Below are 56,451 nucleotides of genomic sequence, written 5' to 3' on the forward strand. Positions count from 1 at the left end.
TCAACTCAATGTTGCCTACAACTGCCTTGACCGCCACGTCCTGGCCGGCCGCGGGGACAAGGTCGCCTATTACTTTGAAGGCGAAGGCGGTGACACGCGCACGATCACGTATTCCCAGCTCACCCGCATGGTCTGCCAGGCAGCAAACACGCTGACCGATTTGGGTGTCAGGTCCGGGGACCGGGTGGCGATCTACATGCCGATGATTCCGGAAACCGTCGTGGCGATGCTGGCCTGTGCCCGCATTGGGGCGCCGCACACCGTCGTGTTCGGCGGGTTCTCCGCAGATGCGCTTCGAACCCGGATCCACGACTGCGACGCGAGGGTCGTCATCACTTCCGACGGTGCCTATCGCCGGGGCAAAGCCAGCGGGTTGAAGCCCGTTGTGGACGAGGCCCTGCTGGACTGCCCGGAGGTCCGCAACGTGCTGGTGGTCCGCCGCACAGGCCAGGAGGTGGACTGGACTCCGGGCCGCGATCTCTGGTGGCACGAAACGGTTGAGTTGGCGTCCGCCGAGCATGAAGCGGAGGCTTTCGACGCCGAACATCCCCTGTATGTCATGTACACCTCGGGCACCACGGGTAAGCCCAAGGGCATCCTGCACACCACCGGCGGCTACCTCACGGCATGCGCGTACACCCACTGGGCGGTGTTCGACCTTAAGGCCGAGTCGGACATCTTCTGGACCGCGGCGGATATCGGCTGGGTCACCGGGCACAGCTACATCGTCTACGGCCCCTTGGCCAACGGTGCTAGCTCCGTGCTGTACGAGGGCACGCCGGACACCCCGCACCAGGGCCGCTGGTGGGAAATTATCGACAAGTACAAGGTGTCGATTCTCTACTGCGCCCCGACCGCCATCCGTACCTTCATGAAATGGGGCGCGGAGATACCGGCCAAATACAGCCTCGCCAGTTTGCGGGTGATCGGCACTGTCGGGGAACCGATCAACCCGGCCGCCTACATCTGGTACCGGGAGAACATTGGCCGCAACCGGACGCCCGTCGTGGATACCTGGTGGCAGACGGAGACCGGAGCCATCATGATCAGTCCGCTGCCGGGAGTCACGGCAGGCAAACCGGGCGCGGCCATGAGGGCACTGCCCGGAGTGGTGGCCGACGTCGTAAATGACGCGGGCGATTCCGTTGCCAACGGTTCCGGCGGCTATCTAATCCTCAGGGAACCGTGGCCCTCCATGTTGCGCACCATTTGGGGCGATGATGACCGCTACGTTGAGACCTACTGGTCGCGGTTCCCGGGGCTCTACTTCGCGGGGGACGGCGCCAAGAAGGACGAGGAGGGGGATATCTGGCTTCTCGGCCGGGTGGACGACGTGATGAACGTGGCAGGACACCGGCTTTCGACGACGGAAATCGAATCGGCGCTCGTGGCCCATCCCAAGGTGGCCGAAGCCGCGGTCGTAGGCGCCCTCGACGACACCACCGGGCAGGCCATCGTCGCCTTCGTTATCCTGCGCAGCGAAGCAGGCGACGGCGGACCCGAGGTCGTACAGGAACTGCGGGATCACGTCGCCAAAGAAATCGGCAAAATAGCCCGGCCCCGGCAGATCATGGTGGTGTCGGAACTGCCGAAAACCCGGTCCGGCAAGATCATGCGGAGGCTCCTCAAGGATGTGGCGCAGGACAGGCCAATCGGTGATGTCACCACCTTGGCGGACTCCTCAGTGATGGACCTGATCAAGGCGGGTATGCCCGGGGGCGCCGGCGGGCCGCACTAGGCGTTCGGCTGGGCCTCGGCGGTAAGCGTCTCTAGCGGACGGCAAAGCAGGTAAGGGTACTGGCTGGCGCGGTCGCACCCGGGGCTTCGACGATCTGGCCGGGCGTAGCATATCGGTTTGGTTTGGCATGCCCTTGAACTTCCGGCGGGCTTTGATTGCGGGCACGTGGCGCGGGTGGCGTCTTAACTTTGGTTTGCGTTCATTCGCCCGGGAAAGGGTTGATGGGACCGGCGACCTACCGGCTACATCACTCGACCAGAGGTTCAATATTATGCAGCTATATCCCAATCCGCCCACGAAACAATTGTCCCGACCTGTGCGCCTGACCGGGGCCGTGGCGTTGCTTGCCACCAGCGCGCTGGTTGCGCCAATCGGCTCCGCAGTCGCCGCCCCGGCGGAATCCGACTGGACCGCCTCCGCCTACCGGGGAACTGTCGAGGTCGTCAACGCACCCACGGCTGATCAGCAGATTTTGGACGGGACCGTGTTCGAGGACAAGAACAGGAACTCCACACAGGAATCCGGTGAACCGGGCCTGCCCGGGGTAACGGTTTCCAACGGCCGCGACGTCGTCACAACCGACGGTCAGGGCCGCTATGAACTGCCTGCGTACGAGAACATGACAGTCTTCGTGACCCAGCCGCGTGGCTACCAGGTACCAGTGGACGAACACAACGTCGCCCAGTTCTTCTACCACCACCTGCCGGCAGGCTCCCCGAAGCTGAAGTACGGCGGCATCGCGCCCACCGGCGCGCTGCCGGACAAGGTGAACTTTCCGCTGGCTAAAAGCCAGCTCACCCAGTCGCCGGAGCAGCACTGCGTGGTCGGCGCCGACGTCCAGACCTACAACGAAAAAGAGGTGGGGTTCGCACGCGAGGGCGTTTTCACCGATCTGGCCGCCCGCACCGACTACGCCGGCTGTGGGGCCCTGTTCATCGGCGACATCGTGGGTGACGACCTGTCCCTCTACGCTAAGACCCGCGAACTGACATCCATGCTCAACGGCCCTGCCCGCTTCCTGCCCGGCAACCACGACCTGGACTTCGACGCCCTCGACGGCGAGCACGAGTTCGACACGTACCGCGCCCAGTTCGGCCCGGAGTATTACTCCTACGACGCCGGCAAGGCCCACGTCGTGGCCCTCAGCAACATCCAGTACCCGACGGTAATCCCGGCGAAGAAGGGCAGTTACGCCTACGGTTTGGGCGAACGTCAGCTCGAATGGCTGCGCAAGGACATCGCCTCTGTCCCCAAGAACCAGGCCGTTGTGATCGCCTCCCACGCCCCGCTGCACGAGTTCTTCTACTCCAGCGGCTACACCCACGCCCAGATTGAGCAGATATACGAAATCCTCAAGGGACGCGAGGTGGTTTCTCTCGCCGGCCACACCCACATGTCCGAAAACCTCCGCCAGGGCGACCTGATGGCCGGCTGGGCTGAGAAGCTCGGGGAGGCCGGTCTGCCGTTCACTCACCTGACCGTCCCGGCAGTGTCCGGCCAGTGGTACAACGGCCGGGTGCTGGAGGAGGGCTTTCCCACTGCCGTCCAGCGAGACGGGACTCCTCCTGGCGTGTTGACTCTGGACATCAAGAACACGGACATCCAAGAGCGTTTCACCGCCACCGGTGACGACGGCTCCGATCAGATGGCTCTGGGAATCAACTCTCCGACCTACCGCGCCTGGTTCGACAAGTACCAGAACCAACGAGGCAAGGCCCCGGCGCCGGAGAACCCCAATGCCGTGACCCGCGGCGAGCTTGGTGAGACCTGGCTGACCACCAACTTCTGGATGGGGTCCACCGGCTCCACCGTGAAGATTTCCCTTGACGGCGGCGAGGCCACCGATGCGACCCGCACGCAGTCGATGACCGCTGACGACGTCCCGCGGATCGGTGCCGAGTACACCGACCCGGTAGCGACCCTTGAGCAGTTGGTTCACGGCGGCGGCCTTCACGACCGCACCTCCCACCTGTGGCGTCTCCAACTCCCGGCCAACCTGACGATCGGCGAGCACACCGCCAAAGTCACCGCGACAGACGCCTACGGCCGCGAGTTCACCGAAACCCTAGCCTTCGAGGTCAAGTAACACTGGTACCGAAACTGACAGCGGGTGGTTGCGCACTGCGGCCGCCCGCTGTGGTGTCAGGCCCTTTTTAACTGCCGGACCAGATCTTACTCACCCTAAACACGAATACCACTATGTTTGCGATGAAGAATAGGGACAATCCAAGTTGCCAGATGACGTAACTCGGCCAAGAAAATATTTTTGGATACCGCGGACTTTCCAATCCGTAGTCGATGGGTTTGAAGGTGCGGCCGAGTCTTGGTGATTCGGCATACCTCCATGCCCATGAATGTGTACTCAATGGCTCGATTCTTAAGGCTTCTTCAAGCTGATTGAGCTTGTGCTTTTCGATGAGCTCAAGGAAACGATGCCTTCCAAGCAGGTGCATCGACATCAGTATCAAAATCGCTCCCAGGGCCGCCGCTGTGGCTGCTGCCACGTCCGCGACGCCAGGAGTCAATGAGATGGACATGAGAAACGACTGCGCGGTGAGGGCCAGGACAGGCGTCTGCCATAACAGCTCATCGTGTGCGAGGAAACGAGCGGTCAGCATCTCATAGGTCAGTTGGTCATAGTTGTGATTGATCTCCCACGGCGGCCCTTCTTCACCTGCTTCTGGGCTTCCGGCGGGAAAGGGAGATTTGTCCCAAACGTCCTCGTCGTCAGGCACAGCACACCGTGGATCCGAGCAGGGGATCAAGGGGATCTATAAGCAGCCCGACGCCAATAGCAGCAAAGAAATTTGGCCGCCTTGCGGGGTCAACTGGCCACGGTATACGTGGACGCTGGGCAACGGCTGTTCGCAAACGATCCATTTTGGCCTCCGACGTCAAACGAGATGCGCCAATTTTGTACCCGTGGGCGAGTGGCTGGCTAGGGGCTGAGCCCCACACCTGGCCAGGCTGCCCGAGCCGGGTATGCCCGGAGGCACCAGCGGACTGCACTAGCCGGTGTTCAGGAGCTGCGGATCCTGCCCGTGCACCTCCGTTAACCGGCCGCCGGTGGGTTGGAAGCCGGACCGGAGGCCGAGGTGATTGCCGCGAGCAGGGCAGTACCGTCAGGGCTGCCGAGCCCGGTGCAGGGATCCCAGCCGGCCGCGGCCTGGTAGGTGCCGTTGTTTCCGGTAGTGACGTCGCGAAAGCCGGACTTCCGGCTGTACAGCAGGGGCTGGATTTGGCCGAACCGGCGCCCGGCGGCCTGGGCGAACAAGGCGATCAGTGCCGCCCACAGCGGGGCCACGGCGCTGGTGCCGCCAATGACCATGTCCTTGCCATCCACCCGTACCTTGTACCCGGTCTGCGGGTCGGCGACGCCGCTGACGTCCGGTACGCCCCGGCCCAAGCCCTTGGACGGGCCTTGCGGCGCTCTCCCGTGGTGCCCGGCATGGGGGCGCGGGCCGTGCTGCCACGGCGGGACGGGGAAGGCGTCGCTGTAGCCGCCCCCGGTGGCCGAATGCGGCCCGTCGTTCCACACTGTCTCCGAGCTGATCGTGCGAGTGGCCGGATCGGCCTCCAGACGGGTTCCGCCGCAGGCCAGGATGTGCGGGCTGGACGCCGGAAAGTCAGCATGGTCCTTGTTGTCCGTGGCTCCGTCGGCGCTGCCGTTGTCGCCGGCCGCGGCGGTGACGGTTACGCCCAGCGCACAGGCGTCGGCGAAGGCCTGGTCCATGGCAGTGCGGGCCTGGACCGTCCACTCGTCTTCGTTCTGCCCCCAGCTGATGCTGATCGAGGTTGGCGGCGGGGTCGCATGGGACGCGTTGATCACTGCGTCGAGGAAGCCGGCGTCGGTGTTCGGGGCGAAATACACGAGGATGTCCGCCCTGGGCGCCAGCGCGCCGACAACCTCGATGTCCAGCAGCACTTCGCCGTCTGCCCCGGTGGGGTCCTGCCCGGGCCGGTTCCGGGCGCCGTCAACACTCACTGCCGTGACCGTTGGCCCGGTGATTCCAAGTTCCGACCAGTACGCGTCCAGGTCTGCCTGGCCGAATCCGCCGCCCAGTTCGATGATTGCCACGCCCTGCCCCGCGCCGTCGAGCCCGCGCGGGAAGTTGTAGATGCCGGCCAGCTCCGGCGGGGTGTAGCTGGTGCCGGTGGCGGACGACGGGATAGCCCGGAATTGCGCGCGGGCCTGCGGCCGGTCGTCAAGGCCCAGCACGGCGGTGACGATTCCCTCCAGTTCCGCCGGGATCTCCAGGAATCCGGACCGGTGCCGGTGGGTAACGTCCTGCCCGTGGGGACCGCTGCTCGTCACGTCCTCCAGGCTGGTGCCGAAGATCCGGGCCAGAAGCCCAACCGTTCCGGCCAGGCGGATGCGGCGGGAAGCGGGATCGGCCTCGACAACCTCGGCGCCCAGCCGGGTGAAAGTTTCGGTGGCGCGTTCAAGGTCCCCGGCGGAGGCGCCGTGGCGGTCCGCGAGCTCGCCGGTTGTCAGGGGTTCGGCAGGGAGATCGGTCAGCGGTTCCCGGCGGCGCAGGATGACCGTCACCTCGATCCTGCGGTGCGGGTCAGCTGGTCCATGGGTGGCCTGGATCCTGGGCGCCGGCGGCCGTTCTGAGCCGGCGAGGCGCACGCTGCGCGCGGAATTGGTGGCGTCGTTCTTGTCAGGCATAGAAACTCTCCCGCTGGGAAGTGGTGGTGGGCGGTGAAACTCCTCCGTTCAGGCGGTGTAGGGACCAGCTTGACCTCCGCCCGCTGCCGGGTCAAGGCTTCCGCGCGGCAGTGCGGTCGTGCCCTGTTGGAGTAATCCTAAGCATGCTTAGAATGGTCTGCTGAATGCTAGGGCAGTGTTTGTGGCCCGCATGCTACCTGGAGGAAATGATGAACCCCGATCCGGCAAACCCCGCCCATGCCAGCCCTTCGTCCGCGGCCAGCGGCGCCACGGAATCGGCCCCGGACCGGGCACCCGGACCCGTCCCTGCTCCGCTTCCACAGGTGTCCGGGCTCCCTCCGATCTGGGCGACAACTCTGGGCCGCTCCGCGATCCGCTCGCTCCAGGTGCTGCTCGTCGCGGCCCTGGCCTGGCTGGTGGTATGGGCCGGCACCCGGGTCCCGCTGGTCCTTACCCCCGTGCTGATCGCCTTGATTCTGGCCTCGGCCATCTCCCCGGCGGTGCGCTGGCTCACCACCAAGGGCTGGCCCAGGGCTCTGGTGGTGGCTGCCTCCTTTGTCGCCATCCTCGGCATCTTCGTCGGGGTGGTGACCGGCATCGTCTCGCTTATCCGCCACCAGGCGAAGGACCTCGAGGCCCGCGCCGTGGCCGGCGTTAACCAGTTGCATGAGTTCCTCGTCAACGGGCCTTTTGCCCTCACTGACGAGCAACTGAACACGGCACGGTCCGAGGTCCAGAAGTTCTTTTCCGGCGGCTCATTCGGTGCGGACGCACTGACGGGGCTGCGCACGGCAGGCGAGACGGTCGCGGGGATGGTCCTGATGGCCGTCATCCTCTTCTTCTTCCTCAAGGACGGCGACAAAATCAAGGGATTCCTGATCGGATTCCTCCCGGACCGGCACCAGCCAACAGCCAGGCTCGCGGCCGAACGTTCCACGACCGTGCTCGGCGGATACGTGCGGGGGACGGCGATCATCGCCGCCACGGATGCGCTGATCATCCTGGCCGCCCTGCTCATCCTTCAGGTTCCCCTCCCCGTTCCCCTTGCCGTGCTTGTCTTCATCGGCGGCTTCATCCCGATCATCGGTGCCACCGCCGCAGGGACCCTCGCCGTCCTGGTCGCGCTGGTGGCCGATGGGCCGGGGCCGGCATTAACGATGCTGATCGTGCTGATCGCCGCAAACCAGTTCGAACACCACATCCTGCAACCCCTGCTCATGGGCAAGGTCCTCAACATTAACGGCTTGGTCATCATCCTGGCCCTCGCCTGCGGTGCCATGCTCGCCGGCGTCATCGGAGCCCTCCTGGCCGTACCGCTGACGGCTGTGGGCTGGACCATCATCAAGACCTGGAACGGCAGCCGCGCCCCCGGCCCGGAGCCGCTAAACCCGGACAAGCCGGGGGCCCTCGCCTGATACCGTCGCGGCTCCCGTCTGGCGGCGGGGTCGAGCACCAACGGGCCAAGTCTAGCGGCGCACCGTAACGTGGAGCCCCCTGTGCCGGCATCGAATTGTGCTCCACGGCATGAAGCGCCGGCCCGCCTAGGGATCGCCGGCAGTGAATGGTTTGATTAGTCCGTGCTTCGTCTAAAACGCCATGTCGTCCTCGGCCTCTTCGTGATCTGCGTGCTGACCGCTTTCTCGTTCTGGGCCCTTCGGCAGGCCGGCGCAGACGATGGACGGGCACTGACCCCACCGCCGCGGGCGGGCGCCAAACTAGCGGCGGTGCCGCATGGCATCGCCACCGCCGTGAATGTCACCCCGAGCGCAGATGCCCGGTGGCTCGCCCGGGCCGCTGCACAAACGGGGATCCCGGCCCGGGCGCTCCGGGCCTACGTCGCCGCGGCAGCCACTGCCAACGACTCCATGCCCGGGTGCAGGATCGGCTGGAACACGCTGGCGGCGATCGGCTCCGTGGAATCCGCACACGGGAGCTACGGCGGCGGCAGCCTCGACGCGGCGGGGCAGGTCAGCGGCACCCTGGTGGGCCCGAGCCTCAACGGCGCCGGATTTGCTGCGATCCCGGACACGGACGGCGGCGCCCTGGACGGCGACTCCCACTGGGACCGCGCCGTCGGGCCGATGCAGTTCATCCCCGCCACGTGGCAGCTCGTGGGCCGGGACGGAAACGGCGACGGAACAGCAGACCCCTTCAATATCGACGACGCCGCCCTGAGCGCGGCGGCCTATCTGTGCGGCAACGGCCGGGATCTGACAACCGGACAGGGCTGGTCCGATGCCGTCTATGCCTACAACCAGTCCGGCGCTTACCTTCGCCAGGTCAAGGCCCAGGCCACCGCCTACGCAACAAAGGCGGGCACCGGCGACTGACCAGGGCGGGCGCCGGCGCTGAGTTCCGGGGGCACGGGTAACGCCGGGAGCCACGCGCAGAAATGTTTTTGTCGACTCACACGGGCTTTGGGTGGACTATTAGAGGGCAGTCGCTATATGTGCAGTCAAACAAGGGAGAGTCTTATGTTGCTGTGGATCGCCATCATCATCGCTGTTCTCTGGCTTTTGGGCTTGCTCGGCGGCATCGGGGGCGGCTTTATTCACCTGCTCCTGGTGATTGCCGTCGTCGTGCTGATTTTCCATTTCATTCAGGGCAGGTCGCGGGTCTAAGGCGCCACACGGCCTGAGGGCAGGTCGCGGCGGCGTTCCGGTTCCGGCCGCTCAGGAACGACGCCGCGCCAGCCACAGGCCGTGCAGCAGCGGGACGGCAGAAACGAGCATCAGGACGGTGCCAAGAGCCGGATCGTCCGCCCGGGTGATGGCTCCCGCGATCAGCAGGGCGCCGAATATCATCGCGGCCGCCGCCCGTTGGGTCGCGCGGTTCAGCCGTGCCACCTGCCGCTCAAGGGGCGGATTGGCCACCGGTACCGAACCGCCGCTTTCCATCCGGCCAAGGAACGCGCCCACGCGCCCGGGCAGGCGCACGGCTGCCGTGGCGGCATCCAGTGACCGCCGGGCCACGTCCTGGGCGAGGTTGCCGCGTTCATCGCGCAGCAACCGTGCCGCGTAAGGCTCAACCGAGTTCCACAGGTTGAAGCGCGGGTCCAAGGAACTGCACACGCCGGACGTCAGCGACATGGCGCGGATGATGAGCAGGAAGTTCTCCGGCATCTGGAACGGCAGCGACCGGATCACCGCACCGAACTCCACCCCAAAGTCACGGAACTCGCGCGGATCCACCTCCCGCAGTTCGGCGAAGCCCATGCCGCCAAATCGTGCAAAAAGCTGGGTCATGGCCCGCTCCAGTCCGAGGGTGTCGGCCGACGGTACCAGCACTCCGACCTCGCTGATCGCGGCCACCAGTCCCTTGCCGTCCCGGGACGCGGCAGCAATCAGCAGCTTTCGAAGGCCGCTGCGGGTCGCTGGCGGAACCTCGCCCATCATGCCGAAGTCAATAAACGTCAGCTTCCACGGCCGCTGCGTGGCCGGGTCTGCGCGCGGGGTGATGAAGATGTTGCCGGGGTGCGGATCGGCATGGAAGAAGCCGTTCGTGAATAACTGGTCAAACATGACGGAGGCGAACACCGGGGCCACCTGTGCCGGGTCGATACCGGCGGTGCGCAAGGCGTCAACATCGGTGATCTTGATGGCCGTGACATCCTCCAGGGTGAGCACGCGCCGGGTGGTCCGCTCCCAGACGACGCCGGGCACCGCCACCCTGCCGTCGCCGGAGAAGTCAGCGGCAAAACGTTCGGAATTGGCCGCCTCGTTCAGGTAATCGATCTCCGCACGGCTGGTCTGGGCGAATTCCGTCACGAGCGCATGGGTATCAGCGCGCTTGGCCACGAGGGGCACGTGGCTGAGCCAGCCCGCCACCCGGCGCAGCGCGGCAAGGTCGACGTCGACGATTGCGTCGATTCCCGGCCGCTGCACCTTGACGATGACCTGGTCGAGCCCCGTGTCGGCGGCGTTGCCGGCCCGAAGCCGGGCCCGATGCGCCTGCCCCAGGGACGCGGCCGCGAGGGGTGTCTCCTCCACTGCGGCGAAGACCGCCTCCAGCGGCGCGCCGAGTTCCGCCTCGGCCAGGGTCCTGATGGCTGGAAACATCACGGGCGGCACCTCGTCCTGGAGCCCCTCCAATTCGGCCGTGATCTCCGGCGGCAGCACATCAAGCCTGGACGACATGAACTGGCCGACCTTTATCATCAGTCCGCCCAGTTCCACCGCCAGGATGCGAAAGCGTCCGGCGAATCGCCGCATCCTTTCCGCCCGGGTGTTTACCGCGATGCGGCCCAGGCCCAGGCGGGGGAGGAGCAGCTCAAACCACCAGGTCACCGCCAGGTGCCAGGCTGCGAAGCGCAGGATGCGGCGGTACCGGGCCCGGGTGTTCCCGGCCGGCGAATCCGGACCCGCCCGGTCCCCGCGAACCGGCGCCACCAGGGTCAGTCCTGGGCGAGGATCGAATACAACCGGCGGCGGGCCTCGTCGAGTACCGCCACGGCCTGCTGCACCTGCCCGCGCGAACCGCTGCGGCCTACCAGCGATGCGGCCTGGGCGAGCTCCAGGCCGGCCTTGGACAGGGCGCCGAACCCCCCGCCGGCTTCCGCGCCGGTGGGAGCCCACGCGCCGGCGGGCGCTCCCCGGCCGGAAGCATCGCCGGCGGCAGCCTCTTCCCGGCCGGCTTCCGTCAGGGAGTAGATTTTGCGGGCATTGGACTCCTCCGCAGCGACGAGGCCCTCATCGGTCAGCAACTGCAGCGTCGGGTACACGGAGCCGGCGCTCGGCTTCCAGCTGCCGCCGCTGCGCTCCTCGATTTCATGGATCAGCTGGTAGCCGTACATCGGCTGCTCCGCGAGCAGGGCCAGCACCGCCGCCCGCAGTTCGCCCCTGCCGGCTCGCGTGCCCGAGCGCTTCTCGAACCTTGAGCGCAGCTCCTCAACGGCCTGCCACACGCCGTCAATACTGACGCCGCCAAAGCCGCCCGCAGGAAATGAATCACGCATTCTGCTCACCCCGATGGCTCGCGAACGATAGTTAAAGATAGTAAAAGCTACCTCCCGGCGCACCCGAAAACCAGTGCTCCGGGAAGCCGGGCCGCGGGCACAGTGACTGAGCCCAGCCTGGGGTCCTGCCCCCTCAGGTGCCAGGATGCCCCGTCCACTGCTTCCCGGCCCAGGGGTCGTAGTCGGCAATGAGCTCCTCCTGCGCCGGGCGTTCCGCTTCGGGGACATGCTGCAGGTTCACCCGCACCCGGTACCAGAGCGAACTCGAGCCGCGCATCCCGTCGACCAGGATGTCGGCTGGATGCAGGGCCGGGACCACGCCGTCGTGCCGGGATTTCCAGTCGTCCAGCGCCGCGAGAGCCTCGGGCTTGGTCTTGGTGCGTGCCACCTCAATCAGCGGCATCACCGGTTGGCGCCGGCCGGACCCGTCGCCGCTGCGGGGTGCCTTTTCAGCCGGGCCCAGCTCGGCAGCCAGGGCGAGGAGCCCGTCCAGGCTTCCCACCGCCCCGTCGATCCCCGCGTGCGGGTCGCCGAGGTCGGCAAACCGCTCCGGCACCGTCCGCACCGTAAACTGCTCCGGCCGGATGGTCCGGACCTCAGCCCAGGTCAGCGGGGCCGACACCCGGGCGTCGGGCAGCGGCCGGATCGAGTATGCCGACGCCACGGTCCGGTCCTTGGCGTTCTGGTTGAAATCAACAAAAACACTCTCGCCACGCTCCTCCTTCCACCACCGTGCGGTGGCAAGGCCCGGGGCGCGGATCTCGACTTCGCGGGCGAGGGTTTCGGCGGCAAGCCGGACGTCGCGGTAGGACCATCGTGGTGCGATCCGCACCTGGATGTGGAGCCCGCGCGAGCCGCTGGTCTTCGGCCACCCCACCAGGCCCACGTCGTCGAGGACCTCCCGCGCGAGATAGGCGACGTCCACGATCTGGGCCCAGTCAACGCCCGGCATCGGGTCAAGGTCGATGCGGAGTTCGTCCGGGTGATCCAGGTCCTCGGCGCGGACAGGATGCGGGTTCAGGTCCAGGCATCCCAGGTTCACGACCCACGCCAGGCCCGCGGCATCACGGATGACGGCCTCTTCGGCTGACGTCCCGGAGGCGTAGTGCAGTGTCGCTGTGTCGATGAAGTCCGGGTGGTTCTCCGGAACACGCTTTTGAAAGAACGGTTCCGCGGCGATTCCCTTCGGGAAGCGTTTGAGCACCATCGGCCGGCCGCCAGCGCCCCGCAGGGCTCCGTCCGCGACCAGGAGGTAGTACTGGACCAGGTCGAGTTTGGTCAGCCCGGGTTCAGGAAACACCACCTTGTCCGGACTGGAAATGCGGACCTCGTGGCCGGCAACGTTGAGGATCTCGGCGGCACTTTTCGACGGGCTCATGCGGCCACGCTAGCAACGATCCGATGCCCCAACCAGAGCGGTATTCAGATGCGTGGACTGCGGTACTAGGGTGGGCCCATCACGTCGGAACAGGCGCCCGGCCCGGCGGGAGGGCGGGACGAGGAGGTAGCCATGGCGGCTCTGCCAGCGCTGGAACGGTCGCTCAATCCGTTTCCGGACTATGAAACCCTGCGACGAAACCAGCCGGTATTCCACGACGAGGAGACGGGGCTGTGGCACGTCTTCCGCTATGACGACGTCCAGCGCGTGCTGTCCGACCATGCCGCTTTCTCCTCCCGGATGGCCGGTGACAGTCCCTCCGGTACCGGCCAGCTCTTCGCCGCCAGCCTGATCAACACCGATCCACCCCGCCACCGCCAGCTCCGGACGCTCGTCACACAGGCCTTCACGCCGCGCGCCGTCGAGGCGCTCGCGCCGCGTATCTTGGACATCACTGAGGCCCTGCTGGCCCCGGTTGTGTCCGCCGGGTCCATGGACCTCATCGCGGAGCTGGCCTACCCGTTGCCGGTGATCGTCATCGCGGAGCTACTGGGCATCCCCGCCACCGACCGCGACCGCTTCAAGCGGTGGTCCGACGTCGTCGTCAGCCAGACCCGGCCGACGGCGGAAGAGGACGCGCAGGCGGCGCCGCCGGACCACGCCGCCGCGCACGCGGAAATGGCCCAGTACTTCATGGGCATGATTGAGGAACGCCGGCGCCGCCCGGGTGAGGACCTGATCAGCAGGCTGTTGGCCGCCGCGATCGACGGCCAGCAGCTCAGCGACGTCGAATTGCTCGGCTTCTGCGCCCTGCTGCTGGTCGCCGGCAACGAAACGACCACCAACCTGATCGGCAACGCCGTCCTGTGCTTCCTGGAGCAGGAAGGCACCGCAGCGCGGCTCAGTGCGGCACCGGCGTTGCTGCCGCACGCGATCGAGGAAGTGCTCCGCTACCGGTCGCCGGTCCAGTCCATGTACCGCATCGCGGCGGCGGACACGACGCTGGGGTCCTGCAGCATTCCGCCCGGAGCCCCGCTGCTGGCCTGGATCGGCTCGGCGAACCGCGATCCGCTGCAGTTTCCGCGGGCCGAAGAGTTCGACGTCGAACGGTCCCCGAACCGCCACCTCGCCTTCGGCCACGGGATCCATTTCTGCCTCGGCGCGCCGCTGGCCCGGCTTGAGGCCGGCATCGCCCTGGGCGCACTGCTGTCCCGGCTGCACGGCCTAGCACTGGATCCCGGCGCCCGGCTTGAACGGATGGAGAGCACCATCATCTACGGCCTGAAACAACTGCCGGTGACCTGGGCTACCTAGGTGCCATCCCGTCCGGCCCCTCCCCGGCTTGTGCTCCCGCAGCCGGGCCGCCGATCCATCCACACGCCGCTCCGCGGACCCGCCACGTTAGGATGTGCCCGTGACCGAACCCGCGAAGACCGGCACGGCCGCCCCTTCGGCGCCGGTTAAGAAGTATGCCCGCGAGGGCAAAGCCAGTGCCACGATCTACGACATCGCCAGGATGGCCGGCGTGAACCCCTCCACCGTGTCGCGGGCGCTCAGCAAACCAGGCCGGGTCAGCGCCAAGACGCAGAAGCTCATCGAGGATGCGGCCGCGGAGCTGAACTACCGCGTGAACCCGTTCGCCAGGGCACTGCCGACCGGCCGCACCAGCACCCTGGGCCTGATCGTCGCGGACATCACCAACCCCACCTTCTTCGACATCATCCGGGGGGCCGGAACGACGGCGGCCGCCGGCGACTACACGCTGATGCTCGCGGAATCGGCGGAGTCGGCCGCCACCGAACTGACGGCCGCGCGGCGCATGATGGCGACGGTGGACGGGCTGATTCTGGCCAGTCCGCGGATGAGCGACGACGACATCCGGGGCCTCGCGCTCGAGAAGCCGGTAGTGGTCATCAACCGGGAGGTGCAGGGCGTGCGGGGTGTGGTCCCGGACGTCAACAAGGGGATCAGCGAAGCAGTCCGCAGCCTGGCGGCGAACGGGCACCGCAAAGTGGTGTACGTGGCCGGGCCGCTCCCGTCCTGGATGTCGGCGCGGCGCTGGGACGGCGTCAGGGCGGCTTGTGAATGGTCCCACCTCGACGCCGTCCGGATCGACTCCAGCAAGCCCACCGTGGACGGCGGCCGGGAGGCTGCCCGTGAGGTCCTGGCCAGCGGCGCCACAGCGGTCCTCAGCTACAACGACCTGCTCGCCATCGGCCTGATGCAGGAGCTCCAGGCCGCCGGCGTCGCCGTCCCGGACCAGCTGAGCATCGTCGGCTTCGACGACATCTTCGGAGCGGACTTCACCACTCCGCCGCTGTCCACGGTGCGCTCCCCGCTGGGCGAATGCGGCACCCGCGCCACGGCGATGCTCCTGGACCTGTTGCACGGCGCCGGCAGCGAAGGACCGGAGACGCTGCGGGTGGAGACCGAACTGATACTGCGCGGTTCCAGCGGGCGGCTGATCGGGCCGGGCTGACGCCGGCGATTTTGGCAACCGGTTGACACGGAGGTTGCCAAAACTCAAGATGGGATAGGTCACAGCCGGCCCCGTAGGCTGCCCGATCTTGAAAGGAACTGCTGTGAAGATTATTGCCGCTGAGGTCTTTGTGACCAGTCCGTCCCGTAATTTCGTGACGTTGCGGATTACTACCGATGATGGCGTGACCGGGATCGGGGATGCGACGTTGAACGGCCGTGAGCTGGCGGTGGCGGCGTACCTGAAGGAGCATGTGGCGCAGCTGCTGATCGGGAAGGACCCGCACCGGATCGAGGACACCTGGCAGTTCCTGTACCGGTCCTCGTATTGGCGGCGCGGGCCGGTGACGATGGCCGCGATCGCGGCGGTGGATATGGCGTTGTGGGATATCAAGGGCAAGGTGGCCGGGTTGCCGGTGTACCAGTTGCTCGGCGGTGCGTCGCGGAACGGGTTGCGGGCGTACGGGCACGCCTCGGGCTCGGATCTGGAGTCGTTGTTCGATTCGGTCCGGGCGCATCTGGAGCTGGGGTATAAGTCGATCCGGATCCAGACCGCGATTCCGGGAATCAAGGCGGTGTACGGGGTCGCGGCGCAGGCGCAGGCGTCGGGGGAGCGGTATGACTACGAGCCGGCCGGGCGGGGGGCGTTCCCGCAGGAGGAGGACTGGGATACGAGGGCGTATCTGCGGCACCTGCCTTCGGTGTTTGAGGCGGTCCGGAACGAGTTCGGTCCGGAGCTGCCGCTGCTGCATGACGGGCACCACCGGATGACGCCGATCCAGGCCGCGAAGCTGGGCAAGGCGCTGGAACCGTATGACTTGTTCTGGTTGGAGGACTGCACGCCGGCGGAGAACCAGGAGGCGTTGCGGCTGGTCCGGTCCCACACCACCACGCCGTTGGCGATCGGTGAGGTGTTTAACACGGTCTACGACTTCCAGGCCCTGATCAAGGAACAGCTGATCGACTACGTCCGGGCCGCGTCGACGCACTTTGGCGGGATCAGCCCGCTGAAGAAGGTGATGGACTATGCCGCGCAGTACCAGGTCAAGTCCGGGTTCCACGGCCCGACGGACATTTCCCCGGTCGGGTTCGCCGCACAGCTGCACGTGGGCCTGGCGATCCACAACTACGGGATCCAGGAATACATGCAGCACTCGGCCGCGACGAACGAGGTCTTCGAGCAGTCCATGACCTTCACCGACGGGTACCTGCACCCGGGCGAGGCGCCGGGCATCGGGGTGGAATTCAACGAGGAAGCCGCCGCAGCCTACCCCTACCAGCAGGCCTACCTGCCCTACAACCGCCTCGTCGACGGAACGGTCCACGACTGGTGAACCCGATGAAGCCAACAGGGGCCGCAGCTTCCGGTCCCCGCGTCGTGGTCATGGGCGTGTCGGGCTGCGGCAAGACCACCATCGGTGCTCGCGTGGCCCGTGAGCTCGGGGTGGCCTTCCTGGACGGCGATTCACTCCACCCGGTGGAAAACGTCGCGAAGATGGCCGCCGGAACCCCGCTCACGGACAACGACCGCTGGCCCTGGCTCGCCACCGTGGGCCTGGAGCTGGCCGGGGCCGCCGGCGAGGGACTGGTGCTCGCGTGCTCCGCCCTGCGCCGAAGCTACCGTGACGCCATCCGGGCCGAGGCACCGGGCACCGTCTTCCTCCACCTGCACGGCAGCAGGGACGTCCTGGGTGCCCGGCTGCGGGGCCGTTCCGGCCACTTTATGCCTGCCGCGCTGCTCGAATCCCAGCTCGCCACCCTCGAGCCGCTCGACGCCGACGAGGCGGGTGCCGCCGTCGACATCGATGCCCCGGTGGGCAGGGTCGTGGCCGAGGCGGTTGCCGCCCTGGCCGCCGTCGTCGGTTCCGTGCGGAACCGGAGCCGCGCTGCCGTCCTGCCCGGTTACTGACGAAAACCCGGCCCGACGCCGGCGGGTCCCGGGGTTTTCCGCCCCGGGTCCGCCGGTAACCGGGCAGGAGCGTCACACCTTGTGCGGTCTGGCTAGCCAAGACGGCGGGTCGCTACGAGACGCTCTCGTTGAGCCGTTCCGCGTACGGCGCATGGCGCTCGGCCGCGATCCGCGCCCGCCCCGGGCTGCCGGACGAGATCGCGTCAACCAGTTCGCGGTGCAGCGCCCAATTCTCCTGCCATGCATCACGGAATTGCGCGTCGGGCGCGACCTCCCGGAGCGACTGGCGGGCGGTATCCAACAGCGAGAGGTAAATCGTGCGCAGTAGTTCGTTGCTCGACATACGAGCGATCTCCTCGTGCAACTGCCAGTTCTGACTCAGGTACTCTGCGGGATCGTCCCTAAGTTCCCCCATCCGACGGACGATACGGTCCAGCCGGGCGAGGCTGTCGCGATCCGCGTGGAGGGCCGCGTGCACCGCAAGGGGCAGTTCAAGCGCATTGCGAATCTCGAGCGCATCGGCGACGGACATGGAGTTGGCATCGAGCCCGAGGATCAAGTGGCTGAGGCGGATTTGAGCGGTGGGCTTCGCAACAAAGATGCCCCCCTGGGGGCCCGGGCGTGTTTCGACCAGCCCCCGGCTTTCGAGCAGGCGGATGGCTTCGTTCAGCGTGGAGGCAGCGACGCCGAACTGATCACGGAGATCGGACTTCCGCCCGAGGCGCGCGCCGGGCTCGACATTCTGGCGCGAGATCAACTCGCTCACCTGCTGTGCCACTGCTTCCGCTCGGGAGGTGCGATCGCTTGCCAGCCGGTCGAATCTGCGGCTGATGTCGCCGTCGAGAAGATCACTCATGCTGTTGAATCCTAGCATTGAACATGATGAATAGGCACGCAAACAGACCAGGGACCCCGGATTTATTCCGCCTATTCGACATGATGAATACTATGGTCTACTGTGAAGCGCACCACAATGAACATGTTTCGACGACAACGAGGTCAGACTTGAACCACGACACTGAGTACTCCTCGGCAGAGATTGGCGCATGCGCCGAGAGCCTGCTCGAGGCATATGCGACGCGCCAGCCAGTTCGCCCGTTGACGGAGGGCCTTCCGGACCTGCGGCTCGAAGATGCCTACCGCATCCAGCTTCACCAAGTGGAGCGGTGGAAAGAGCAGGGCCGGAAAGTGGCGGGCTACAAAGTCGGCCTTACGTCCCTCGCCATGCAGCGCCAACTCGGTGTCACCCAACCGGACTTCGGGCACCTGTTCAGCGACATGATTCTCGACGGCTCGAACGTCGATGCTGGAGGATTCCTCAGCCCCAGAATCGAACCCGAGATCTCATTTGTGCTCAAGCATGACCTGCGTGGCCCGGGGCTGAGCATCGCTGATGTGATCGGCGCTATCGACTACGCCATCGCGTCCCTGGAAATAATCGACTCACGCATCGCGGACTGGAAAATAACGCTCTCTGACACGATCGCAGACAACGCCTCGTCGGGCGCCCTGATCCTGGGCACTCGTCCACTACAGCTTGATGTCGCGGACCTTGGACTTGCCGGATGTGTGCTCACGAAGAACGGCGAGGTCGTCGCCACCGGCGCCGGAGCCGCCGTGCTGGGTCACCCGCTCAACGGCGTTCTCTGGCTGGCCAACAAACTCGGGTCGTTGGGCCAGACCCTCGAGGCCGGCTCAATCGTGATGGCCGGCTCGATCACGGCCGCCATCCCGGTCACCCCGGGCGACACCATCACCGCCACGTTCGCTCACCTCGGATCGGTGAGCGCTCGTTTCGCCAAAGCCACGACGGAGGTACCAGCATGACGTCAACAGAATGGACGATCGAGAAGGTCGCAGACATCCTGCTCGAAGCGGAAGCCAGCCGCACGGAACGCGGTCGCATCACCGACGAATGGCCCGGACTTGACCTGGAAACGGGATACGCGGCCCAGCGGCTACTGATCGAGCGCAAGCAGGCTGACGGCCACACGGTGATCGGCGTCAAGCTCGGACTCACCTCCCGTGCCAAACAGCAACGCATGGGAATCGACTCCCCGCTGACCGCCGTGATCACCGACAGAATGGTCCTCGAAACCGGGGTGCCGATCCCGCTCGACGAACACATCCACCCCCGGGTCGAACCCGAAATCGTCTTCGTGCTCGGCGAGCGGCTCGAGGGGCCGGGAGTGACGGCAGCATCCGCCATGCGCGCCGTCGCGTCGGTGCACGCGGGCCTCGAAGTCATCGACAGCCGCTACCGCGACTTCAGCTTCGCGATGCCCGACGTCGTCGCGGACAACGCCTCCAGTGCGCGCTTCCTCGTTGGCGCGACATCCGTCTCCCCGATTGGACTGGACCTCGCCCTGGAAGCGTGCGTGCTGCGCATCAACGGCGCTGTTGTCGACACCGCAACCGGAGCCGCCGTGCAGGGCCACCCCGCCGAGGCGCTGGCACTTGCCGCCAACGCGCTGGCGGCCCGCGGTGAGGCCATCGAAGCAGGGTCGATCGTGCTGACCGGTGGATTGACAGATGCCGTATTCATCCACGACGGCGACGAGGTCTCTGTGCAGTTCACGTCGCTGGGTACCATCGTCGTTCCGGTGCGGAGATCGGCATGACCGCACTCGCCATCCTGCCTGCCCACCGCCGGGTGAGCACTAAGGTCACCCGCGGCCTGGCGGGCGTCGCCGTACTGCTGGTCCTCGCGGAGTCCATATCGCGGTTCGGCATCGTGCCAGCGAACGTCCTGCCCCCGATGTCCCGCGTGCTGGCCGACACGTCCGGGCTCCTGGTCGATTCCGAGTTCCTTGGCGACGTCGGTTCCACCCTCACCGCTTGGGCCGTCGGTCTCGGCATGGCAATCATCGTGGCTGTTCCGCTCGGTCTGGTGCTCGGCTCCTTCCGCATCGCCTATGAGGCGTCATCGGCCGTGGTCGAATTCATGCGGCCGATTCCATCGGTCGCCCTCATCCCGCTCGCCATCCTCGTGTTCGGCCAGGGCGCCGACATGAAGATCGCCCTCGTGGTTTACGCATCCCTGTGGCCGATCTTCTTCAATACCGTCTATGGCGTGCGGGATGTAGACCCGGTCGCCAAGGAAACCGCCCGCACCTTCCGGCTCAGCCGGATCGGCATCCTGGCCCGGGTGAGCCTGCCCTACGCGGCACCGCTCGCCGCCACCGGGGTGCGGATTTCGGCAGCGATCGCGCTGATCGTGACCATCAGCGCGGAACTGCTTGCCGGTTCGGCAAAGGGTATCGGCGCATACATTCTGCGGACCAGCTCGGGCGGCGGCGACACGTCGCTGGTGTTCGCGGGAACCATCATCGCCGGACTTATCGGCGTCGTCGTGAACCTGGTGCTGGTTGCCGCCGAACGGAAAATGTTCGCCTGGAAGAAAGAGGGAGTGGCGTAATGGCGCTCATCACAGCGGTGCCAACCGCCAGCAGGTCCCGCGGTTCCTCCGAGAAGCAGGCGGCTAGACGCCAATGGTGGGGGCGGTTCGCTCTGCGGTGGGTTGTGCTGGCTCTCCTTATCACCCTCTGGCAAGTAGCGACGGTCAGCGTCCCGTCACCGTTCTTCCCGCAGCCGGCCCGCATCTTCGAGCGCGCCGCATTGCTCTGGCTCCCCGGGGCGAAAGGCGTCCTCACTCCAAGCATGCTGAACGACGTGCTGCCAAGCCTCGGACGGATGCTCCTGGGTTTCAGTGTCTCTGTCGTGGTCGCCGTCGCCCTGGGCACCTTGATCGGGCTTAGTCGCAAGTTCGGCGATTACATCGACCCCATCATCCAGTTCCTGCGGGCAGTGCCACCGCCTGCGCTGCTGCCGATCTTCCTCGTGATCTTCGGCACTGGCGACGGAATGCGAGTCCTGTTGATCGCCTTTGGCACCGCCTGGCCGATCCTGCTGAACACCATCGACGGCGTACGGTCCATCGAAGAGCTGAAGTACGAGACGGCCACGGTGTTCCGGATCGGATTTGTTGGACGGCTGGCGCGGATCGTTCTACCGGGGGCCGCTCCAAAGATCCTGGCCGGAGTTCGGACCAGCCTCTCACTGGCCCTCATCCTCATGGTGATCTCCGAGATGGTCGCAGCCTCCAACGGCATCGGCTTCTCGATTGTGCAGGCACAGCGCGGGTTCGGGTTCCTTGACATGTGGGCCGGAATCGTCCTCCTCGGAATCATTGGCTTCCTCCTCAACACCGTTCTCACGCTCATCGAGCGCCGCATCCTCGCCTGGCAGCGCAGCTCCGGTCGCGAAACTTCCTAGACCTCAAGGAACAAACATGCTCAACGTCACCCACCTCACCCACACCTACGGTACGGGCGCGAAGGCACACCTTGCGCTCAAAGACATCACTTTCGAGGTCCAGCCTGGCGAACTTGTCTCTATCGTTGGCCCGTCGGGCTGCGGCAAAACGACCCTGCTGCGAACCATGGCTGGACTCATGCGCCCTACCGGCGGCGACCTGACCTTCCTCGGTGACAAGATCACTTCTGTACCCGAGGGCCTCGCGATGGTTTTCCAGGACTACCGCGGATCGCTGTTTCCCTGGCTTACCGTTGCGGCGAACGTGAAGTTCCCGCTCGCGAAACTCGGCCTCAGCAAGACCGACCTGGCGGAGCGCGTCGCCGAGTCGCTCTCCGCCGTCGGCCTCACCGGATTCGAGGACCGTTTCCCGTCACAGCTGTCCGGTGGCATGCAACAGCGCGTCGCGATCGCACGCGCACTGGCATACCGTCCGAAGATCCTGTTGATGGACGAGCCGTTCGCTTCCGTCGACGCCCAGACCCGGGAAGACCTCGAAGACCTGGTGCTGTCGGTGAAGAAGAAGTTCAACATGACCATCCTCTTCGTCACCCACGACATCGACGAGAGCGTCTACCTGGCCAACCGGGTGGTTGTGCTCTCCAAGCCGCCGACGTTCGTGGTGACCACCCTCGATATCCCGCTGCCGGACAGCCGCGACCAGATCGAGACGAAAGAAGCCCCGGAGTTCATCCGTCTGCGCGGCGAGGTCGCCCGCCTGATCCGTCATCCCGGGAACGACGACGCCGCCGTTCCCATGGCCGAGCTCGCCTAAAGTCCCAGCACCACCATTGACCGCATTATTCAAGGAGGAAACGTGCCCATCACATCAGTAACAGTTCGTACCAGGAGGACCTGGCTAAGTGTCGCCGCGGCGTCCGTGTTGGCTCTCAGCCTCGCGGCCTGCTCGGGAGGAAGCGCCGCAGCACCCGCGCCAGCCGGCGACGGTAAGCCGGAGACGACAAAACTGCTCGTTGGAATCACCCCGGTCGCCGACCAGGCATCTGTCTTCATCGCCATCAAGGAGGGTTTCTTCCAGGACGAGGGTCTGACCGTGACCGCACAGCCCGCGCAGGGCGGAGCCGCCGCGGTTCCGGCCATGATCGCCGGCGAAATGCAGGCTGCGTTTGCGACCTACCCGTCGTTCCTGCTCGCGCAGAGCGGCGGGATCGGGATCAACATCGTTGCCGAAGGTGTGCGCGGCAATGAGGAGAGCAACGGGGTTTTCGTCAAAGCGAACTCCGGCATCAACTCGATCAAGGACCTGGAAGGTAAGAAGGTTGCCGTCAACACGCTTAAGAACACCGGCGAGCTCACCATCAAGGTCCTCATGGAAGCAGCCGGAATGGACGTGAGCAAGGTCCAGTTCCTCGAGCTGCCGTTCCCCGACATGGTGCCGACGCTGCAGTCCGGCGGTGTCGACGCGGTGTGGCTGGTCGAGCCCTTCCAGACCGCCGCGAACGAAGCCGGCGCCAAGAAGCTCTTTGCGAACTTCTCCGGCCCCACCGCGGGAGTTCCGCTCTCCGGCCTCGGCATGACGGCCGCTTTCGTCAAGGCAAACCCGAACACGACCGCTGCGTTCATTCGTGCGCTTGAAAAGGCCAACGCGCTTCTCGCCAAGGACCCCGACGCTGCCCGCAAGATCGTTCCGACCTACAGCAAGACCACCCCGGAAATCGCAGCCAAGATCAAGCTGCCCGTATGGGTCGCCGGATCGGCCAGCGCGGAAAACCTTGAAGTCTGGAACAAGATCATGGTCGACCAGCGCGCCATTCCCGCTCCCGTGGACCTCAAGCAGATGGTCTACGTCCCCGGTAAGTAACTACCTCACAACCCGCCGGGCGGGCCAAACCGCCCGCCCGGCACACCAAGAAAGGCCCTAGGCCATGCAGAGATTCGGTCACATCATCGATGGCCAGGAAATCCCGTCAATCTCGGGGGAGACCTTCCCGAGCATCGATCCCTACACCCGCGAACCGTGGGCCGAGATCGCGCTAGGCAACAAAGCCGACGCCGACCTCGCCGTCGCAGCCGCCCGGCGCGCATTCGATGATGGCCCATGGCCGCGGATGACGGCCGGCAAGCGCCGCGAACTGATCAACAGGTTCGCCGATCTGATCATCGAAAACGGCGAGGAACTCGCCATGGCCGACACCCGCGACATGGGCAAGCCCATCACGCAAAGCCTGGGCAACGACGTCGCCCGGACCGCCCAGAATTTCCGATTTTTCGCCGACCACGCGCACCTCAGCCCCGCTGACGTGCTGCCGATGGACTCCGGACACCACACCTACACCCGATACGAGGCCGCCGGCGTTGTCGCAGCGATTGCCCCGTGGAACTTTCCGATGATGCTTGAAAGCTGGAAGGTCGCGCCGGCGCTCGCCTGGGGCAACACCGTCGTGCTGAAGCCCGCCGAGGACAGCCCGGCATCGGCGACCATCATGGCCCGACTCGCCCTGGAAGCCGGCATCCCGGCGGGTGTCTTCAACGTGGTCCACGGTTTTGGCCCCGACTCGGTCGGCCAGGCACTCACAGAAAATCCCGACGTCGACCGGATAACGTTCACCGGCGAATCGGCCACCGGGAGAATCATTGCCCGAGCTGCCAGCGCAAACCTCACCCCGGTCAGCCTGGAGCTGGGAGGCAAGGGCGCCAACGTCGTCTTCGCCGACGCAGATCTCGACAACGCCATCAGCTGGTCGATCCGCGCGATTTTCACCAACGCCGGTCAGGTCTGCCTCGCTGGGAGCCGGATCTACGTCGAACGCTCCATCTTCGACGAGTTCACCGAGAGGTTCACTGCCGCCGCGGACGCCATGGTTGTCGGCGATCCGAAAGATCCTGCCACCCAGATCGGCCCGCTCGCGAGTGAAGAGCATTACACGAAGGTTCGCAGCTACTTCGACACCATCGAGGAGGCCGGCGGCAAGCAAGTGACCGGGTCACTCGGCGAGGGCTGGACCATCCACCCGACCGTCGTCACCGGGCTGCACCGCGATGCACGCCACCAGCGTGAAGAGATCTTCGGACCGATCGTGACCATCACACCGTTCGACACCGAGGCCGAGGTTGTGAACGAGGTCAATGACAGTCCCTACGGGCTGAACGCGATGCTGTTCACCGAGAACCTGGTCAAGGCGCACCGTGTCTCGGCTTCTCTCCGGGTCGGCACGGTTTGGGTGAATTGCTTCTTCATCCGGGACCTGCGTGCCCCGTTCGGTGGTGTCGGCGCCTCCGGAGTCGGCCGCGAGGGCGGCAACTTCAGCCGGGAATTTTTCACCGAACCGAAGGCCGTCGTGATGCAGCTGGAACCGCCGGTGGCTCATCCGCCAGTGACTCTCACCGGGGCGTACTGACGCCAGGACAATCCCTTTTTGACCAGCAGCTGTCTTTGGTTCTAACGGTCGTTGCAACACCCAGCATTTTTGGGAGTTGCAACGACCGTGTCTTTTAACCGCCTTGGAAGCACGGGCAGCGGCGAGGGAGCTGGGGCTAAATGCCAACACGTGCGCGCAGGCTGGGTCAGGAAAGCGGGTGTGAAAGGCCGCGGAACTCCGGGCGTCGGCCCTCATCCGGGAAGAGAAGAATTCTTCCGGCTTCGGAAGGCAGGTACTTCCCGGCGTGAAGCAGCACGGACAGTTGGCGTGAACGTTCGCACGGCCAGGGACTGGGACCACGGAATCCGGAAGTCGAGTACTTCCCCAGGGGCGCCGACCTGTCCGCCTACGGGCCTGAAGACCTCGAACACATCGCCCAGGAACTCAACGGCCGCCCACGCAAAACGCTCGGCTGGAAAACTCCAGCCGAGCGTTTACGGGATTTACTACTAACCACCTAACCAGTAGGTGTTGCAACGCCCCCTAGAAACCGCCTCGACTGCGGGCCCTACGTGCGTGCTTCTCTGGTGCCTACCTTGTGGCGGCCTTCTCCGCAAGGGTGACGCCACCGGACAGCCACAGCTTCGGGCTGATCTCGCGCACCAGGACCCGGACGCTTTGTCCGGGCGCGCCCCACTCCTCGACGGCGGTATGCACGCGCCCCATGAGGTCGCGCAACTGCTCTTCGTTGCGTCCTTCGGCGATGCTGATCTCAACCAGGGGCATCAGGCATCCTGCAATTCTGCTGAGCCGAGCGGGCGACGGATTTGCTTTTGCGTCTGCACGCGCTGGGTGACGCCGCCCCACATGTCGATCGACTTGGGGTGAAGCGGGTCGAAGGTCCGCGGCTGCCACGTGGCATCGTCCTCAATCCGGCGCACGCCGTACGAGTACTCGTAGGTGAGCCCCTCCGGTCCCTTGAAGTAGAGGAAGATCGCGGTGGACTGCGGGTGCCGGCCAGGGCCTTGCTCGATTTCGACGCCCTGCTCCAGAAGGAAGTTCCAGCTCCGCATGACGTCATCCAGCGATTCGACCTGGAAGTTGATGTGGCAGAGGCCGGGTTCGCTGCCCTTGAATACGGCGAGTTTGTGGTGCACCGGGTCGAAGCGCATGAGCGCCGCCCAGTCACCGATCCAGTCGCTGATCTTGATGTTGAACAGCGAACTCCACCATTCATAGGCCGCCTTCACGTCCGGTGCGTCGACACACAGGTGGCCGAACTCGACGATGCCGGCCGGCCTGCCCCAATGGACGGTATCGGCGTCGTAAACCTGGCCGACCACCAGATCGAAGCGGTTTCCCCAGGGGTCGTCGAAGCTGATGAAGCTGCTGACGCGGCGCGACCGTGCCTCTTCGGCGGTCCCGCGGACGACGTCGACGCCGGCGGCGGTCAGCTCGGTCTCCGCGAGCCGCAGCGCGTCGTCGTCCTTCAGCGTGAGGCCGGAACTGATCACGCCTGCTTCCCCTTCGACGAAGGCGAGGCAGTGGTGGCGGTGGTCGGCGCGCAGGTAGTGCACCCCATTGTCGCTGCCGGCATACTGCATGCCGACGATGTCCACGGCGAAACGCACGGCCGCGTCAGCGTCCGCAGACCCGGACCGCACGTAGGCGATATCGGTGATCTCGATCATCATTGACCCTTTCGGTAGGTGTTTGTGAGGTAGGCGTAGATTCTGGGCAGCAGTTCGGTGGCGCGGTCCCGCCACCAGGATTGTTCATCGAGGGGCAGCGGCTGCGGCGTGCCGGCGGCTAGGGCGCGGAGGTTGAGTTCTGCTGTCTTCTCCAGCACCCACATCAGCGCTACGGCGCTTGCGAGGTTGGGCCCGGTCGTGACGGCGCCGTTCCCGCGGAGAATCACCGCGTTCGCATCGCCCAGTTTGCCGCGCACCGCCGTCGCACTGGCTGCGTCGCGGATAAGCCGTGAGTCCTCGTAGACCGGTACCGTCTCGCCCAGGAATGACCCATGGCCGTTGAGGGGCAGCACTGGCTGGCCTGCTGCGACGAGCGCCGCGACTGCGGGTGGCTGTGCACGGCAGATTGCACCGACGTCTGAGCGGGCCTCGGCCAGGGCGAGATGGATCCAGGCTTCCTTTGGCGCGGCGCCTGGCAGCTCAGTGGAACCGACAACGAGGGTGATGAGCTCGTGTGCGGCGGTGAGCGTGGACAGGGCGACGGGGGGTGTGATTGCCAGTTCGTTCGCCGACGTGCGCACCGAGAGGTGGCCGAACGCATCGGTCAGTCCGGCACCCGCCATGACCGCCGCAGCGTCGTGCAGTTCTGTCTGGCCAATTGTGAGCACGCTCATACTCCTTCGTAGAATGGGATGAGCCTACATGTATGGATAGAAATGTCAATCAAGACATGTCGGCAGTTCGGGGTTAGGATGGGTGCATGTCCCTGCAGTATGCCGTGCTGGGCGTGCTTGAGGCGCGTCCGATGACGGGTTATGAGCTCACCCAATTCTTTGAGTCGACGGCGCGCTGGGTGTGGACAGCGCCGCAAAGCCAGATCTATCCGTTGCTCGCGAAGATGGCGACGGACGGACTCATCGCGGGGGAGGAGCAGGTGCGCGGCAGCAGACTAAAGCGCACTTCGTACTCCATCACCGATTCCGGCCTGGCCGCGTTACGCCGCTGGCTGGCTGAAGCACACGCCGAGCCGAATGCGCGCGATGCGTTCCTGCTGCAGAGTCTGTTTCTTGACATGATCCCGCCCGCGGAAGCGGAGGCCGTTCTTCGCGCACATGTGGCTGAAATTCAGGACCGACGCGAGCAGTGGGCCGCGCATCGCGCCCGGCTGGCGGCCGCAGATACACCGCTCATCCAGGAGCGGCTGCAGCGGCGGGACCCTGCCGACCATGCCCGGATCGTAAATCTCAAGACTCACGTGTTCGACTACTTGATCGACTCCGCGACGCTTCGGATCGAGTGGGCGGAACGGGCGATTGCAATCCTGGCTGATTCTCTGGCCGTTCCCCACTGACGTGTGGTGGGGCAGGCGTCAGGCGGGGAACCCGAGCAGCGCTGAGAAGTGTGCGGCGCCGTCTCGAACAAGGTCGACCCAGTGTTCCTCCGGATGCTGCTCCCAGCGAGCCTTCGGTAGCGAGACGCTGATCGCGGCGACGACTGCTCCGGAGCCGTCGCGCACGGGGGCAGCGGCACAGCGGATATTCGGCGTCGATTCCTCATTCTCGAAGGCCACGCCCCGTTCCCGGATCCGTGCCAGCTCCACTTCCAGGTCCGCGAGAGTGCCGATGCTGTGCTCGGTCATCCGCGGCAGGTGGTCGTGGTCAATGAATCGAGAAGAGAGTGACTGCGGCGACGCATAGGCGAGCAGCGCCTTACCCAGGCCGGTGACATTGGCCGGCAGGCGCTGGCCGATGCTGGAGGGGAGCCGCAGGTTGTCACGGCTTTCGACCTTCGCCAAGTAGAAGACGTCCCCACCTTCAAGGAGGGCAACGCTGACGGTCTCCCCGCTCCTGGCGGCGAGGTCGCGGGCGACGTCGTTAGCTGTCGACAGCATGTCGAACCGGGCTGAGTAAGCGTTTCCGAGTTGGAGCAGCCGAACGCCCAGGCGGAAGGTGCCGGCGATCTCGTCCTTCTGCAGATATTCGCGGGCGACGAGCGTCCCGAGAAGTTCATGGACCGAGGTGCGCGGCAGGCCGGTTTTCCGCACCACCTCCGGTGCGCTGAGCGGGGCGCTGTCATCGAGGAACAACTCGAGAATGTCGAGAGTGCGCAGCACAGCGGGAGTGAGTCGGGGCATGACTAATGAATACCGGGGAAAACGGCAGGCAGCAAATGGGCCGGCGTTGACAAAGACTGATTTCAAGTGTTCGATATGTAGAACAGGTGCCGAAGTTTCGAACAAGCGGCTCGATCCAAGTATCACAACGAAGTGAAGGGAGCGGAGCATGCCACAAGGCGTACCCGCAGCGATCATCGGTTCCGGCAACATCGGGACCGACCTGATGATTAAGATCCTCCGCGGCAGCGGCATCCTCTCCGTCAAGGCCATGGTCGGCATTGACCCGGAATCCGACGGACTGGCCCGCGCGGCCCGCCTCGGCGTCCCGTCAATCTCCACGGGGGTCGACGGTCTTATCGCCTCCCCGGTGTTCGCCGACATAGAGATCGTCTTTGATGCCACCTCCGCGGGCGCCCACCGGTACAACGCCGAGAAACTGCGCGCCGCGAAGCCTGGCATCCGCCTGATCGACCTCACGCCGGCGGCGATCGGCCCGTACTGCGTTCCCGTGGTGAACCTCGCGCAGAACCTGGACGCGCTCAACGTCAACATGGTGACCTGCGGCGGCCAGGCCACCATCCCGATTGTCGCTGCGGTCTCCGCTGTGACGCCCGTGCACTATGCGGAGATCGTCGCTTCGATCTCCAGCAAGTCCGCGGGGCCCGGAACCCGCGCCAACATTGATGAGTTCACCGAAACCACTGCCCAGGCGCTCCGGAGCGTCGGCGGTGCCGCCTCGGGCAAGGCTCTCATCGTCCTCAACCCGGCTGAACCGCCGATGATGATGCGTGACACTGTCTTCGTTCTGACGGATGCCGCCGACCGGGATGCGATCGAAGCATCCGTCGAAGAGATGGTGGCGAAGGTCAACGCCTACGTCTCGGGCTACAGGCTCAAGCAGCGGGTCCAGTTCGATGAGATCACCGAATCGGTGAATGTGCCCGGCGTCGGATCGTTCACCGGGCTTAAGACCAGTGTGTTCCTTGAGGTCGAGGGCGCGGCGCACTACCTGCCGGCTTATGCGGGCAACCTCGACATCATGACGTCGGCCGCTCTTCGCACCGCTGAAACGATCGCTGAACACACGCTGACAATGGAGGTGGCCTAGCCATGACCGATTCCCTCGTTCCCGAGAAGCTGTTTATCTCCGACGTCACCCTCCGGGACGGCAGCCATGCCGTACGGCATCAGTACACCGAGAGGAACGTGCGGGACATCGTTACGGCGCTTGACGCCGCCGGCGTGGACAGCGTCGAGGTCGCCCACGGCGACGGGCTCAATGGCTCCAGCGTCACCTATGGGTTCTCACGCCACTCCGACGTCGAGTTGATCGAGGCGGCAGCCGAGGTCGCATCGAGCATTGCTATCGCAACCCTGCTCATTCCGGGCATCGGGACCATCTCAGATCTCAAGCGGGCAGCATCCGCCGGGGTCAGCTACGTGCGGGTCGCAACGCATTGCACCGAAGCGGATGTCTCGGCGCAGCACATCGCGACCGCGCGCGAACTCGGCCTCAACACTGCAGGCTTCTTGATGATGAGCGCGCTGACGACACCCGCGAACCTGGCCGCGCAGGCGAAGCTCATGGAGGGGTATGGTGCCCAGTGCGTCTACGTCGTCGACTCGTCTGGGGCCCAGACCATGGACGACGTCGCGGACCGCGTCAACGCGCTCCGCGACGTGCTGAACCCGGAAACCGAGGTCGGCATCCACGCCCACCACAACCTCTCGCTGGGCGTCGCCAACTCGATCGCCGCCGTGAAAGCGGGCGCGAACCGCGTCGATGCCAGCCTCACCGGCATGGGCGCGGGAGCCGGTAACGCGCCGCTCGAGGTCTTCATCGCCGTCGCTGAGAAGCTCGGCTGGAACCACGGCACGGACGTGATGGCCCTGATGAACGCCGCTGACGACATCGTCCGCCCGCTTCAGGTCCGTCCGGTTCAGGTTGATCGCGAGACCCTCGGGTTGGGCTACGCCAACGTCTACTCGTCGTTCCTGCTCCACGCCGAAACGGCATCGGCCAAGTACGGGATCCCGACGATCGAGATTCTGATCGAGCTCGGTCGCCGCAAAATGATCGGCGGCCAGGAAGACATGATCGTCGACGTTGCCCTCGACCTCGCGAAGAAGCAAGCCGCCTAGTGTGGATGCTAGGACCGGGGGACGGGGATGTCGCGGAGGCGCCCCGTTGCCCAGGTCCACGGCATAGCGCAACGGGTTTCGGCTGTGCGAGCATGGGGTTCACGGGGGCGCAGGCCGAAAGGAAACCGACGTGAGGACAGCCACTCTGCTGCTGGATGCGTTTGACCGGATACGGCAAAGTGTCGCCGCCGTCCTGGACGGCGTGGACGCCGCGGCACTAACCCGCCGGCCGGGCGGCAATGGCAACTCTCCGGTCTGGCTTATCTGGCATCTGGGCCGGGTCGAGGATGCGCAGCTCGCCGCTGCCGCCGGCCGGGAGCAGGTCTGGACGTCGCAGGGCTTCGCCGACAGGTTCGGCCTCCCGTTATCCCCGCGCGACACCGGCTACGGCCACGATTCCGGCCAGGTCGACGCCGTACAGGCACCGCCGGAGCTCCTGCTGGCCTACTACGACGCCGTCCACCAGCAGACCGTCGAGTACCTGACCGGGCTGGGTGACGAGGACCTGGACCGGATCGTGGACACCCGGTGGGATCCGCCCGTCACCCTCGGCGTGCGGCTGGTCAGCACGATCGCCGACTGCCTCCAGCACGCAGGGCAGGCCGCGTACGTCAAGGGCCGGAATGCGGGCCGCCAGGACTAGCCGCGGGCCCGGAACTACCTGGACCGGCTGAGCACCATCGCCGAGCCGCCGCCGCGCCGGACCGGCTCCGCCGCAGCCGTCATCTTCCCGTCCGGACCGAACTCGATAGCGGTCGCGGCGCCGATCTCCGCGGCGGAGGTGAAGGCATCGCCGGACGGCGTGAACTGGTGTCCAAACGGCGTCAGCGAACTGCCGTACGTGGCGATAAATTCCGGCTCGGCCGTGACCTTGGCCGTGTTCCGCTGGGAGGCACGCGGGGCGGCAATCGCCTGGGAGATGGTCATGCCCAGATCCACGCGGTTCAGGATGGTCTGCAGGACCGTGGTGATGATCGTTGATCCGCCGGGCGAGCCGAGCGCCACGAACGGGTTCCCGTCCTTGAGGATAATGGTTGGCGCCATCGATGAGCGCGGACGTTTTCCGGGCTCGATCCGGTTCGGGTCCGCCGCGTCGTAGACGGTGGAGAAATCCGTCATCTCGTTGTTGAGCAGGAAGCCGCGGCCCGGGACCACCATGCCGGACCCGCCGGTCTGTTCGATCGTTAGCGTGTACTCGGCAACGTTTCCCCACTTGTCCGCGACCGTCAGATTCGTCGTAGAGATGTTTTCCGTGTCGTTCTCGTCGGCCGGCGGCGTAACGGTGGACGGGCACACGCCGTCGTACCCGTCCACGTTTCCCGGCGCGACCGGCTTGACCGCCGCCCGCTTCGGGTCGATCAGGCAGGCGCGTTCCTTGCCGAAAAGCGGATCTGTCAGTGCCTCCGTCGGCACGTCCACCTGCGCCGGGTCGCCCACGTACTTGGCGCGGTCGGCGAACGCGAGGGCGCTGGCTTCCAAATAGTGGTGCAGCGCGCCCGCTTTGGACATGCCGGACAGGTTGGACGGGTCCAGGATGTTCAGCGCCTCGCCGACCGTCGTACCGCCGCTGCTGGAGGGGGCCATGCCGTAGACGTCCAGGCCGCGGTAGTCCACGTGGGCGGGATCCTGGTCCAGTGCGCGGTAGCTGGCGAGGTCCGCCGTCGTCATAAACCCGGCCGGAACCGGCAGCGACGTTCCGGCAGCTTTCTGCGGTGCCCGGACGGTGGATGCGATCTCCGCCGCGAGCGGACCTGCATAGAACGCGTCCGTGCCCTGCTGGGCGAGGAGCCGGTATGTGGCGGCGAGATCGTGGTTTTGAAAGATGCTGCCGACGGCGGGGGCGTCGCCGCCCGGGAGGAAGAGCTTGGTGGTGGCGGGGAACGCGGCGAAGCGGGCCTTGTTGTCTAGGGTCTGTTGCCGGAACGTCGCGTCCACGACGAAGCCGCGGGTTGCGACCTTGATGGCTGGCTTCAGCGCCTCGCCGAGGTCCAGGCTTCCCCAGCGGTCCAGGGCGCGCTGCCAGGTAGCCGCCGTTCCGGGCACGCCGACGGCCACGCCGCTGGTGACCAGTTGCGGAGTGAAGGGATACGGCTTACCGGTGGCCGGGTCGATGAAGGCGTTGTGCGGCATCGCCGCCGGCGCCGTTTCGCGCCCGTCGATGGTGCCGACTTTGCCGCTCTTCGCGTCGTAGTAGACGAAGTAGCCGCCGCCGCCAATTCCGGCGCTGTACGGTTCGGTTACGCCCAGGGTCGCGGCGGCCGCGACGGCGGCGTCGGCAGCGTTGCCGCCTTTGCGGAGCACCTCGATCGCTGCGGCTGAAGCTTCCGGGTCCACCGTGCTGACGGCGCCGCCGTAGCCGGAAGCCGTCGGGGTTTTCTGGGTTTCACGCGGATCGGCGACGGCGGGGCTGGCGACCGCGCCGCCCGTCACGCTCAGGGCCAGTGCGGCCGTGACGGCGGACAGTCGGCGTCCTACAGAGTGCATGGTCGCTCCCGGGCTGGCTTAATTGAACTGAAGGTGCCCGCCACACTACTCGCGCCTTCTGTGACGTTCAATGTCTAACGCTTGTCACGTCTGTGAAAGTCACCTGCCGTGCGGCGCGTCCTGCAGGTGGCGGAGGAGCGCATCGAGCACCGGGACCTGCCCCCGGACCAGCCGCTGGCGTGCGTCCGGTTCGTCGACCCATTCCGCGGCGTCAATTTCCGGGAACTCGCGGACGACGCCCGAGCCCTTCGGCCATTCCAGTGGGAAGGTGTTGCTCACGATCCGCTCCGGGGCGAAGTCCGTTTCCGCCGCGAAGACGGTGACGACCTTCCCCGAGGCTTGCCGGAAACTGCCTAGCGGAAAGTAGTCGGCGGCCGGCGGCGGCGTGCCGATCTCCTCGGCGAACTCGCGGCGCGCTGCCGCCAGCGGGTCTTCCTCAGCGGTGTAGAGACCCTTAGGGATGGACCAGGCCGCGGCATGCTTACGGGCCCAGAACGGACCTCCCATATGGGCGATCCAGACTTGAAGCGGCGACTCGCCGCCTCTCCGGTAGAGCAGCAGTCCTGCGCTTTGAGTGCTCATGCGGTTCCTATCCACTTCCTATCCAGCGGCGGGCTCCGGCCGGTGCCCGGGGCGGTCCGGCTAATTTAACCGGTGTCTGCCCAGTCCAGCACCCGGAGGGCCCGGAGCGTATTCCAGCGGCTCGGGTGCCCGTCGCCGTCCTCCAAGGAAAAGTGGATCCGGCCCGCGTGGGTATTTTCCAGGACCCACGTACCGTCCGGCTGGCGTCTGGAGCGCACCAAGTCCAGCGCCTCGGCCAGCCTGGCATCCGGGGCGGCTCCGGTGGCGCGGAAATAGTCGAGGCCGCGCAGCACGTCGTAGTGCCAGCGGGCCGGGAAGGAGAACCGCAGCCAGGACGGGTCGATCAGTTCGCCGGACGATTTTCGGCGCAGTAGCCGGCGTTCGAGCAGGTAGTTCTCGCCGCGCTCCCGGGCCTGGGCCAGGCCGGGCGCAGTGCCGGCGGCCCTGGCGTACTCCAGCAGCCCCTCGAGGACGTTAATCGTCGTGTCGAAGGAAGACCGCGTGGAGCCCCTACGGCGTCACAGTTCCAGCCGCCGTCGTCGAGTTGCTCGTCCAGCAGCCGGGCGACCACACCGTCGACCGTTTCGCCGAAGTAGGCCCCAAGCGCGACCGTCATCCCATTGCTGCAGGGCTCCGTTTCGCCCGCGAAGAACGGCTGCCCGGCCTCCTCCCAGCGGCTCTGGGCCCGGACCCGTGCGACGGCGCCGCGGGCCGCGGCACTGCCGGGGTCGAGGCCGAAGTCGCGCAGCAACAACAGGGTGTAGGTGGTCGCCGTCCACGGCTGTCCGGCTTCCGTTCGGTCGAAGGGCGACGGATAGTACGTCCCGCCGTCCCACTGGCCGTCCGCGCCCTGCAGCGCCAGCAGTTCTGCGCCCCAGCCGCGGACCGCCACCGCGGCGCGTTCCGCGGCGACGTCGGCGTCCGGGGCGTCCGTGAGGTCTCGCAGGACCTGCCAGCGCAGGGCCGGGTCGGAATCGAGCAGCCAGGTGAGCACATCCATCCGCACAAGCTAGCACCGGCAGGCGGGGCCCGGAAGCCGCCGGCAGGGCCGCTTAGTCGAGTTCGTCGTCGGGCAGCCGGCGGAAATCGCGGGACAGGTAAAGCGCCAGGGCGGCCGAGTTTCCGCTGTCCACCGCGACGGCCACCCGGCGGTGGCCCAGGCTGTGCAGCATGTGCAGGCAGTGACCCAGCAGTTCTTCGGCGAGGCCCTGCCGGCGGTGGTCCGGGTGGGTGAACAGTTCCGCAATGACGGAGTCCCAGTCGCCCCCGGTGCCGGGGGCCGGTTCGGTGACGATGATGGCTGCGGCGAGTTGTCCGTCCGGCGCGGCCACGACGGCGGAGGCCTCCGGCACGTGCTGGCCCTCGGCGCCCTCGAGCAGGGCGTCGATCCACCCGACCGCGCGGTCTGGCGGCTGGGGCAGGCTGTCCGCGTAGGAATCCCGGTACATGGCGGCCAGCTCGGCGAGATCGGTGCTGCGGATTGGCCGGATGTCCGCTGCGGCGCGGTCGCCGTCGCTGGGTGTGGTGATTGCGGTCAGGATGATCAATGGATTCACGGCAACCCTGCTCTCTGATGACAGCGGCGACCCGGTCGGGAGTCCGTTCCAGCTTGCGCCCGGCATATTGCGTCGGCGTTTCCGGCCGGTGACATTCCGGCGACGGACAGGACGACGGGAGGTGAACGGAACTGTACCTGATCAGCCGGCGCCGGCACAGTGCCCGGGGGACCGGGCACCGTACGGTCCCCGCTCCGGGCTCAGCGCCAGCCGAGTTGCGGGGCCACGTCCTTGAGGATCGATTCGATGACGTGGACGTTGTACTCGACACCGAGCTGGTTCGGCACGGTCAACAGCAGCGTGTCCGCAGCCGCGATGGCCTGGTCCTCGGCCAGTTTCGCGGCCAGCTCGTCCGGGGCGCCCGCGTAGGACCGGCCAAAGACGGCTCGTGTTTTCTCGTCGATGTGGCCTACCTGGTCGGAGCTGCGGCGGTCGTGGCCAAAGTACTGCCAGTCGCGGTCCTCCGTGAGCGCAAAGATGCTGCGGCTCACCGAGACGCGCGGCTCCCGCTGGTGTCCCGCCTCCCGCCAGGCCTGCCGGTAAAGCTCAATCTGTTCGGCCTGCTGGACGTGGAAGGGCTTGCCGCTTTCGTCGTCCTTAAGCGTGGAGCTCTGCAGGTTCATGCCGAGCCGGGCCGCCCAGATGGCGGTGGCGTTCGAACCGGATCCCCACCAGATCCGTTCGCGCAGGCCCTCTGAATACGGCTCCACGCGGAGCAGGCCCGGCGGGTTCGGGAACATTGGGCGCGGGTTTGGCGCCGCGAAGCCTTCACCTTTGAGTACTTCGAGCAGACGCTCGGTGTGCCGGCGGCCCATGTCTGCGTCCGACTCACCGTCGGCGGGAGCGAAGCCGAAGTGCCGCCACCCGTCGATGACCTGCTCGGGTGAACCCCTGCTGATGCCCAGCTGCAGCCGGCCGCCGGCAATCAAGTCGGCCGCGCCGGCGTCCTCTGCCATATACAGCGGATTCTCGTAGCGCATGTCGATCACGCCGGTCCCGATCTCGATCCGGCGGGTCCGGGCCCCGATGGCGGCGAGCAGTGGGAACGGGGACGCGTACTGCTGGGCGAAGTGGTGGACCCGGAAATACGCGCCGTCAGCGCCCAGCTCCTCGGCCGCGACGGCGAGGTCGATCCCCTGCAATAAGGCGTCCGAGGCGGTCCGGGTGCCGGACTGCGGATGGTCGGTCCAGTGGCCGAAAGACAGAAATCCGATGTTCTTCACATCAACCTCCAACGTGGCGGCGGCTGCGGCTATTCCATGCCAGGGTGGACGCGGACGAACTCGATCCTGTTTCCCGCGTTGGCCTTTTTCGGGCTCCGGGAGAATCCCCTCGCGTCCAGGCGGTTCTGCGCACGGTACTCGGCGAGGGCCTCGTCGTACGCGGCATTCAACACCCGGCCCGGCAACTCGCGGGTGGAGCCGTCGGCGAAACTGACGGTTACCGGCACGCTCGCCGGGAAGTGACGGTTCATGCGGACAAATCCTTCGTCGTCCTGCCGCAGCTGGATCAAGGGGGCACCGCTCTTTCTTCAGGGGGAAGCTCCAGTCTCCCGCAGGCCGGGGCGGCCCGGCAAGTGAAGTACCGCGACAATGGAGTGGTGACCCCTCAGCCTTCCCGTCCCGCCCCGGCGCCAACCCGGCCGTTTGATCTCGGCACCATCGGCGCCGGACTGGCCTTTGCCGGATCACTCCCGACGCTGGCCGCCGCGCTGCGGGGCGGGGCCCCCGCCGGCACCGCAGTGGTGGAGGCGCCGCCGGGTACGGGCAAGACCACGCTGGTGCCGCCGTTGCTCGCCAACCTAGCCATGGCCGGCCCCAAGGAGCCCCACACCGGCACCGGCCCCGCCGCGGAAGACGCCACGCCGCGCATCATCGTGACCCAGCCGCGGCGGGTGGCCGCCCGTTCCGCAGCGCGCCGCCTGGCGGAACTCGACGGCAGCCCGCTGGGCGTCCGCGTCGGTTACACGGTTCGCGGCGAGCGCCGGGCCGGACCCGCAACCCTGATTGAATTCGTGACCCCCGGCGTCTTGCTGCGCCGCCTGCTCGCCGATCCCGGCCTGGAAGGCACGCAGGCTGTGGTCTTGGACGAGGTGCACGAACGCGGCCTGGAGACCGATCTGCTTCTGGGCATGCTCGCCGAGGTACGCCAGTTGCGCGGAGACCTTTCGCTGGTGGCCATGTCCGCGACCCTCGACGCCGCCCGTTTCGCCGCCCTGCTCGGAGACCACCCGCCCGCGGACACCCGGCCGGAGCAGCCCCGACGGGACGGTGACGCTCGGGTCGTTGGCTGCCCGTCGGCACTGTACCCGTTGGAGGTCCAGTGGAAACCCGCCGCGGGTCCCCGGCTCGACGCCCGCGGAGTGACCCCCGGCTTCCTGGACCACGTGGCGGACACCGCCGCGGACGCCCATGCGTCAGCGCTCGCCGCGGGGGAAGACTGCGACGCCCTGGTCTTTGTGCCGGGGGCCAGGGAAGTCGCCCGCGTGGCTGCCAGGCTGCGAGCCAGGGCCGGCGTCGAGGTATTGGAACTGCACGGCCAGGCCGATTCGGCCATGCAGGACCGTGCGGTGTCCGGCCGCGGCCCTGGCGAGCCGCCCCGGATTGTCGTCTCGACCGCGCTCGCCGAATCCTCGCTGACCGTGCCCGGCGTGCGGCTGGTGATCGATTCCGGCCTGGCCCGGGAGCCGCGGCGGGACGCGGGCCGCGGTATGACAGGACTGGTCACCGTGTCCTGCTCCAGGGCCTCGGCCGATCAGCGCGCCGGCCGGGCCGCCCGGCAAGGCCCGGGACGCGTGGTGCGCTGCTACGACCAGAAGAGCTATGGCGCCGCGCCGGCCCACCAGACCCCGGAGCTCGCGGTCGCCGACCTGACCACTGCTGCCCTGGTCCTGGCCTGCTGGGGTGCTCCGCGTGGCCGCGGTCTGGCCTTGCCGGACGCCCCGCCCGAGGCGGCGATGGACGACGCCGTCGAAGTTTTGCGCGAGCTCGGTGCGGTGGATCCCGGCGGCCTGGCTACCGGGCTGGGCAGGACCCTGGCGCGGATTCCCGCGGACCCGCGGCTGGCCCGCGCCCTGCTGGACGGGGCCGCCGTCGTAGGACACCGCACCGCTGCCGAAGCAGTCGCCGCGGTCGCCGGTGGCGAGCGCGCGCCCGGCGCGGACGTTGCCGCCCTCGTCGCGGCGCTGCGGTCCGGCCGGGACCCCGCCGGCCGCCGCTGGGCCGAGGACGTCCGGCGGATGGAGGGCCTGGCACGCAGCTCCGGACCGGCCCGTCCGGTGCCGGCGTACGGGGCGCCGCGGACAGCATCCGTGGCTGACGAGAGCATCGGCTTCGTCGTGGCCCTCGCCTTCCCGGACCGGGTGGCCCGTCGGGTCTCCGGGCCAGGCGAACGGTACTTGCTCACGTCCGGCACCCGTGCCGCCCTGCCGCGCGGAAGCCGGCTGGCCGGCCGTGAATGGTTGGCGGTCGCCGAAGTCTCACGCGCCGACGGCCAGGAGGCGGCCGGGACAGGCGCTGTCATCCGGTCGGCCGCGCCGCTGACGCCGGAGGCCGCGGAGGCCGCCGCCTCGCACCTGCTCACCGTGACGGTCGAGGCCTCATTTGGCAACGGGCGGGTGTCGGCCCGCCGCGAGCGCCGGCTTGGCGGGATTGTCCTGTCCTCGACGCCGGTGCGGCCATCCGCGGCGGAGGGGCGCGCGGCGGTGGCCCGCGCGCTGGCGCATGACGGGCTGCAGGTCATCGGCTGGTCTCCGGCCGCGGACGTGCTGCGGCGCCGGCTGGCCCTGCTGCGGCGGGAGCTGGGCGAACCGTGGCCCGACGTCTCCGAACCGGGCCTCCTGGCCCGGCTGGATGACTGGCTGGCGCCCGAACTCGATGCACTGGCCGGTGGCGCCCGCACCGGCAGCATTGGCCTGGCGGAGCCGCTGCGGCGGTTGCTGCCCTGGCCCGCTGCTGCCCGGCTGGGGGAGTTGGCACCGGAAGCGCTGCTGGTCCCCAGTGGTTCACGGGTCCGGGTGGATTATCCGCCCGTGGGCGAGGACGGCGGCCGCCCCGTGGTGGCAGTGAAGCTGCAGGAATGCTTCGGCTGGGACCGGACGCCCACGCTGGTGGATGGCCGTGTCCGGGTGCTCTTCCATCTGCTCTCGCCCGCCGGGCGGCCGCTGGCCGTGACCGATGACCTGGCGTCGTTCTGGTCCGGGCCGTACGCCCAGGTCCGGGCGGAAATGCGCGGCCGCTACCCGAAGCATCCGTGGCCGGAGGATCCTTGGTCGGCCCCGGCCACGGCCAAGGTCAAGAACAGGATGTGACCGCAGTATCCGCGCTTACCCCGCCTCGGCGCCGTCCCAGGCGACGTGGACCCAGCGCTGCCCCTCACCGTCCCAGGACTCGGAATGGCCCAGCAGCGCGAGATCCTCGAAGCTGACGTCGATTCCGTCGCGCGGGAGACCGTCCCGGAGTTCCCGGGTGGCCTCGCGGACTGCTGTCGCGACGGCGTCGGGGCTGTCGGACTCGACGCGGCGGGACGATTCATATGGTTTGGTCATGGGCACCATCTTTCAGGCTTGCGGCTGATATGGGAATAACCCTCCCGCCCCCGCCGGCCGGGGAGGGGCCGTGCAGCCGGATAAAGTCGGCCACCGGGCCGGCCAGTTCCGCCCCGATTTCCTCCTGCGGGAGCTTCCGGCTGGCTACGGCAAAGGAATGGTCCCCGCCTTCGCACCACTGCAGGGTGGCTGCCGGTCCGGTGCGCGCGACGACGGCCTCAAGGAGTTCGCGGGTGGCGAAGGTGTCCCGGCTGCCCTGCAGGAAGAGCATCGGCAGGGTCAGGCCGTACAGATGTTGGTCCCGGAGCTTGTCCGGTTTGCCCGGCGGGTGCAGCGGATAGCCCAGGTACACCAGACCCGCCGCGGGCATGCCCTCCGCGACGGCCATCGAGGCCATCCTGCCGCCGAAGGACTTGCCCGCAGCCCACACCGGTTCGCCCCCGGAGCGCGCCTGCGCTTCGGCGATCGCCGCACGCCAGGCAGCGATCGCAACCGGCGGCCGATCCGGGAACTTCCGGCCTGCCTCCCGGTACGGAAAGTTAAAGCGCAAGGTGGCGATGCCGGCGCCGTTCAGGGCCGCGGTGAAGCCGCAGAGGAACGGGTGGTCCATCCCGGTGCCGGCACCGTGGGCCACCACCAGGGTCGCGTCAGGGCAGTCCGGGCGGGCATATTCGCCCGAAACCACGGTCCCGCCAACGTCCAGCCGGACCGCCTCCTCAGCGGCAGCCACGCCGGCCCCGGACGGGATATGCTGCACCGGCATACCACGCCCGTCGTGTGGTGTTGAACCCGTCCGCCAGGGTCCCAGATGTCTCAGCCATGGAAGCCACCCTATTCAGCGGCCGCGAGGAGTTCCAGCGCCCGCCGTACGCTGGACACCGTTCGCTGCCCGCCGTGGCCTGGACGCCCCGGCCTGACTCCGACACCGAAGTCCGACACCGAAGTCCGACGCCGAAGTCCGACGCCGAAGTCCGACGCCGGCGGACGGGCGGGTTCCGGGACGTCCGGCCCCTGTCCCACCGGGCCACTTGCCCCTAGATTGGGCGTATCCGGGCCGGCCGGAGGGAGGGCCAGTGTCAAGAACTGTGGGAGCCGCGTCACGGCTGGCCGCTGCGCTCGGGGTGGTGCTCGGCACCGAAGACATTCCGTTGCGGCTCCGGGCCTGGGACGGTTCGGAGGCCGGGCCGGCGGGCGCGCCGCTGGTGGTCTTCCGCTCCCGCCGCGCGCTGCGCCGGATCCTTTGGTCACCCGGGCAGCTGGGCCTGAGCCGGGCTTACGTCGCCGGCGACATTGAGGCCGCGGGGGACATCTTCGGCACGTTCGTTGCGCTGAGTTCGGTCGGGAAGTTCGCCGAAGCCGGGCCGTTCCGGCGCCTGACCGGCCGGGAACTGCTGCGGTTGGCGGCCGCGGCCGTGCGGCTCGGCGCACTCGGGCCGAACCCGGCGCGACCGCCGGAGGAGTCCCGGGTGAGCCGCACCGGCCGGCGGCATTCCCGGCAGCGTGACGCCGCCGCCATTTCGCACCATTACGACGTCGGCAACCGGTTCTACGAGCTTGTGCTGGGGCGGACCCTCGTGTACTCCTGCGCCGTGTGGGCCGACCCGGACACGAGCCTCGACGCGGCTCAGGAAGCGAAACTGGACCTCGTCTGCCGGAAGCTCGGGCTGCGGGCCGGCATGCGGGTCCTGGACGTGGGCTGCGGCTGGGGAAGCTTCGCCCTGCACGCTGCCGGGCACTACGGCGTCGACGTCGTGGGCGTCACGCTGTCCGCCGAACAGGCCGAACTGGCACGCAAGCGGGTAGCGGACGCCGGCCTGACTGGGCACATCGAAATCCGCTGCCAGGACTACCGCGACGTGGACGACGAGCCGTACGACGCCATCAGTTCGATCGGCATGTCCGAGCACGTGGGCCGCGACCAGATCGACCACTATGCGGTGCGGCTGCACGGACTGCTGCGCCCCGGCGGCAGGCTCCTGAACCACGCCATCTCCTGGAACGCCGGACCAACCGCCCCGGATCCCCAGTCCTTCATTCCGCGCTACGTCTTCCCCGACGGGGAGATGCTCAGCCTGGCCGAGATGATCGGCGCCCTGGAGCGCGGCGGGCTTGAAGTGCTCGACGTCGAGGCTCTCCGCCCGCATTATGCCCTGACCCTGCGCGCCTGGGTACGGAATCTGGAGGGCCATTGGGACGAAGCCGTCCAGGCCAGCAGCCCTGGCCGCGCCCGGGTCTGGCGGCTGTACATGGCCGCCAGCGCGCTGGGCTTCGAAGCCGGCACCACCGGCGTGAACCAGGTCCTGGTGCAACGCCGCGGCGGCGCCGAACCTCCGCTGCGCAGGCACGACTGGGTTTAAGGGGCCCCGCCCGGTGCTTTCGCTGCGCCCTGCCGCCGGGTAGCTTGTCCTCATGGCGCGGGAAGAAACGATGGTCACCGTCGAAGGGCCCAAGGGCAGCAGGGAAGTCAGGATTTCCAGCCCCGGCCGGCTGCTGTGGCCGGCGGCGGGGCTCAGCAAGCTGGATCTGGTGCACTACCTGACCAGCGTCGGCGAGGCGTTCCTGGCCGCCAACGGCGGCCGCCCGGTGACCCTGCAGCGGTTCTCCGGCGACGTCGACGGCGACCAGTTCTTTTCGAAGAACCCGCCCAAGGGCGCGCCCGACTTCGTGCGGGCCGTGAACGTGGCTTACCCCAGCGGCCGGTCGCATCCACAGCTGGTGTTCGATGAATTGGCGGCCGCGGTCTGGGCGGTCCAGATGAACACCGTCGTGTTCCACCCCTGGGCGTCGAAGGCCGGTAACCCGGATAACCCGGACGAACTGCGGATTGACCTTGACCCGCAGCCAGGTACCGGCTTCCGCGACGCCGTGCCGGCAGCGCGGGAACTGCGCAACGTGCTGGCCGAGGCGGGGTTGACCGCCTTCATCAAGACCTCCGGCAACCGCGGCCTGCACGTCTTCGCACCGATCGAGCCGGCGCGTGAGTTCCTGGAGGTACGGCACGCGGTCATTGCCGCCGCGCGGGAGCTCGAGCGGCGGATGCCGGAGCAGGTCACCACCGCCTGGTGGAAGGAGGAACGCGGGCGCCGGGTGTTCGTTGACTTTAACCAGGCCAACCGTGACCGCACTATGGCGGGAGCCTACAGCCCCCGCGCGCTGCCCGCAGCCACGGTCTCCTGCCCGCTGGGCTGGGACGAGCTGGAGGGCGCCGACCCGGAGCAGTTCACCATCGCCACCGTGCCCGGCAGGCTCAAGGACAAGGGCGACCCGTGGGCCGGCATGCACGACGAACCCGGCTCGATCAGTGTCCTGCTTGAATGGTGGGACCGGGACCTCGCCGCCGGCCTTGGCGAACTGCCGTTTCCGCCGGATTTCCCGAAGATGCCCGGTGAACCACCGCGGGTGCAGCCCAGCCGCGCGCGGACCAAGGACTAGCGCCGGCGCCGGGTTGCTGCGCCGGCGCCGGGTTACTGCACCAGCTCCGGGCGGCGGAGCTCGGAGCGGTGCATCCGCTCAAGCGCGGCGGCGTCGCGGCCGAACGAAAACAACAGCAGCGCAAGCGCCGTCAGGAGAACGGCGGTGGCCGCGGCGGCCGGGGTTCCAGGCAGCAGGGCGAGGAGCAAGCCGGCGGGCTGACAGGCTCCGATCGCCTTACGGACGGGTGACGGCGGCAGCGACCTGCGCAGGGCCGGGCGGCAACGGCCCAGCACCGCAAAAACGTAGTACAGCAGGCCGATCAGCAGTGTCCAAGGACCCACGGCCGGGGCGGCCGCGGCGGACAGCACAAGCGTGAGCGCAGCATCGGTTTCGGTGTCCAGCCGGGCTCCGGCAGCGGACGCCGAGCCGGTCCGGCGCGCCACCTGACCGTCGACGGCGTCGAGGGCGAAGGCGGCGGACGCAAGGCTGATCAGGACCGGGCCCGGATCGTGGCGGCCCAGGACGCCGGTGACGGCCAGTACCCCGCAACACGCCACCAGCAGGGCCCGCAGCAGGGTGACGCGATCGGCTGGTGTGCATAACGGAGGTTCGCGGCGCAGGATGGAACCGGCAGCGAGGCCGAGGACGGCGCTCCCGGCGCCGACGGCCAGCAGCCCGGTCCAAGCCCCCGGCGCCGCCATCCACACCAGCCCGCAAGCCGAGGCCAGATAGACGGCGGCCGTGAGCGCCACATCGGCGGCCCCGTGGCGGGGGATTCTGTTTGGCATGGGCACCTCGCTCCCATGCTAGCAATCCCCGGGGGAGCGCTTATTTGACGGTCAAGGTACCGTGCATGTTGGCGTGATAAATGCAGTGGAAGGGGTAGGTTCCCGGCGTCGAGGGCGCCGTGAACGTCGCCGTACCGCCGCCGCCCTTAACCTCGACGCCGAACGCCGAGCCGGAATCAGCGGTGACCGTATGTTCGGCGCTGTCCATGTTGGTGACCCTGACCGTTGCCCCTGCGGGCACGACCAGCGGCGCGCCGTAGGCAAACCCACTGATGGTGATGCCCGGAGTGGCGCTGGCCGGCGCAGCCGAGCCGGTGGGGCTGCCTGACGCCGTTGCCGGGCCGCCGGAACCCATGCCCATGCTCCCTGTGGCTGTGGCTGGGGGAGCCGTGGCTGTGGCGGAGCCCCCGCCGCCGGCGGAGCAGCCTGCCGCGCCCACCAGGACCGTGGCCAGCAGCAGAGTCGTGACGCGTGCCTTCCCGGTATTCATGGTGCATCCCTTTCATTTTCGTTGCGTGCCGGACGGGACGGGCCGGGGCGGTGAAAATGCCCTGATTCAATTCTGCTCCCCGGCAGCGGAAATAGCGCCGGACCAACGGTTGCGGGCGCACTGCTGCTCTATCGGCGTGGCGCCGGTCTGAGGCTGGAGCGTTCCATCCGCTGGCTGGCCAGGTTGCCCTCGGGATCCGGGCTGACCCTACTCGAAACGGGACGGGTCGCCCATGCCGTGGCGGACAACTTCGGCGACGCCGCTGGAAAAATCAATGACTGTTGTCGGCTCCGCCCCGCAGTCCCCGGAGTCGATAACGGCGTCGACCACGTGGTCCAGCCGCTCCTTGATTTCCCAGCCCTGGGTCAGCGGCTCCTCCTCGTCCGGCAGCAGCAGGGTGCTGGAAAGTATCGGCTCACCAAGTTCGGCCAGCAACGCCTGCACCACCTTGTGGTCCGGAATCCGGACGCCCACCGTCTTCTTCTTGGGATGCAGCAGCCGGCGCGGGACCTCCTTGGTGGCCGGAAGGATGAAAGTGTAGCTGCCCGGAGTCACCGCCTTGATGCTGCGGAAGACATCGTTGTCAATCTGCACGAACTGGCCCAGCTGTGCAAAGTCCTTGCAGACCAGCGTGAAGTGATGCTTGTCGCTCAGGTGCCGGATGGCGCGGATCCTGTCCAGCGCGTCCCGGTTCCCCAGTTGGGCGCCGAGGGCATAGCAGGAGTCGGTGGGATAGGCGACCAGGCCGCCGGACTTCAGCTGGTCCACCGCCTGCGTGATGGAACGGGCCTGGGGGTTGTCCGGGTGCACATCGAAAAATCTCGCCATGGCTTGAGCATATTACGCCGGGCCGGACCACGGCGGCCGGTGGGCAGGGGGACACGGCAGCGCGCAAGGTTCCGGCCCGGAAACGGCTGGCCGGGACGCGGTACCCCTAGGCTTGGACCGGTGGTACCGCGGGGGACAGCCGGCGCGCACCGCCGCCGTATCGACATAACGGATCCACCACAGACGTACCGACACAGAGGAGCAGCACATGACTTTGCCCCGGGATGAAGACAACTCATTGCGGCACTGGAGCGCCCGGCTGATCCAGGCGCTGCAGATCCTCGACCTGGAGGTCGACCACGAAAAGATCGTCGAAGTTGCCGACGAGTCCGTGAAAGCCGTGGGGCCGCATGCGGATGTGATCAGCGCGTTCATCGTGGGCTATGCGGCGGGTACTGCCTCCACGCACGGCAGGAAAAGCAGCCAGGAAGCGGTGCACGCAGCGGCCAACAAGGTGATCGAGCTGTGCGAGCACGGTGAGGCCGGCGGCCCGGACGACGAAGGCTGGGCCAAGCGCGCCCAGTAGCCTTGGGCCGGGCCGGGCGTCACACCGGCGGGGGACCGGTCCGCCCCGCCGGTGTGACCGGCCCCGGAGTTCTATGCAGGCGCGGGGGTTCCCGCGGCGGCGTGCAACCGCGCCGGACTGTCGGGGGTCTGGTCCACGCTGGGTTCGAGGCGGACGATCACGGCTTTGGACACCGGCGTGTTGCTCCCTTCGGCCGTGTGGTTGAGCGGCACCAGCACGTTGGCCTCGGGGTAGTACGCGGCAGCGCAGCCCCGTGCCGTCGGGTACGAGACCACGCGGAATTTCCGCAACACGCGCTCCACGCCGTCCTGGTACGCACCGTGGACGTCAACGAAAAGGCCGTCGGACAGCCCCAGTTCGGTGATGTCCTCCGGGTTCACGAAGACCACATGCCGGCCTTTCTTGATGCCGCGGTAGCGGTCGTTGTGGCCGTAGATGGTGGTATTGAACTGGTCATGCGAGCGCATGCTTTGCAGGATCAGGGTGCCTGCCGGCCGCTCCACCGCCTCCAGCTGGTTCACCGTGAGGACGGCCTTGCCGGTCGGGGTCGGGAACGTCCGCGAGTCCCGGGGCCCGTTGGCGAGGATGAAACCGCCCTCCTGGCGGATCCTCTGGTTATAGTCCTCGCAGCCGCCCACCACCCGGGAAATGTGGTCCCGGATCAGGTCGTAGTCCTTCTCGTAGCCGTCCCAGTCCGCGTTGATCCGGTCGCCCACCAGGGCCTTGCCCAGGCGGCTGAGGATCGCCGGTTCGGATAACAGGTGATGCGAAACAGGTTCCACGCTGCCCCACGAGGGGTGCACCGCGCAGACCGTGTCCTCCACCGAGACGAACTGTTCGCCGGACTCCTGGATGTCGATCTCGGTCCGCCCCAGGGTGGGCAGGATCAGCGCCTCGGCCCCCGTGACGACGTGCGAGCGGTTGAGCTTGGTGGAGACCTGGACGGACATCTCGGTGCCGGCCATGGCCGCTTCGACCGCGTTCGTGTCGGAAATGGCTCCGACGAAGTTGCCGCCGACGGCCATGAAAACCTTGATGTCGCCGTCCCGCATCTTGTTGACCGTCTCGACGGCGTCCACGCCGTGCTCCCGCGGCGGTTCGAAATTGAACTCCTTGCCGAGAGCCGCCATGAAGGACTGCGGCATTTGTTCCCAGATACCCATGGTGCGGTCGCCCTGGACGTTGCTGTGGCCACGGATCGGGGAGGCCCCGGCGCCCGGCTTGCACATGTTGCCGCGGAGCAGGAGCAGGTTGATGATTTCCTTGATCGTGGCGACGCCCTTTTTCTGCTGGGTGATCCCCATCGCCCAGGTAATGATCACCTTCTCCGCCCGCAGGTACCGGTCGGCCAGTTCGTCGATCTCCCCGGCGCGGAGCCCGGTCGCCTCCAGCACCGCTGCCTCGTCCAGCAGGGCCAGGTGCTCCTTCAGGTCCGCCAGGCCCTCGCAGTGCTCGGCGAGGAACGCATGGTCCAGAACAGTGCCGGGGTTTTTCTCCTCCGCGTCGAGCACCCGCTTGGAGACCGCCTGCAGCAGGGCCATGTCGCCGCCAATGCGGATGTGCAGGAACTGGTCCGCAATCGGGGTGCCGCGGCCGACGATGCCCCGGATCTTCTGGGGGTTCTTGTAGCGGTGCAGCCCGGCCTCCGGCAGCGGGTTGACGGCGACAATTTCACCGCCGTTGAGCTTGCAGTTTTCCAGCTCGGTGAGCATCCGCGGGTGATTGGTGCCCGGGTTCTGTCCCATCACGATGATCAGGTCCGCCTCGGCGAAATCGTCGAAGGTGACCGTGGCTTTGCCGATCCCGATGGTCTGCCCCATGGCCCAGCCGGAGGACTCGTGGCACATGTTGGAACAGTCCGGAAGGTTGTTCGTCCCGTAGCCGCGCACCAGCAGCTGGTACAGGAAGGCCGCCTCGTTGGACGTGCGGCCGCTGGTGTAGAAGGCGGCCTCGTCCGGGGAGGCCAGGCTCTTCAGCTTGGCCGTCAGGATGCCGATCGCCTCGTCCCAGCTGACCGGCTTGTAGTGGTCTTCGCCGCGCGGCTTATAGACCGGCTCGGTGAGGCGGCCCTGCATGCCGAGCCAGTAGTCCGAACGGTTCCGCAACTCGCCGACGCTGTTTTCGGCCCAGAAAGAGGTAGGAATGACCACCGGCGTGGCCTCCCAGGTGACGGCCTTGGCGCCGTTTTCACAGAACTCGAAGGCCTTCCGGTGGTGCGGGTCCGGCCACGCGCAACTGGGGCAGTCGAAGCCGTCTTTCTGGTTCATCTTCAGGACCGTCTTGCGCGTCCGGTTGAGGCCCATCTGCTCCACCGCCGGAACCATCGAATGGTAGACACCCGGGATGCCGGCGGCCCATTGCTTCGGGCCCTCGCCCACCTGCAGGTCCTTTTCACCGGTTTCCTCCACGCGCGGAGTCTTGCGAGTCACGTCAGCTTCCCTTCTGCAGGCGCCGCCGGGTTTCCGACAGCGGGCATACTTCCTTTGGGCACCCTACCTGCCCGTATATAAGCGGGCCGTCAGCCCGGGCGGAGCGCCGCCGGCAAACTGCCAGGCGAGCCGGTCATCGACTGAATATGACGGGCGCGGTAAGGAAACGCGAGATCGGGGAAACTCCCCGATTGAGGAACGGAGCAAACCCCGGACGGCACAATGCCCCCATTTCGGATAAACAACAATTACGTCGGAGACCCGTTTCCTCATTTGTCCAACGTTTTTAGTCTGATAGCGTGCGCCTTATCCTGACAGGCGCTTCCTGCCACATCATTGTTTGGCCAGGGAGTCTGTCACCAGTTTGGAGGAAAAATGCATCAATGGACACCGCTCCTTGGGGGGTGCGCGGTGGGTTTATTAACCTTGGCCGCTTGTAGTCCGCCAGCGCCAAATCCAGCCGCGAGTTCTCCTGCCGGAGTATCGAGCAGCACCTCGATTTCGATGAGCGCGCCGCAGCCTTCGGGTCCCGTCCAGTCTGCTTCGGCAATTCCGACGCCGACCGCACTGGCCACCGATGCGCTCAGTGACGTTATCTGCGCGGCCGACGCCGCCGGTTCCTGGTCGTTCTCCGGGACGCTGACGAACCCGGGCTCCAGCCCGGTCAAGTACACCGTGGCCGTCGCTGTCGGCACCAACAGCAGTCCGGCCGGCCACGCGCTGATCGAACAGACGGTAGCCCCCGGCGCGAAGGAAACGGTCCGCGCCGCAAACTTTGCCTCGGGCGCACCCGCGGGGTCCACCTGTGAGGCGGTGGTCTCGAAATGAGGATCATTCAGACGAAATCCCGGGCCCGCGCCGCCGCGGTGGCGGCCATGGCGTCGCTGCTGACGGTCGGGCTGGCACTTCCTGCCCAGGCGACCACGGCAACCCCGCCGCCCGCGACCTCGACCCCGAGCCAGCAGGCGGCGCCAGCACCTTCGGCCCCGCCACCTGCCACGGTTCCCGCGACGCCGGTGCCCACGAAGGCCCCGGCGCCGGTTCCAACGATCGAGCCTGCTCCGCAGGTGGACCGCTCGGCCCCGGCGACGCTGAGCCCCGGAAACCCCGCGCCCAGCGCGCAGACGACAGTACCGGCGGTCCGGGGCGGCGCCGAAGCCACGTCTTTTGTGCCGTTCGGAGCCATCGGCGCCAAATGGCAGCAACTCGGTGGTGCCGCCGGCCCGCTCGGTGAGCCCACCGCCAACGAGCGCTGCGACGCATCCGGTCTCTGCCTGGAAACCTTCGCCGCGGGCGAGATCTACTACACGGCCGCCACCGGGGCCCACGCCGTTCTTTTCGCTTCCGGCAAGACCGGCCCGGAATGGAAGACCCGCGGCGGCGTGCCTGTCCTCGGGTACCCGGTCACCGACGAGACGTGCGATGCAGCCGGCTGCGCGCAGCGGTACTCGCAGGGGACGGACCTCGCGTGGACGCAGGCCGGAGGCTACCAAACGGTGTGGACCCGCGGAGCCATCGGCGGTGCGGTGTACCGGCTCTATGGCGGATACGCGGGCACCGGGTACCCGACGTCGGCGGAAAACTGCACCCTGAAGAACCAAGGCTGTGTGCAGGAATTCGGACGGTTCAAGATCATGTGGTCGGCCTCGTCCGGGGCCTTCGGAGTATGGACCCCCGGGGCGATCGGCGGCCTGTACGACAGCACGCAGGCGGAACGCGGAACGCTCGGATTCCCCACGTCGAAGGAGACCTGCGGGCTTAAAGCCAACGGGTGCTACCAGAACTACCAGGGCGGAGCCATTGTCTGGTCGCCCGCCACCGGAGCGCACCTCAGCCGGGGCGACATGCGCAAGGACTGGGCCAGCCGCGGATACGAGAACGGCGGCCTTGGCTACCCGGTGTCCGAGGAAATCTGTGACGTTCCGAACTCCGGCTGCCGTCAGGAATACCAGGGCGGGACTATTCTGTGGTCTTCCGGCACCGGGGCCCATTCGGTCAATGGTGGCATCAAGGGCCGCTACCAGGACCAGGGCGGCGTGTCCGGTTACCTCGGGTATCCCATCGAAAACGAGATCTGCAACCAGCCCAAGGGGGGCTGCTACCAGTGGTTCCAGGGCGGGCTGATCTTCTGGTCGCCGTCAACCGGAGCCCAGCCCATCCGCGGCGGGATGAAGACCAAATACGCGTCGATGGGGTGGCACCTGAGCTACCTGGGCTATCCCGCGACCCCCGAGACGTGCGCGGGCGGCGAGTGCGTCCAGGCCTTCCAAGGCGGCTATCTCAGCTGGACACCGTCTGCTTCGAAGGACTACGGCCGGTCGGAGTGTTCCAACCTCAATGAGGGCGGGATCAAGTATCCGACGGCAGGCGCCAAACGGGTCCTGCTGACCTACGCGGCCGACTACGGGCAGTCCTATGCCGCCGTCGTATATTGCCAGCGGGTGGCCGGAACCTACCTGATTGACTGGCGGACGGACGGGCGGGTTGGTGCCAGCGGGTTCAAGCCGCCGGGCGTCCCATCCGGGCCGACCCGCAATAACTTCTCCCCGACCGGTTCCTATTCCGTGACGGAAGCGTTCGGGCTGGGGAACCCGGGCACGGCGCTGCCGTACCGGTTGTTGAATCCAAAGTCTCGGTGGGGCGGCAATCCGTGGACCGACACGTACAACAAGTACTTTGAATCCTCGTCCTGGGTCGGTTGGGACGAGAACATGTGGTACTTCGCCACTGGCCGCTCCCACGACTATCGCCAAGGGGCTGTCCTCAACTACAACAGGCCGCCCGACTCCCCAATCGTGCAGGATGCCGGTTTTGCCATTTTCCTGCATGAGCACAAGGTGGCGACCGCTGGTTGCATATCCCTGGATGACTGGGCCGTCGAGGATTATCTGCGCAAATCGGTTCCCGGGGACCGGATCATCATGGGCGTAGCCCGGGACATCTTCTCCTGAACCGCTAGGCCCAGCCGGCAACCCGACCGAAAAAGGCCGCCGGGGCCATCAGGATTTCCTGATGGCCCCGGCGGTTTTCTGCTGCAAAAACAGCTGCCGCGCGTGCGCTGGCGGCCACGGCGTCGCCGTCCGTTGGACGCCGGCCGTGACGGCCGCGGAACGCGGGTCTTTGCGCCGCGGGAGGCCGGTGGGAGGATGTTGCCGTGGACCCCTTTTTTAATTTCCTGAGCCATAACTGGTGGCTGGTTTTTCCGTTGAGCGCGCTGCTGGGCAACTGGGCGCGGTCCTGGAGCAGGGCCGGCGAACGGCGGCACCGCAGGAAGTTGGAGCTTTACCGGCTTAAGAACCAGCAGGTGGAGGCAGAGCAGGCCAGCCGGAGCGAGGTGCAGGCTCTCCTTGACGCGCACGATGCGGTCAACCGCCGCTGGCTGGATTACGAACTCGACGTCGGAAAACTGATCGATTTTCCGGTGATGACCGATGTGCGCGAGCCCTTGACGGTGGCATTCCTTCGTGCCAAGCGCGAAGCGGACGGCTTGCGGCCCGGGGCGCCGGAGCAGGTGGGGACGGTGGCCCGGCTGGCGGAGTACCGTGCTGCCGTGCGGAGCTTCGAACTGGCCTTCGACGTCGCCGAGCGGGAGGCGCGCAGGATCAAGGACAGTCATTTCAGCGGACCGGAACGCGAGCGCCTTGCCACAGCCCGGAAGCTGCTCCGGATCGCCTCCGACGCCGCCGCCACCCCGGCGGAGCGGCAGACCGCCTACAAACGGGCCCGCCGCGAACTGGACGGGCTGATTGTGCTGCCGGACGCCACGCTGGCGGCGCTGGAGGAAAAAATCGCCGGTATGCTCGACGCCGGAGCCGCCCACGGCACCCCGCCCGCATAGCTGCCGGACGCGACGGTTTAGTTTTGCCAGTCCCTCGGTGGCACGTACGATCTATACGGTTTCAGGACTGCATGGTGAACTGCGCAGGACATCCCGGCGAAACACCAGGTGAACACTGGCCGACAAGGCCGCCACGGGGCATGGAACTGCTGACCGTCGACTCTGCAGATTGGGCAACAGGTGGAAATCACCGTAATGGTGGCGCTCGTGATAACGCTGGCGCTGTTCTTTGACTTCACTAACGGATTTCATGACACCGCCAACGCAATGGCCACCCCCATTGCGACCGGCGCGATCAAACCGAAGACGGCGGTGGCCCTGGCCGCCGTGCTGAACCTCGTTGGTGCCTTCCTTTCGACTGAAGTAGCCAAAACCGTTTCCGGCGGCATCATCCGGGAAGGGGCCGACGGCGTGCAGATCACCCCGGACATCATCTTCGCGGGCCTGATGGGCGCCATCCTCTGGAACATGATCACCTGGCTCAAAGGCCTCCCGTCCAGTTCCTCGCACGCCCTGTTCGGCGGCCTGATCGGCGCGGCCATCGCCGGCATCGGGTTGCATTCGGTGAACTTTGTCTCGGTGGTGCAGAAAGTTCTGCTCCCTGCCGTTTTCGCTCCGGCCATCGCGGCGGTCGTCGCCTACATCTGCACCCGGCTCGCTTACGCCCTCACCGCGCGCCATGACCCCGAAACCGGCAGCAAACTGACCCAGAAGCGCGGCGGGTTCCGCACCGGGCAGGTTTTCACGTCGAGCCTGGTCGCCCTCGCCCACGGCACGAACGACGCCCAGAAGACCATGGGCATCATCACGCTGGTCCTGATTTCCGCCGGCAGCCAGGCGCCCGGCTCCGGGCCGCAGCTGTGGGTCATCGCCGCGTGTGCGCTGGCCATCGCGGTGGGCACCTACTCCGGCGGCTGGCGGATTATCCGGACTCTCGGCACCGGCCTCACCGACGTCAAGCCGGCGCAAGGCTTCGCCGCCGAAACCAGCACCGCAGCCGCCATCCTGGCCTCCTCACACCTGGGCTTCGCCCTGTCCACCACGCACGTCGCCTCGGGATCCGTCATCGGCTCCGGGATGGGCCGCCGCGGGACTTCGGTGCGCTGGGGGACTGCCGGAAGGATCGCGCTCGGCTGGCTCTTCACGCTGCCGGCCGCCGGCATCGTGGGCGCCCTGACGGCGCTGCTGGTGCACACGGGCACGGCCGGCTTCGTGATCGCCGCCGTCGCCGGCACCGCCGCTGTGATCTACATGTTCGTCGCCTCCCGGAAATCACACGTCGGCCACCACAACGCCGTCGAAGTCGAGGAAGCCGGGCAGGCAGTCCGGTTCGCCCAAAAGAAGGCGGCCGCCGTCAGCCGCAACAACAACGCCAAGGGTGGCCGGAAATGAAATGGCTTGAACTCGTTGTGGTCGCAGGGGCCACGCTCGTGGCCGCGGTCACCGTCGTCGTGCTCTACGCCCTGGGGGTCCGGCTCACCGCCATCGCCGGGGACATCCGGACCCGCCAGCCCCGGTGGGTGCGGCCGCTGTCCTACGCCTGCTTCGGCCTCTGCGGCATCGCCGTCCTCTTCGGGCTCTATCTGATCATTCCCTACTTCAGCAAGTAGGCCGCCGCCGGCCGCAGGAACCGCTGGGAAAGGCCACCGGGAGTGGCTACGCTGGGCCCATGCCGAAATTCCAGTACTTCGTGGCGGCCTCCCTCGACGGCTTCATCGCCACCACCGACGACCAACTGGAGTGGCTGCTCGCCTTTGACGGTTTCGACGGCGGCAAGGAAAGCTACGAAGCGTTCATGGCCGGGGTCGGCTGCGTCGTGATGGGCGGCGAAACCTACGCCTGGCTCAGGCGGCACCAGCCCGGCGCCTGGCCCTACGCCGGGATCCCGTGCTGGGTCTTCACGCACCACGAACTCGCGGCCCCGAAGGGCACCGACATCACGTTCGTCCGCGGACCGGTGACGGAGTTCGCCGAGGACCTGCGGGACTCCGCCGGCAGCCGGAACGTCTGGGTGGTGGGCGGGGGCGTCCTCGCGGCCCAGTTCGCCGACGCCGGACTGCTTGAGGAGCTAATCCTCTCGGTCATCCCCGTGGTGCTCGGCGACGGGAAGCCGCTGCTCCCGCTTGCCCGCCCGACGGCGCCGCTGGAACTGCTTGCTTCCCGCGCCCTGGGTCGTGGGGTGGTGGAGCTCCGGTATCGTCTCGCGGCGGCCGGCTGACGGTCCTACCGGCTACTCGGGTGCGTCGCGGAGCAGGTTGGTGATCCGCGCGGTGGAGAGCCGCCGCCCCTGCTCATCCGTCATGACAATTTCGTGGGTGGTGAGGGTGCGGCCGAGGTGGATGGCGGTGCAGGTCCCGGTCACCAGGCCGGCGGACACGGAACGGTGGTGCGTTGCCCCGACGTCGATCCCCAGCGCGCGGCGGCCCGGACCTGCGTGCATGCCGGCAGCAAAGGAACCCAGCGTCTCCGCCAGCACCACGTGCGCGCCGCCGTGCAGGATGCCCGCCACCTGGGTGTTGCCCTCCACCGGCATGGTGGCGACCGTGCGTTCCGGGCTCAGCTCCAGGAAATGGATCCCCATCTTCACCACGAGGGCGCCGACGCCCATCCGGCCCAGCCACCCATGAAGTTCCAACGGAACACCGGCCGCTTCGAGTTCGGCAGCGAAGGGTGCGGGCGTGAAATTGTCGATCATGGGAACTAGGCTGGCACCTGTGAGCGAAACTACCAAACCGGCCCTTTCCCCTTCCGCAGTTGACAGCCTTCCGGCCCCTGAGCCCGAATCAGCGGCTCCCGCCCGGACCCCGCAGCGGACCCGGAAGGCCGCGGCACCGGTTTCCGCCACCGAAGCGCCCGTGATCCCCATCACCGACCAGCCGCGTCTTCTGGTCCTGGACGGACATTCCATGGCGTTCCGGGCGTTCTTCGCCCTGCCGGCGGACAAGTTCTCCACCGCGAACGGGCAGCACACCAACGCCATCCACGGGTTCACGTCCATGCTGATCAACCTGATCAAGGAGCAGAAGCCAACCCACGTGGCCGTCGCCTTCGACGTCTCGGACGAGACCACCCACCGGAAGGCCGAATACGACGGCTACAAGGGCGGCCGGAACGAGACGCCGCGGGAGATGAGCGGCCAGATCGACCTGATCGACAAGGTCATGGGCGCCTGGGGCATCAAGACCATCAAGATGCCGGGCTGGGAAGCCGACGACATCCTCGCCACCCTCGCCGCCATGGGTGAAAAAGCCGGCTACGAGGTGCTGCTGGTGTCGGGTGACCGTGACGCGTTCCAGCTCATTACCGACAACGTCTTCGTGCTGTACCCGCGGAAAGGGGTCAGCGACATTCCGCGCATGGATGCGGAGGCCATCAAGGACAAGTACTTTGTCAGTCCGGCCCAGTACTCCGACCTCGCCGCCCTGGTGGGCGAGAGCGCCGACAACCTGTCGGGCGTTCCCGGCGTCGGCCCCAAGACGGCGGCCAAATGGATCAACCTCTACGGCGGCCTGGAGGGCGTCCTGGAGAACCTTCAGGCGATCGGCGGGAAGGTGGGCGACGCGCTGCGCGAGAACGTGGAGGACGTCAAACGCAACCGCCGGCTCAACCGGCTGCGCACCGACCTCGAACTGCCCGTGTCCCTGGAGGATCTCGCCGATCCGCGCCCGGACCAGGCCGCGCTTGAGGAACTATTCGACGAACTCGAATTCAAAACCATCCGCAGCCGGCTGTTTGCGCTCTACGGCAGCGACGTGACCGAAGCCGAGCGGGAAACCATCGAGGTGCCCCGCTTCGTGGTCCCGTCCGGCGCTGCCGAGCTCGACAGCTTCCTCGCGGCCGGCGCCGGCAAGGTCTCCGCCCTGGCTTTCGACCTCGTGCCCGGCCGGCTCGGCGATGATGCCGTCGCGCTGGCCATCGTCCGGGACGACGCGGCCGCCTACCTTGACCTGGGCAGCCAGGACGCCGACGCCGAAAACCTGCTGGCCGGCTGGCTGCGCGATCCCCGTGAACCCAAGGTGCTGCACGGCTTTAAGACCGCGCTGAAGGCCCTGGCAGCCCGCGGACTTGAACTCGCCGGCGTCGTGGATGACACGTCCATCTCCGGCTACCTGATCCAGCCCGACCGGCGCAGCTACGAGCTCGCCGAACTGGCGCAGCACCACCTCAACGTCGATGTTTCCACCGAGGCGGCCAAGGAGGGCCAGCTTGAGCTGGCGTTCGACGCCGACGACGCCGCCGCGGCCGGCAAGCTCATCCA

General features: G+C 67.1%; 53 protein-coding genes and 2 pseudogenes (2 of these 55 running past the window's edge). 32 read left to right on the top strand and 23 right to left on the bottom strand.

Translation table 11 applies throughout. The features are described 5' to 3' along the window. Both acs and AC3ANP_RS13250 read left to right on the top strand, forming a co-directional pair. Nucleotides 1-1,738, top strand: partial view of an acetate--CoA ligase gene (gene acs, locus AC3ANP_RS13245; protein WP_488333056.1) — the 3' portion only. Its footprint begins 197 nt before the window's first position; 1,738 of the gene's 1,935 nt are visible here — the last part of the coding sequence; its start codon lies off the left edge, out of view; the stop codon is at nt 1,736-1,738. A 316-nt stretch (nt 1,739-2,054) separates the two neighbouring features. Further along, entirely contained in the window at nt 2,055-3,824 is a 1,770-nt protein-coding gene (locus AC3ANP_RS13250; RefSeq protein WP_488330622.1) for a calcineurin-like phosphoesterase C-terminal domain-containing protein, read from the top strand. A 67-nt stretch (nt 3,825-3,891) separates the two neighbouring features. Here AC3ANP_RS13250 and AC3ANP_RS13255 read toward each other — a convergent pair whose 3' ends face one another. Both AC3ANP_RS13255 and AC3ANP_RS13260 read right to left on the bottom strand, forming a co-directional pair. Continuing rightward, a complete protein-coding gene (locus tag AC3ANP_RS13255) occupies nt 3,892-4,473 on the bottom strand; it encodes a hypothetical protein (RefSeq protein ID WP_488330623.1) in 582 nt (193 codons plus the stop codon). A gap of 317 nt (nt 4,474-4,790) precedes the next feature. Beyond that, entirely contained in the window at nt 4,791-6,410 is a 1,620-nt protein-coding gene (locus AC3ANP_RS13260; protein ID WP_488330624.1) for a S53 family peptidase, read from the bottom strand. Between the two features lie 206 nt (nt 6,411-6,616). Here AC3ANP_RS13260 and AC3ANP_RS13265 point away from each other — a divergent pair, with 206 nt between their 5' ends. The 3 genes from AC3ANP_RS13265 (at nt 6,617) to AC3ANP_RS13275 (ending at nt 9,031) form a co-directional block, all read left to right on the top strand. Further along, nucleotides 6,617-7,825 carry an AI-2E family transporter gene (locus AC3ANP_RS13265; protein ID WP_488330625.1) on the top strand — a complete coding sequence of 403 codons (1,209 nt, stop codon included), beginning with the start codon at nt 6,617-6,619 and terminating at the stop codon, nt 7,823-7,825. Between the two features lie 162 nt (nt 7,826-7,987). Then, a complete protein-coding gene (locus AC3ANP_RS13270) occupies nt 7,988-8,740 on the top strand; it encodes a lytic transglycosylase domain-containing protein (RefSeq protein ID WP_488330626.1) in 753 nt (250 codons plus the stop codon). A gap of 144 nt (nt 8,741-8,884) precedes the next feature. Next, nucleotides 8,885-9,031 (top strand): lmo0937 family membrane protein, encoded by a 147-nt coding sequence (locus AC3ANP_RS13275; RefSeq protein ID WP_488330627.1) that lies wholly within the window; start codon nt 8,885-8,887, stop codon nt 9,029-9,031. A 51-nt stretch (nt 9,032-9,082) separates the two neighbouring features. Here the strand turns inward: AC3ANP_RS13275 and AC3ANP_RS13280 are convergent, their stop codons facing one another. The 3 genes from AC3ANP_RS13280 to ligD (AC3ANP_RS13290) all read right to left on the bottom strand — a co-directional run bounded on the left by AC3ANP_RS13280 (nt 9,083) and on the right by ligD (AC3ANP_RS13290) (nt 12,742). Next, nucleotides 9,083-10,798, bottom strand: a complete 1,716-nt coding sequence (locus AC3ANP_RS13280; protein ID WP_488330628.1) for an ABC1 kinase family protein — start codon at nt 10,796-10,798, stop codon at nt 9,083-9,085. 5 nt (nt 10,799-10,803) lie between these two features. Then, nucleotides 10,804-11,364, bottom strand: a complete 561-nt coding sequence (locus AC3ANP_RS13285; protein WP_488330629.1) for a PadR family transcriptional regulator — start codon at nt 11,362-11,364, stop codon at nt 10,804-10,806. 133 nt (nt 11,365-11,497) lie between these two features. Continuing rightward, the gene (ligD, locus tag AC3ANP_RS13290) at nt 11,498-12,742 is read right to left on the bottom strand and encodes a non-homologous end-joining DNA ligase (protein ID WP_488330630.1); all 1,245 of its coding nucleotides are present in this window, start codon (nt 12,740-12,742) and stop codon (nt 11,498-11,500) included. A 132-nt stretch (nt 12,743-12,874) separates the two neighbouring features. Between ligD (AC3ANP_RS13290) and AC3ANP_RS13295 the strand changes: the two genes are divergently transcribed. The 4 genes from AC3ANP_RS13295 to AC3ANP_RS13310 all read left to right on the top strand — a co-directional run bounded on the left by AC3ANP_RS13295 (nt 12,875) and on the right by AC3ANP_RS13310 (nt 17,129). Further along, the gene (locus tag AC3ANP_RS13295; protein WP_488330631.1) at nt 12,875-14,056 is read left to right on the top strand and encodes a cytochrome P450; all 1,182 of its coding nucleotides are present in this window, start codon (nt 12,875-12,877) and stop codon (nt 14,054-14,056) included. 100 nt (nt 14,057-14,156) lie between these two features. Continuing rightward, nucleotides 14,157-15,221, top strand: coding sequence for a LacI family DNA-binding transcriptional regulator (locus AC3ANP_RS13300; protein WP_488330632.1), 1,065 nt, complete (start codon nt 14,157-14,159; stop codon nt 15,219-15,221). A 103-nt stretch (nt 15,222-15,324) separates the two neighbouring features. Further along, nucleotides 15,325-16,554, top strand: coding sequence for a D-mannonate dehydratase ManD (gene manD, locus AC3ANP_RS13305; RefSeq protein ID WP_488330633.1), 1,230 nt, complete (start codon nt 15,325-15,327; stop codon nt 16,552-16,554). A gap of 5 nt (nt 16,555-16,559) precedes the next feature. Beyond that, complete coding sequence (locus AC3ANP_RS13310) at nt 16,560-17,129, top strand: gluconokinase (protein WP_488330634.1); 570 nt, start codon at nt 16,560-16,562, stop codon at nt 17,127-17,129. 112 nt (nt 17,130-17,241) lie between these two features. On the opposite strand, the gene AC3ANP_RS13315 is transcribed toward AC3ANP_RS13310, so the two are convergent. Continuing rightward, nucleotides 17,242-17,985 carry a FadR/GntR family transcriptional regulator gene (locus tag AC3ANP_RS13315; protein ID WP_488330635.1) on the bottom strand — a complete coding sequence of 248 codons (744 nt, stop codon included), beginning with the start codon at nt 17,983-17,985 and terminating at the stop codon, nt 17,242-17,244. A gap of 149 nt (nt 17,986-18,134) precedes the next feature. Between AC3ANP_RS13315 and AC3ANP_RS13320 the strand changes: the two genes are divergently transcribed. From AC3ANP_RS13320 to AC3ANP_RS13355, 8 genes and pseudogenes are all read left to right on the top strand, one after another. Then, a complete protein-coding gene (locus AC3ANP_RS13320) occupies nt 18,135-18,956 on the top strand; it encodes a 2-keto-4-pentenoate hydratase (RefSeq protein WP_488330636.1) in 822 nt (273 codons plus the stop codon). Then, the gene (locus tag AC3ANP_RS13325) at nt 18,953-19,750 is read left to right on the top strand and encodes a 2-keto-4-pentenoate hydratase (protein ID WP_488330637.1); all 798 of its coding nucleotides are present in this window, start codon (nt 18,953-18,955) and stop codon (nt 19,748-19,750) included. Before AC3ANP_RS13320 ends, AC3ANP_RS13325 begins: the two co-directional genes overlap by 4 nt. Further along, nucleotides 19,747-20,547 (top strand): ABC transporter permease, encoded by an 801-nt coding sequence (locus tag AC3ANP_RS13330; RefSeq protein ID WP_488330638.1) that lies wholly within the window; start codon nt 19,747-19,749, stop codon nt 20,545-20,547. The genes AC3ANP_RS13325 and AC3ANP_RS13330 overlap by 4 nt, the downstream gene beginning before the upstream one ends. Before the next feature lie 104 nt (nt 20,548-20,651). Then, nucleotides 20,652-21,404: an ABC transporter permease gene (locus AC3ANP_RS13335; protein WP_488330639.1), complete on the top strand. Its 753-nt coding sequence runs from the start codon at nt 20,652-20,654 to the stop codon at nt 21,402-21,404. Between the two features lie 16 nt (nt 21,405-21,420). Continuing rightward, nucleotides 21,421-22,218: an ABC transporter ATP-binding protein gene (locus AC3ANP_RS13340; protein ID WP_488330640.1), complete on the top strand. Its 798-nt coding sequence runs from the start codon at nt 21,421-21,423 to the stop codon at nt 22,216-22,218. A 42-nt stretch (nt 22,219-22,260) separates the two neighbouring features. Continuing rightward, nucleotides 22,261-23,265, top strand: a complete 1,005-nt coding sequence (locus AC3ANP_RS13345; RefSeq protein WP_488330641.1) for an ABC transporter substrate-binding protein — start codon at nt 22,261-22,263, stop codon at nt 23,263-23,265. Nucleotides 23,266-23,329: 64 nt separating this feature from the next. Further along, entirely contained in the window at nt 23,330-24,802 is a 1,473-nt protein-coding gene (locus AC3ANP_RS13350; protein WP_488330642.1) for an aldehyde dehydrogenase, read from the top strand. A 335-nt stretch (nt 24,803-25,137) separates the two neighbouring features. After that, a pseudogene (locus AC3ANP_RS13355) lies at nt 25,138-25,284 on the top strand (IS30 family transposase); the annotation flags it as partial. A 70-nt stretch (nt 25,285-25,354) separates the two neighbouring features. Here the strand turns inward: AC3ANP_RS13355 and AC3ANP_RS13360 are convergent. The 3 genes from AC3ANP_RS13360 to AC3ANP_RS13370 are packed head-to-tail and all read right to left on the bottom strand — an operon-like array spanning nt 25,355 to nt 27,122. Continuing rightward, nucleotides 25,355-25,549: a tautomerase family protein gene (locus AC3ANP_RS13360; protein WP_488330643.1), complete on the bottom strand. Its 195-nt coding sequence runs from the start codon at nt 25,547-25,549 to the stop codon at nt 25,355-25,357. Continuing rightward, on the bottom strand, nt 25,549-26,457 hold the full coding sequence (locus tag AC3ANP_RS13365; protein WP_488330644.1) for a VOC family protein: 909 nt from the start codon (nt 26,455-26,457) through the stop codon (nt 25,549-25,551). The genes AC3ANP_RS13360 and AC3ANP_RS13365 overlap by 1 nt, the downstream gene beginning before the upstream one ends. Beyond that, the gene (locus AC3ANP_RS13370; protein WP_488330645.1) at nt 26,454-27,122 is read right to left on the bottom strand and encodes a class II aldolase/adducin family protein; all 669 of its coding nucleotides are present in this window, start codon (nt 27,120-27,122) and stop codon (nt 26,454-26,456) included. The genes AC3ANP_RS13365 and AC3ANP_RS13370 overlap by 4 nt, the downstream gene beginning before the upstream one ends. A 92-nt stretch (nt 27,123-27,214) precedes the next feature. Between AC3ANP_RS13370 and AC3ANP_RS13375 the strand changes: the two genes are divergently transcribed. Beyond that, a complete protein-coding gene (locus AC3ANP_RS13375) occupies nt 27,215-27,805 on the top strand; it encodes a PadR family transcriptional regulator (protein WP_488330646.1) in 591 nt (196 codons plus the stop codon). An 18-nt stretch (nt 27,806-27,823) separates the two neighbouring features. Here the strand turns inward: AC3ANP_RS13375 and AC3ANP_RS13380 are convergent, their stop codons facing one another. Beyond that, nucleotides 27,824-28,588, bottom strand: a complete 765-nt coding sequence (locus AC3ANP_RS13380; protein WP_488330647.1) for an IclR family transcriptional regulator — start codon at nt 28,586-28,588, stop codon at nt 27,824-27,826. 148 nt (nt 28,589-28,736) lie between these two features. Between AC3ANP_RS13380 and AC3ANP_RS13385 the strand changes: the two genes are divergently transcribed. The 3 genes from AC3ANP_RS13385 (at nt 28,737) to AC3ANP_RS13395 (ending at nt 31,355) form a co-directional block, all read left to right on the top strand. After that, entirely contained in the window at nt 28,737-29,678 is a 942-nt protein-coding gene (locus AC3ANP_RS13385; protein ID WP_488330648.1) for an acetaldehyde dehydrogenase (acetylating), read from the top strand. Between the two features lie 2 nt (nt 29,679-29,680). After that, entirely contained in the window at nt 29,681-30,712 is a 1,032-nt protein-coding gene (gene dmpG, locus AC3ANP_RS13390; protein WP_488330649.1) for a 4-hydroxy-2-oxovalerate aldolase, read from the top strand. A 130-nt stretch (nt 30,713-30,842) separates the two neighbouring features. After that, nucleotides 30,843-31,355 (top strand): mycothiol transferase, encoded by a 513-nt coding sequence (locus tag AC3ANP_RS13395; RefSeq protein WP_488330650.1) that lies wholly within the window; start codon nt 30,843-30,845, stop codon nt 31,353-31,355. A gap of 14 nt (nt 31,356-31,369) precedes the next feature. Here the strand turns inward: AC3ANP_RS13395 and ggt are convergent, their stop codons facing one another. The 6 genes and pseudogenes from ggt to AC3ANP_RS13425 form a co-directional block, all read right to left on the bottom strand. Continuing rightward, nucleotides 31,370-33,196, bottom strand: a complete 1,827-nt coding sequence (gene ggt / locus AC3ANP_RS13400; protein WP_488330651.1) for a gamma-glutamyltransferase — start codon at nt 33,194-33,196, stop codon at nt 31,370-31,372. Nucleotides 33,197-33,295: 99 nt separating this feature from the next. Continuing rightward, nucleotides 33,296-33,778: an NUDIX hydrolase gene (locus tag AC3ANP_RS13405; protein WP_488330652.1), complete on the bottom strand. Its 483-nt coding sequence runs from the start codon at nt 33,776-33,778 to the stop codon at nt 33,296-33,298. 65 nt (nt 33,779-33,843) lie between these two features. Beyond that, nucleotides 33,844-34,778: pseudogene (locus AC3ANP_RS13410) on the bottom strand (hypothetical protein). A 52-nt stretch (nt 34,779-34,830) separates the two neighbouring features. Further along, on the bottom strand, nt 34,831-35,334 hold the full coding sequence (locus tag AC3ANP_RS13415) for a GNAT family N-acetyltransferase (RefSeq protein WP_488330653.1): 504 nt from the start codon (nt 35,332-35,334) through the stop codon (nt 34,831-34,833). A 200-nt stretch (nt 35,335-35,534) separates the two neighbouring features. After that, a complete protein-coding gene (locus tag AC3ANP_RS13420) occupies nt 35,535-36,557 on the bottom strand; it encodes an LLM class flavin-dependent oxidoreductase (protein ID WP_488330654.1) in 1,023 nt (340 codons plus the stop codon). Between the two features lie 29 nt (nt 36,558-36,586). Next, the gene (locus tag AC3ANP_RS13425) at nt 36,587-36,847 is read right to left on the bottom strand and encodes a hypothetical protein (RefSeq protein WP_488330655.1); all 261 of its coding nucleotides are present in this window, start codon (nt 36,845-36,847) and stop codon (nt 36,587-36,589) included. Nucleotides 36,848-36,934: 87 nt separating this feature from the next. Here AC3ANP_RS13425 and hrpB point away from each other — a divergent pair, with 87 nt between their 5' ends. Then, the gene (hrpB, locus tag AC3ANP_RS13430) at nt 36,935-39,643 is read left to right on the top strand and encodes an ATP-dependent helicase HrpB (protein WP_488330656.1); all 2,709 of its coding nucleotides are present in this window, start codon (nt 36,935-36,937) and stop codon (nt 39,641-39,643) included. Between the two features lie 15 nt (nt 39,644-39,658). Here hrpB and AC3ANP_RS13435 read toward each other — a convergent pair whose 3' ends face one another. After that, entirely contained in the window at nt 39,659-39,880 is a 222-nt protein-coding gene (locus AC3ANP_RS13435) for a hypothetical protein (RefSeq protein ID WP_488330657.1), read from the bottom strand. Beyond that, the gene (locus AC3ANP_RS13440; RefSeq protein WP_488330658.1) at nt 39,864-40,643 is read right to left on the bottom strand and encodes an alpha/beta hydrolase family protein; all 780 of its coding nucleotides are present in this window, start codon (nt 40,641-40,643) and stop codon (nt 39,864-39,866) included. The genes AC3ANP_RS13435 and AC3ANP_RS13440 overlap by 17 nt, the downstream gene beginning before the upstream one ends. 310 nt (nt 40,644-40,953) lie before the next feature. Between AC3ANP_RS13440 and AC3ANP_RS13445 the strand changes: the two genes are divergently transcribed. Continuing rightward, a complete protein-coding gene (locus AC3ANP_RS13445; protein WP_488330659.1) occupies nt 40,954-42,237 on the top strand; it encodes a class I SAM-dependent methyltransferase in 1,284 nt (427 codons plus the stop codon). A 52-nt stretch (nt 42,238-42,289) separates the two neighbouring features. Continuing rightward, nucleotides 42,290-43,312, top strand: coding sequence for a non-homologous end-joining DNA ligase (gene ligD / locus AC3ANP_RS13450; protein WP_488330660.1), 1,023 nt, complete (start codon nt 42,290-42,292; stop codon nt 43,310-43,312). A gap of 32 nt (nt 43,313-43,344) precedes the next feature. On the opposite strand, the gene AC3ANP_RS13455 is transcribed toward ligD (AC3ANP_RS13450), so the two are convergent. The 3 genes from AC3ANP_RS13455 to AC3ANP_RS13465 all read right to left on the bottom strand — a co-directional run bounded on the left by AC3ANP_RS13455 (nt 43,345) and on the right by AC3ANP_RS13465 (nt 45,400). Next, nucleotides 43,345-44,082, bottom strand: coding sequence for a CDP-alcohol phosphatidyltransferase family protein (locus tag AC3ANP_RS13455; protein ID WP_488330661.1), 738 nt, complete (start codon nt 44,080-44,082; stop codon nt 43,345-43,347). 40 nt (nt 44,083-44,122) lie between these two features. Further along, nucleotides 44,123-44,572: a cupredoxin domain-containing protein gene (locus AC3ANP_RS13460; protein ID WP_488330662.1), complete on the bottom strand. Its 450-nt coding sequence runs from the start codon at nt 44,570-44,572 to the stop codon at nt 44,123-44,125. A 207-nt stretch (nt 44,573-44,779) separates the two neighbouring features. Then, nucleotides 44,780-45,400: an L-threonylcarbamoyladenylate synthase gene (locus tag AC3ANP_RS13465; RefSeq protein ID WP_488330663.1), complete on the bottom strand. Its 621-nt coding sequence runs from the start codon at nt 45,398-45,400 to the stop codon at nt 44,780-44,782. Nucleotides 45,401-45,608: 208 nt separating this feature from the next. Between AC3ANP_RS13465 and AC3ANP_RS13470 the strand changes: the two genes are divergently transcribed. Next, nucleotides 45,609-45,926: a DUF6457 domain-containing protein gene (locus tag AC3ANP_RS13470; RefSeq protein ID WP_488330664.1), complete on the top strand. Its 318-nt coding sequence runs from the start codon at nt 45,609-45,611 to the stop codon at nt 45,924-45,926. 71 nt (nt 45,927-45,997) lie between these two features. Here the strand turns inward: AC3ANP_RS13470 and AC3ANP_RS13475 are convergent, their stop codons facing one another. Beyond that, a complete protein-coding gene (locus AC3ANP_RS13475; protein ID WP_488330665.1) occupies nt 45,998-48,355 on the bottom strand; it encodes an FdhF/YdeP family oxidoreductase in 2,358 nt (785 codons plus the stop codon). Nucleotides 48,356-48,859: 504 nt separating this feature from the next. On the opposite strand from AC3ANP_RS13475, the gene AC3ANP_RS13480 reads away from it, so the two are divergent. From AC3ANP_RS13480 to AC3ANP_RS13505, 6 genes are all read left to right on the top strand, one after another. After that, the gene (locus AC3ANP_RS13480) at nt 48,860-49,183 is read left to right on the top strand and encodes a hypothetical protein (RefSeq protein WP_488330666.1); all 324 of its coding nucleotides are present in this window, start codon (nt 48,860-48,862) and stop codon (nt 49,181-49,183) included. Continuing rightward, complete coding sequence (locus AC3ANP_RS13485; protein WP_488330667.1) at nt 49,180-51,306, top strand: L,D-transpeptidase family protein; 2,127 nt, start codon at nt 49,180-49,182, stop codon at nt 51,304-51,306. Before AC3ANP_RS13480 ends, AC3ANP_RS13485 begins: the two co-directional genes overlap by 4 nt. A 203-nt stretch (nt 51,307-51,509) precedes the next feature. Further along, a complete protein-coding gene (locus AC3ANP_RS13490; RefSeq protein WP_488330668.1) occupies nt 51,510-52,193 on the top strand; it encodes a hypothetical protein in 684 nt (227 codons plus the stop codon). 180 nt (nt 52,194-52,373) lie between these two features. Beyond that, nucleotides 52,374-53,585 (top strand): inorganic phosphate transporter, encoded by a 1,212-nt coding sequence (locus AC3ANP_RS13495; RefSeq protein WP_488330669.1) that lies wholly within the window; start codon nt 52,374-52,376, stop codon nt 53,583-53,585. Then, nucleotides 53,582-53,803, top strand: coding sequence for a hypothetical protein (locus AC3ANP_RS13500; RefSeq protein WP_488330670.1), 222 nt, complete (start codon nt 53,582-53,584; stop codon nt 53,801-53,803). The genes AC3ANP_RS13495 and AC3ANP_RS13500 overlap by 4 nt, the downstream gene beginning before the upstream one ends. A 59-nt stretch (nt 53,804-53,862) precedes the next feature. Further along, nucleotides 53,863-54,411, top strand: a complete 549-nt coding sequence (locus AC3ANP_RS13505; protein ID WP_488330671.1) for a dihydrofolate reductase family protein — start codon at nt 53,863-53,865, stop codon at nt 54,409-54,411. 12 nt (nt 54,412-54,423) lie between these two features. Here the strand turns inward: AC3ANP_RS13505 and AC3ANP_RS13510 are convergent, their stop codons facing one another. Next, nucleotides 54,424-54,888 (bottom strand): hotdog fold thioesterase, encoded by a 465-nt coding sequence (locus AC3ANP_RS13510; RefSeq protein WP_488330672.1) that lies wholly within the window; start codon nt 54,886-54,888, stop codon nt 54,424-54,426. Nucleotides 54,889-55,099: 211 nt separating this feature from the next. Between AC3ANP_RS13510 and polA the strand changes: the two genes are divergently transcribed. Next, on the top strand, nt 55,100-56,451 hold the 5' portion of the coding sequence (gene polA / locus AC3ANP_RS13515; protein WP_488333057.1) for a DNA polymerase I. The gene runs 1,288 nt beyond the window's last position; the window shows 1,352 of its 2,640 coding nt (coding positions 1-1,352); the start codon lies at nt 55,100-55,102; its stop codon lies beyond the right edge, outside the window.

The organism is Arthrobacter sp. JB02-1C (assembly GCF_057748045.1).

Excerpts from the sequence above, each read along its gene's own strand:
- AC3ANP_RS13340 (WP_488330640.1), top strand. The coding sequence starts at position 21,421 with ATGCTCAACGTCACCCACCTCACCCACACCTACGGTACGGGCGCGAAG.
- AC3ANP_RS13440 (WP_488330658.1), bottom strand. The coding sequence starts at position 40,643 with ATGCCGGTGCAGCATATCCCGTCCGGGGCCGGCGTGGCTGCCGCTGAG.
- AC3ANP_RS13510 (WP_488330672.1), bottom strand. The coding sequence starts at position 54,888 with ATGATCGACAATTTCACGCCCGCACCCTTCGCTGCCGAACTCGAAGCG.
- AC3ANP_RS13365 (WP_488330644.1), bottom strand. The coding sequence starts at position 26,457 with ATGATGATCGAGATCACCGATATCGCCTACGTGCGGTCCGGGTCTGCG.
- AC3ANP_RS13500 (WP_488330670.1), top strand. The coding sequence starts at position 53,582 with ATGAAATGGCTTGAACTCGTTGTGGTCGCAGGGGCCACGCTCGTGGCC.
- AC3ANP_RS13470 (WP_488330664.1), top strand. The coding sequence starts at position 45,609 with ATGACTTTGCCCCGGGATGAAGACAACTCATTGCGGCACTGGAGCGCC.
- AC3ANP_RS13265 (WP_488330625.1), top strand. The coding sequence starts at position 6,617 with ATGATGAACCCCGATCCGGCAAACCCCGCCCATGCCAGCCCTTCGTCC.
- AC3ANP_RS13465 (WP_488330663.1), bottom strand. The coding sequence starts at position 45,400 with ATGGCGAGATTTTTCGATGTGCACCCGGACAACCCCCAGGCCCGTTCC.
- AC3ANP_RS13330 (WP_488330638.1), top strand. The coding sequence starts at position 19,747 with ATGACCGCACTCGCCATCCTGCCTGCCCACCGCCGGGTGAGCACTAAG.
- AC3ANP_RS13455 (WP_488330661.1), bottom strand. The coding sequence starts at position 44,082 with ATGCCAAACAGAATCCCCCGCCACGGGGCCGCCGATGTGGCGCTCACG.
- AC3ANP_RS13375 (WP_488330646.1), top strand. The coding sequence starts at position 27,215 with ATGTCCCTGCAGTATGCCGTGCTGGGCGTGCTTGAGGCGCGTCCGATG.
- AC3ANP_RS13350 (WP_488330642.1), top strand. The coding sequence starts at position 23,330 with ATGCAGAGATTCGGTCACATCATCGATGGCCAGGAAATCCCGTCAATC.
- AC3ANP_RS13260 (WP_488330624.1), bottom strand. The coding sequence starts at position 6,410 with ATGCCTGACAAGAACGACGCCACCAATTCCGCGCGCAGCGTGCGCCTC.
- AC3ANP_RS13485 (WP_488330667.1), top strand. The coding sequence starts at position 49,180 with ATGAGGATCATTCAGACGAAATCCCGGGCCCGCGCCGCCGCGGTGGCG.
- AC3ANP_RS13325 (WP_488330637.1), top strand. The coding sequence starts at position 18,953 with ATGACGTCAACAGAATGGACGATCGAGAAGGTCGCAGACATCCTGCTC.
- AC3ANP_RS13360 (WP_488330643.1), bottom strand. The coding sequence starts at position 25,549 with ATGCCCCTGGTTGAGATCAGCATCGCCGAAGGACGCAACGAAGAGCAG.
- AC3ANP_RS13460 (WP_488330662.1), bottom strand. The coding sequence starts at position 44,572 with ATGAATACCGGGAAGGCACGCGTCACGACTCTGCTGCTGGCCACGGTC.
- AC3ANP_RS13380 (WP_488330647.1), bottom strand. The coding sequence starts at position 28,588 with ATGCCCCGACTCACTCCCGCTGTGCTGCGCACTCTCGACATTCTCGAG.
- ligD (WP_488330660.1), top strand. The coding sequence starts at position 42,290 with ATGGCGCGGGAAGAAACGATGGTCACCGTCGAAGGGCCCAAGGGCAGC.
- AC3ANP_RS13315 (WP_488330635.1), bottom strand. The coding sequence starts at position 17,985 with ATGAGTGATCTTCTCGACGGCGACATCAGCCGCAGATTCGACCGGCTG.
- AC3ANP_RS13435 (WP_488330657.1), bottom strand. The coding sequence starts at position 39,880 with ATGACCAAACCATATGAATCGTCCCGCCGCGTCGAGTCCGACAGCCCC.
- AC3ANP_RS13505 (WP_488330671.1), top strand. The coding sequence starts at position 53,863 with ATGCCGAAATTCCAGTACTTCGTGGCGGCCTCCCTCGACGGCTTCATC.
- AC3ANP_RS13405 (WP_488330652.1), bottom strand. The coding sequence starts at position 33,778 with ATGAGCACTCAAAGCGCAGGACTGCTGCTCTACCGGAGAGGCGGCGAG.
- AC3ANP_RS13285 (WP_488330629.1), bottom strand. The coding sequence starts at position 11,364 with ATGCGTGATTCATTTCCTGCGGGCGGCTTTGGCGGCGTCAGTATTGAC.
- AC3ANP_RS13310 (WP_488330634.1), top strand. The coding sequence starts at position 16,560 with ATGAAGCCAACAGGGGCCGCAGCTTCCGGTCCCCGCGTCGTGGTCATG.
- AC3ANP_RS13275 (WP_488330627.1), top strand. The coding sequence starts at position 8,885 with ATGTTGCTGTGGATCGCCATCATCATCGCTGTTCTCTGGCTTTTGGGC.
- AC3ANP_RS13385 (WP_488330648.1), top strand. The coding sequence starts at position 28,737 with ATGCCACAAGGCGTACCCGCAGCGATCATCGGTTCCGGCAACATCGGG.
- AC3ANP_RS13295 (WP_488330631.1), top strand. The coding sequence starts at position 12,875 with ATGGCGGCTCTGCCAGCGCTGGAACGGTCGCTCAATCCGTTTCCGGAC.
- dmpG (WP_488330649.1), top strand. The coding sequence starts at position 29,681 with ATGACCGATTCCCTCGTTCCCGAGAAGCTGTTTATCTCCGACGTCACC.
- AC3ANP_RS13480 (WP_488330666.1), top strand. The coding sequence starts at position 48,860 with ATGAGCGCGCCGCAGCCTTCGGGTCCCGTCCAGTCTGCTTCGGCAATT.
- ligD (WP_488330630.1), bottom strand. The coding sequence starts at position 12,742 with ATGAGCCCGTCGAAAAGTGCCGCCGAGATCCTCAACGTTGCCGGCCAC.
- ggt (WP_488330651.1), bottom strand. The coding sequence starts at position 33,196 with ATGCACTCTGTAGGACGCCGACTGTCCGCCGTCACGGCCGCACTGGCC.